Annotated in this window: 41 protein-coding genes (1 of these 41 running past the window's edge); 26 read left to right on the forward strand and 15 right to left on the reverse strand. The window is 39.3% G+C overall.

Going from position 1 to position 57671, the window contains the following annotated elements; translation table 11 throughout:
* Positions 1-203 precede the first annotated feature (203 nt).
* Positions 204-710: a hypothetical protein gene (locus tag H6G75_RS20035; RefSeq protein WP_190981749.1), complete on the forward strand. Its 507-nt coding sequence runs from the start codon at positions 204-206 to the stop codon at positions 708-710.
* 71 nt (positions 711-781) lie between these two features.
* Here H6G75_RS20035 and H6G75_RS20040 read toward each other — a convergent pair whose 3' ends face one another.
* On the reverse strand, positions 782-1990 hold the full coding sequence (locus H6G75_RS20040) for a NupC/NupG family nucleoside CNT transporter (RefSeq protein WP_190981750.1): 1209 nt from the start codon (positions 1988-1990) through the stop codon (positions 782-784).
* Positions 1991-2221: 231 nt separating this feature from the next.
* Between H6G75_RS20040 and H6G75_RS20045 the strand changes: the two genes are divergently transcribed.
* The gene (locus H6G75_RS20045) at positions 2222-2494 is read left to right on the forward strand and encodes a peptidase (RefSeq protein WP_190981751.1); all 273 of its coding nucleotides are present in this window, start codon (positions 2222-2224) and stop codon (positions 2492-2494) included.
* A gap of 496 nt (positions 2495-2990) precedes the next feature.
* Here the strand turns inward: H6G75_RS20045 and H6G75_RS20050 are convergent, their stop codons facing one another.
* Entirely contained in the window at positions 2991-3602 is a 612-nt protein-coding gene (locus H6G75_RS20050; protein WP_062294438.1) for a peroxiredoxin, read from the reverse strand.
* A 142-nt stretch (positions 3603-3744) separates the two neighbouring features.
* Here H6G75_RS20050 and H6G75_RS20055 point away from each other — a divergent pair, with 142 nt between their 5' ends.
* The 4 genes from H6G75_RS20055 (at position 3745) to H6G75_RS20070 (ending at position 15450) form a co-directional block, all read left to right on the forward strand.
* Positions 3745-5853, forward strand: a complete 2109-nt coding sequence (locus H6G75_RS20055) for an amylo-alpha-1,6-glucosidase (RefSeq protein ID WP_190981752.1) — start codon at positions 3745-3747, stop codon at positions 5851-5853.
* A 152-nt stretch (positions 5854-6005) separates the two neighbouring features.
* Positions 6006-7112: a TRAP transporter substrate-binding protein gene (locus tag H6G75_RS20060; protein WP_190981805.1), complete on the forward strand. Its 1107-nt coding sequence runs from the start codon at positions 6006-6008 to the stop codon at positions 7110-7112.
* 305 nt (positions 7113-7417) lie between these two features.
* Positions 7418-13462 (forward strand): hybrid sensor histidine kinase/response regulator, encoded by a 6045-nt coding sequence (locus H6G75_RS20065; RefSeq protein ID WP_190981753.1) that lies wholly within the window; start codon positions 7418-7420, stop codon positions 13460-13462.
* Positions 13459-15450 (forward strand): response regulator, encoded by a 1992-nt coding sequence (locus H6G75_RS20070; protein ID WP_190981754.1) that lies wholly within the window; start codon positions 13459-13461, stop codon positions 15448-15450. The genes H6G75_RS20065 and H6G75_RS20070 overlap by 4 nt, the downstream gene beginning before the upstream one ends.
* Before the next feature lie 24 nt (positions 15451-15474).
* On the opposite strand, the gene H6G75_RS20075 is transcribed toward H6G75_RS20070, so the two are convergent.
* From H6G75_RS20075 to H6G75_RS20090, 4 genes are all read right to left on the reverse strand, one after another.
* Positions 15475-16812 (reverse strand): TRAP transporter large permease subunit, encoded by a 1338-nt coding sequence (locus H6G75_RS20075; protein WP_190981755.1) that lies wholly within the window; start codon positions 16810-16812, stop codon positions 15475-15477.
* Entirely contained in the window at positions 16796-17350 is a 555-nt protein-coding gene (locus tag H6G75_RS20080; RefSeq protein ID WP_190981756.1) for a TRAP transporter small permease subunit, read from the reverse strand. The genes H6G75_RS20075 and H6G75_RS20080 overlap by 17 nt, the downstream gene beginning before the upstream one ends.
* A gap of 159 nt (positions 17351-17509) precedes the next feature.
* Positions 17510-18970 carry a pentapeptide repeat-containing protein gene (locus tag H6G75_RS20085; RefSeq protein ID WP_190981757.1) on the reverse strand — a complete coding sequence of 487 codons (1461 nt, stop codon included), beginning with the start codon at positions 18968-18970 and terminating at the stop codon, positions 17510-17512.
* A 282-nt stretch (positions 18971-19252) separates the two neighbouring features.
* Positions 19253-19993 carry a pentapeptide repeat-containing protein gene (locus tag H6G75_RS20090; RefSeq protein WP_190981758.1) on the reverse strand — a complete coding sequence of 247 codons (741 nt, stop codon included), beginning with the start codon at positions 19991-19993 and terminating at the stop codon, positions 19253-19255.
* Positions 19994-20526: 533 nt separating this feature from the next.
* Between H6G75_RS20090 and H6G75_RS20095 the strand changes: the two genes are divergently transcribed.
* From H6G75_RS20095 to H6G75_RS20150, 12 genes are all read left to right on the forward strand, one after another.
* Positions 20527-20856 carry a hypothetical protein gene (locus tag H6G75_RS20095; protein WP_242051589.1) on the forward strand — a complete coding sequence of 110 codons (330 nt, stop codon included), beginning with the start codon at positions 20527-20529 and terminating at the stop codon, positions 20854-20856.
* 246 nt (positions 20857-21102) lie between these two features.
* Positions 21103-21657, forward strand: a complete 555-nt coding sequence (locus tag H6G75_RS20100) for a hypothetical protein (RefSeq protein ID WP_190981759.1) — start codon at positions 21103-21105, stop codon at positions 21655-21657.
* Positions 21658-22518: 861 nt separating this feature from the next.
* Positions 22519-22674 carry a microviridin/marinostatin family tricyclic proteinase inhibitor gene (locus H6G75_RS20105; protein ID WP_190981760.1) on the forward strand — a complete coding sequence of 52 codons (156 nt, stop codon included), beginning with the start codon at positions 22519-22521 and terminating at the stop codon, positions 22672-22674.
* A 90-nt stretch (positions 22675-22764) separates the two neighbouring features.
* Positions 22765-22908, forward strand: a complete 144-nt coding sequence (locus H6G75_RS20110; protein ID WP_190981761.1) for a microviridin/marinostatin family tricyclic proteinase inhibitor — start codon at positions 22765-22767, stop codon at positions 22906-22908.
* Positions 22909-23000: 92 nt separating this feature from the next.
* A complete protein-coding gene (locus tag H6G75_RS20115; protein WP_190981762.1) occupies positions 23001-23144 on the forward strand; it encodes a microviridin/marinostatin family tricyclic proteinase inhibitor in 144 nt (47 codons plus the stop codon).
* 199 nt (positions 23145-23343) lie between these two features.
* On the forward strand, positions 23344-24333 hold the full coding sequence (locus H6G75_RS20120) for an MvdC family ATP-grasp ribosomal peptide maturase (protein ID WP_190981763.1): 990 nt from the start codon (positions 23344-23346) through the stop codon (positions 24331-24333).
* A 73-nt stretch (positions 24334-24406) separates the two neighbouring features.
* The gene (locus H6G75_RS20125) at positions 24407-25381 is read left to right on the forward strand and encodes an MvdD family ATP-grasp ribosomal peptide maturase (protein ID WP_190981764.1); all 975 of its coding nucleotides are present in this window, start codon (positions 24407-24409) and stop codon (positions 25379-25381) included.
* 402 nt (positions 25382-25783) lie between these two features.
* Positions 25784-27829 carry a patatin-like phospholipase family protein gene (locus tag H6G75_RS20130; protein ID WP_190981765.1) on the forward strand — a complete coding sequence of 682 codons (2046 nt, stop codon included), beginning with the start codon at positions 25784-25786 and terminating at the stop codon, positions 27827-27829.
* Positions 27830-27919: 90 nt separating this feature from the next.
* On the forward strand, positions 27920-28324 hold the full coding sequence (locus tag H6G75_RS20135) for a hypothetical protein (RefSeq protein ID WP_190981766.1): 405 nt from the start codon (positions 27920-27922) through the stop codon (positions 28322-28324).
* A gap of 115 nt (positions 28325-28439) precedes the next feature.
* Positions 28440-30455 carry an ABC transporter ATP-binding protein/permease gene (locus tag H6G75_RS20140; protein ID WP_190981767.1) on the forward strand — a complete coding sequence of 672 codons (2016 nt, stop codon included), beginning with the start codon at positions 28440-28442 and terminating at the stop codon, positions 30453-30455.
* A gap of 74 nt (positions 30456-30529) precedes the next feature.
* Positions 30530-31072 carry a GNAT family N-acetyltransferase gene (locus H6G75_RS20145; protein ID WP_190981768.1) on the forward strand — a complete coding sequence of 181 codons (543 nt, stop codon included), beginning with the start codon at positions 30530-30532 and terminating at the stop codon, positions 31070-31072.
* Positions 31073-31154: 82 nt separating this feature from the next.
* Positions 31155-32837, forward strand: coding sequence for a GUN4 domain-containing protein (locus H6G75_RS20150; RefSeq protein WP_190981769.1), 1683 nt, complete (start codon positions 31155-31157; stop codon positions 32835-32837).
* A gap of 48 nt (positions 32838-32885) precedes the next feature.
* Here H6G75_RS20150 and H6G75_RS20155 read toward each other — a convergent pair whose 3' ends face one another.
* On the reverse strand, positions 32886-35006 hold the full coding sequence (locus H6G75_RS20155; RefSeq protein ID WP_190981770.1) for a serine/threonine-protein kinase: 2121 nt from the start codon (positions 35004-35006) through the stop codon (positions 32886-32888).
* Between the two features lie 108 nt (positions 35007-35114).
* Positions 35115-36800, reverse strand: a complete 1686-nt coding sequence (locus H6G75_RS20160; protein WP_190981771.1) for a serine/threonine-protein kinase — start codon at positions 36798-36800, stop codon at positions 35115-35117.
* A 505-nt stretch (positions 36801-37305) separates the two neighbouring features.
* On the opposite strand from H6G75_RS20160, the gene H6G75_RS20165 reads away from it, so the two are divergent.
* Positions 37306-38850 (forward strand): phenylacetate--CoA ligase family protein, encoded by a 1545-nt coding sequence (locus tag H6G75_RS20165; RefSeq protein WP_190981772.1) that lies wholly within the window; start codon positions 37306-37308, stop codon positions 38848-38850.
* Between the two features lie 138 nt (positions 38851-38988).
* Positions 38989-39627, forward strand: a complete 639-nt coding sequence (locus H6G75_RS20170; RefSeq protein WP_190981773.1) for a TetR/AcrR family transcriptional regulator — start codon at positions 38989-38991, stop codon at positions 39625-39627.
* On the opposite strand, the gene H6G75_RS20175 is transcribed toward H6G75_RS20170, so the two are convergent.
* Positions 39624-40061, reverse strand: coding sequence for a hypothetical protein (locus H6G75_RS20175; protein WP_190981774.1), 438 nt, complete (start codon positions 40059-40061; stop codon positions 39624-39626). The genes H6G75_RS20170 and H6G75_RS20175 overlap by 4 nt on opposite strands.
* Positions 40062-40074: 13 nt before the next feature.
* A complete protein-coding gene (locus H6G75_RS20180) occupies positions 40075-41040 on the reverse strand; it encodes a hypothetical protein (RefSeq protein ID WP_190981775.1) in 966 nt (321 codons plus the stop codon).
* A gap of 417 nt (positions 41041-41457) precedes the next feature.
* Here H6G75_RS20180 and H6G75_RS20185 point away from each other — a divergent pair, with 417 nt between their 5' ends.
* The 4 genes from H6G75_RS20185 to H6G75_RS20200 all read left to right on the forward strand — a co-directional run bounded on the left by H6G75_RS20185 (position 41458) and on the right by H6G75_RS20200 (position 45487).
* A complete protein-coding gene (locus tag H6G75_RS20185; RefSeq protein WP_190589789.1) occupies positions 41458-41772 on the forward strand; it encodes a DUF6825 family protein in 315 nt (104 codons plus the stop codon).
* Between the two features lie 154 nt (positions 41773-41926).
* Positions 41927-43612 (forward strand): AarF/ABC1/UbiB kinase family protein, encoded by a 1686-nt coding sequence (locus tag H6G75_RS20190; protein WP_190981776.1) that lies wholly within the window; start codon positions 41927-41929, stop codon positions 43610-43612.
* Positions 43613-43630: 18 nt separating this feature from the next.
* Positions 43631-44365, forward strand: a complete 735-nt coding sequence (locus H6G75_RS20195) for a Stp1/IreP family PP2C-type Ser/Thr phosphatase (RefSeq protein ID WP_190981777.1) — start codon at positions 43631-43633, stop codon at positions 44363-44365.
* A 924-nt stretch (positions 44366-45289) separates the two neighbouring features.
* The gene (locus H6G75_RS20200; RefSeq protein ID WP_015113604.1) at positions 45290-45487 is read left to right on the forward strand and encodes an NblA/ycf18 family protein; all 198 of its coding nucleotides are present in this window, start codon (positions 45290-45292) and stop codon (positions 45485-45487) included.
* 405 nt (positions 45488-45892) lie between these two features.
* Here the strand turns inward: H6G75_RS20200 and H6G75_RS20205 are convergent, their stop codons facing one another.
* From H6G75_RS20205 to H6G75_RS20220, 4 genes are all read right to left on the reverse strand, one after another.
* A complete protein-coding gene (locus H6G75_RS20205; RefSeq protein WP_190981778.1) occupies positions 45893-47461 on the reverse strand; it encodes a serine/threonine-protein kinase in 1569 nt (522 codons plus the stop codon).
* 809 nt (positions 47462-48270) lie between these two features.
* Positions 48271-48720 (reverse strand): hypothetical protein, encoded by a 450-nt coding sequence (locus tag H6G75_RS20210; protein ID WP_190981779.1) that lies wholly within the window; start codon positions 48718-48720, stop codon positions 48271-48273.
* 88 nt (positions 48721-48808) lie between these two features.
* On the reverse strand, positions 48809-49969 hold the full coding sequence (locus H6G75_RS20215; protein ID WP_190981780.1) for an anhydro-N-acetylmuramic acid kinase: 1161 nt from the start codon (positions 49967-49969) through the stop codon (positions 48809-48811).
* A 365-nt stretch (positions 49970-50334) separates the two neighbouring features.
* Positions 50335-53016: a DUF3536 domain-containing protein gene (locus H6G75_RS20220; protein WP_190981781.1), complete on the reverse strand. Its 2682-nt coding sequence runs from the start codon at positions 53014-53016 to the stop codon at positions 50335-50337.
* Between the two features lie 647 nt (positions 53017-53663).
* Between H6G75_RS20220 and cax the strand changes: the two genes are divergently transcribed.
* The gene (gene cax, locus H6G75_RS20225; protein WP_190981782.1) at positions 53664-54755 is read left to right on the forward strand and encodes a calcium/proton exchanger; all 1092 of its coding nucleotides are present in this window, start codon (positions 53664-53666) and stop codon (positions 54753-54755) included.
* A 413-nt stretch (positions 54756-55168) separates the two neighbouring features.
* Positions 55169-55771: a peptidoglycan-binding protein gene (locus H6G75_RS20230; protein ID WP_242051590.1), complete on the forward strand. Its 603-nt coding sequence runs from the start codon at positions 55169-55171 to the stop codon at positions 55769-55771.
* Positions 55772-55839: 68 nt separating this feature from the next.
* Here the strand turns inward: H6G75_RS20230 and H6G75_RS20235 are convergent, their stop codons facing one another.
* Positions 55840-57671, reverse strand: the 3' portion of a protein-coding gene (locus H6G75_RS20235) for a sucrose synthase (RefSeq protein WP_190981783.1). 589 nt of this gene lie beyond the right edge of the window; the window shows 1832 of its 2421 coding nt (coding positions 590-2421); its start codon lies beyond the right edge, outside the window; the stop codon is at positions 55840-55842.

Here is a 57671-nt window from a genome sequence, read left to right on the forward strand (position 1 = left end):
TGTTTATATTGCCAATTGCTTGTATAACTCTTTCCCTACTTGGGCTTTTGCCACCAATTACTGCTAATTCTATTGAATTATACTGATTTTATTCATGCTATTCTAGCATAGCTACTCTGGGAGAGCCAAAAATATCAATCATTCGCTACATTTGCCTCAGTTGCTAAAATAGAACAGCAAAAAATAGTCTAAGTATCCCAGCAGTGCGAAGATATCAAGTCTTTTATTTAATATTTTTTCTCACTTTAGCTGCTATTGTTAGCTTTTGTTTATTCACTGATGTTTCACCGTTGGTTAGTTGCGATAAGTGGAAATATTCTAGTAATTACCCACCAGAAAAATATTATGCCCATCCTGTAGATTTAGTTGTGACACCTTGGCGGGGACAACATAATGTATATGGGACATTCATTATTCCCAATGGTTATAAAAATGATGGCTTTTTTACGCTCACATTACCAGGAGATAAAACTTACTGTGGACAACTGTTAAATGTGAGTAGTTTTGTCATTCCGGGAATTTACCCACAGCCAAAAAACCGTGTTCTTAGGGGGTATTTAAATACTCGCATCGCTCTTTGGCTGATCTTGCAAGGACATATTAACGATTTAAAACAACCAAACAATTGGAAACTAGGTTATTTTGAAAGCAAAAAAGTTAATAAGAATAGAAATAGTGTTTATCATCCTAGTAATACAAAATCCATATAAAGAAGTATGTAATTATAACTTCTTTTTAGTCTTTTAACTTTTTAATTTTGCCTTATTTATTCAGTCATTTTTCAAACTAGCACTCCCGCAATACAAGCAGTAATAAAACCAGCTAATAGTCCTCCAATCATTGTCCTCACTCCCAAGCGAGCTAAGTCATGTTGACGGTGAGGAGCCATACCTGTCAGTCCGCCAATTGTAATGCCAATTGAGCCGATATTGGCAAAGTTGCATAATGCGTAAGTTGCAATAATTACGGCACGTTGAGAAATTTTTCCGTCTTGAATTAGTTGTTTTAAATCTAAGAAAGCAATAAATTCATTTAAAATTGTTTTTGTTCCTAATAGCGCCCCGACTTGTTGGCAATCTTGCCACGGTACACCCATCAACCATGCCACAGGAGCCATAACAAAAGATAATATCAACTGTAAGGATAATTGCGGTAAATTTACAAGTGAACCAAACCAACCCAATAAAGCATTTAAAGCCGCAAGTAATCCTAAAAAAGCAATAATCATTACCCCCACATTCACAGCTAATTTTACGCCATCAATAGCGCCTGTTGTAGCTGCATCAATGACGTTGACATAGTTGGTTTCGACATCAATTTTGGCTTGTCCTGCTGTTTGAGAAACTTCGGTTTCTGGATACATTAATTTTGATACAACTAAAGATGTAGGTGCAGTCATAAAAAAGGCTGCAATTAAGTGTTCTGGGGGAATACCAAAGGAAAGATAAGCGCCTAAAACTCCACCGGCAATTGTGGCAAAACCTCCCGTCATCACGGCATGAAGTTCGGATAAAGTCATACTGCCTATATATGGTTTAACCATCAGTGCAGCTTCTGTCGGCCCTAAAAAGATGTTACCTGCACAAGATAATGATTCTGAACCTGATGTTTTCATAGTTTTAATCATTACCCAGGCGAGCAAATTGACGACTCGCTGTAAAATTCCGTAGTAATACAAAACACTAATAAAAGCAGAGAAAAAGATAATAGTTGGGAGTACTTGAAAGGCAAAGAAATGGTCTTTAAAATTTTCGCCAAAGACAAATTTTGCCCCAACATCAGAAAAAGCTAAGAAATTACTGACAATATCTCCTAAAGATTTAAATATATTTAAACCCCAAGGTGTTTTCAAAATTAGCAGTGCAAATATAAACTCTAATCCCAAACCCCAAGCTACTGTACGCCAACGAACTGCTTGACGTTCCACAGATAAAGCATAAGAGATGCCAAGAAAGACTAATATTCCCAGTATGGAGATAGCACGTTCCATAGTAACTGCCAAAAATGTATAGCTATGATACTCGGCTATCCAGCATACATAAAAATGTAACTTTTTTAACTTTTGGATTTGACTGTCTTGGTATCAAAGAAAAATGCGATCGCCCGTTAATTGAGAATTAAACTCTATAAAAGTGCAAAGTTCAAAATTTTTAATAAAACTTTCCGTGTCAAACAATGCCAAAACTGATACCTTAAAATTTACTTTGTTTAAAAACAGTTTATGAATCGCATGTTTCGCCGCTATCACCGTCAGATAGCCATTATTCTGTGCTTGCCTTTATTTTTAACTGTATTAACTGGTATGGGTTATACCATAGCCCATGAAATATTACACCAAGATGAGATAGGTGAATTCCTCTTAGGGTTGCATACCTTAGAAATCGTTCATTTAGAAAAAATTTACCCACTTTTGAATGGTTTAGGGTTAGTTGGCTTGTTAATTACTGGCGTAACTATGACAGGTTTATTCCGTAAACGAGTTTCACAGGAATAATTTTGTGGTTTTGGAGATTAATTTCTCTGCGCTAACTGTACTCGCCGTTTAGCGAGAGATGTTTAAGGCACAAAAAATGCTTCGTATATTTATAAGGTTTAGAGATGATTGATAAAGTAAACCTTAAATTTTAGGGTGAATTATAGCAACGTTTAACGCACCATCTTTCTCGGTGCGTGACGGCTAATTCTCTCTCTTTTAAGTTCCAAAATCCTTGTATAGCCGTAACACACCCTACTAGCGTGACAAGCCTTAAATGTTGCATTATAAATTTCTTGTGGGATGGGCTTCTAGCCCGTCCGGTGCGGGCAGGATGCCCACACCACAAGAGTCATTTTTATGCCCTATTTTAGCCTTGCCACGCCACTACTTAAAGTATATTCGTGCCGATTAATTAATACAAAAAACCACAGATAAACCCAGTGTTTACCTGTGGTAAAAATGAATTTTACCTTCAATGCCAACAAAAACTATTGGAATTGAAAGCGAGAAAATTCTAGACGGAAGCGAAGTAAACTTTAGACTTCACAGGGTCAGGAGTCATTGTCTGATCTCCTGGTTGCCAACCAGCAGGACAAACTTCATCAGGATGTGATTGTACGTGCTGAATAGCTTGTAATGTCCGTAGGGTTTCATCAACGCTACGACCAAAAGCTAGGTTGTTAATGGTAGCGTGTTGGATGATACCATCTTTGTCAATCAAGAACAGACCACGCAATGCAACGCCTGCTGCTGGGTCAAGAACGTTGTAAGCCGCGCTAATTTCTTTCTTGATGTCGGAAACTAGGGGATAATTGAGGTCGCCTACGCCACCAGATTTGCGATCAGTTTGAATCCAAGCGAGGTGGGAGAACTCACTATCAACGGAAACACCGAGAACTTCAGTGTTAAGTTTCTTGAATTCTTCGTAGCGATCGCTAAATGCTGTGATTTCAGTAGGACAAACAAAGGTAAAGTCTAGGGGGTAGAAAAATAAGACTACATACTTACCGCGATAGTCGGAAAGTTTGATTGTCTTGAATTCCTGATCAAATACAGCAGTTGCTGTAAAGTCGGGAGCTTGTTGACCAACGCGGAGGCTTCCTTCTGTTCCGTAAGTGAGGGACATTAACCTAATTCTCCTTCAACTTATATTTTGTTTTGGTAGCGTTAGGATTCGGGTCAGGTAAAACTCACCCATCCACGCTGATTCACAGTTTAATTACGATCTGTTACGACTATATCATAGTCATAACGATTTTGAGTAGCAAATGACCAATTTAGATACAAGAGAATGGTTACTAACCAATGGCTTAGGCAGTTTTGCCAGTGGGACAGTTTCTGATGTCCGCACACGTACCTACCACGGTTGGTTATTTGCCGCTACAAATCCGCCATCTGGGCGCACCCTATTGTTATCGCACTTAGAAGCGAGTTTAGAAGTATCAAAGGGAGTCGTGGCACTAGGAACAAACATTTGGGGCAGTGGTGAGATTAAGCCCACAGGTTACGAACTCCTACGATCTTTTGATATTAACCCAGTACCCAAATGGATTTGGGGTGAAGATAACTGGCAGTTAAGTAGACAACTGTTAATGCCATACTATGCCAGTGAAGGCAGTAGGGAAGGTAACTCCCAAGCCCATCGGATATTGATTCACTATCGTTATGACGGCATAGAGACAGCAATTTTAAAATTGAGGTTGTTGATTTGCGATCGCGACTTTCATCGTCAACAAACTGCCACAGGGTTACAATTTTCCCAATTACTAGGGCAACAACAAGTTTGCCTACAAGCGATCGCATCGGGACACTTTGGCAAACCTTGGTATTTACGTTGGACTCAGGGTAAATATCAAGCAGACGCATTTTGGTATTGGAATTACGTCTTACCAGAAGAAACACGCCGAGGATTAGGTAATTATGAAGACCTTTATAGTCCTGGCTATTTAATCGTCACACTCCAGCCAGGAGATAGCGTCACCTTAGAAGCAAGGTTAGGTTTTCCTGACCCACAGCAAAACCCACTGTTAACAGAAAGTTTTGCAGAAGCAGTCGAAGCAGAACAAGAAAGACTCAGCCAGATTTTTGGCTACATTCAACCCAAAAATCGAGATTGGGAATCAACCACAGGCTTATTTACAAGTAAAGCAGCAACCGCCCAGGAAAGTGAAGAAAGCCCTCAATTCCCAGTTTCCTGTCCACTGCTGAATACCCAATCTCTGATTTGGCAACAATTACTCAAAGCCAGTGATCAGTTTATTGTGTATCGGGCTGCCGTTGCTGGCCCAACAATTATTGCTGGTTATCACTGGTTTAATGACAGAGGGCGTGATACGTTAATTGCCTTACCAGGTCTAGCATTAGTGCCGCAACGCTACGAATTAGCCAAAGGGTTATTACAAACTTTTGGGCTTTACTGTCGCCACGGTTTAATTCCCAATGCCTTTCCTGATGTTGATGGTGAACCATCTTACAACAGTATTGATGCGGCGCTCTGGTGGATTGAAACATTAGGACTGTACTTAGAAGTCACCCAAGACTGGGAATTTTTAGCAGACCAATTCCCGATAGTGCAGCAAATTCACAAAGCCTTTGTTGGTGGGACAAGATATAACATCCAAGTTGATGCCACCGATGGATTAGTGGGTTGGTATGCTCGTGGTGTAGCTTTAACTTGGATGGATGCTCTAGTTAATGGTCAACCTGTAACGCCTCGTCATGGTAAGCCAGTAGAAATTAATGCCCTGTGGTATTCTGCGTTGTGTTGGATGAGCCAATGGGCGCAACGCTTAAGCCAAATGCCTGTGGAGGATGCACCACGTTTAGCAAAACAGGCGCAACGTTATACACAGCAAGCACAACAGGTAAAAGTTTCCCTGCAAAAATTCTGGAATCCAATGTTGGGTTACTTTTACGACACCATTGAACCAGACGATCGCCGCAACTCCCAAATTCGCCCCAATGCTGTGATTGCGTTATCTTTACGCCATTGTGGATTTTCTCAACAACAAGGTCGTCAGGTACTCGACTTAGCCACTTATCGCTTGCTGACTCCCTATGGACTGCGTAGCTTGGATGCGATTGATCCGGAATATGTAGGTAAGTATACAGGTATGCCCCATGATCGCGATCGCGCTTACCATCAAGGTACCGTTTGGAGTTGGTTAATTGGGCCGTTTATTCGTGCTTGGCAGCGTTTTTACCCCAAACAACCACTGCCTTTTAATTGGCAACCTCTCATCGACCATTTTCTTGCCGATGCTTGTCTTGGCTCCATTTCCGAAATTTTTGATGGCGACCCACCGCACACCCCCAGAGGTGCGATCGCTCAAGCTTGGTCAATAGCCGAAGTGATGCGTCATATCCAAGAATTTTGAATTTTGACTTTGCTGTAAGACTGTAAGTGTTCAAAACCCTTACCTCCATACACCCGCATCAACCGACCATATTTGTGCTTAAATCCTGAATCAAATATGAGAAACTATCTTCTCTAACCCCTAATTTCTAGTCTCTAGTCTCTATAAGCATGATGAAACGCCGAAAGATTTTAAACACAGCCGCTTTAGCCACAGCCACTGCTGCAACTTTAACTGCTTGTAACCGTAGTAATACATCCCCTGGAGTGCAAACTGGACTCCCGACTGTCCGGTGGCGAATGGCTACTAGTTGGACTAAAAGTTTAGGGACTTTTATTGGTGCAAAGGTAGTTTCACAACGAGTCAAGGAAATGACTAACGGTCGGTTTACAATTACTCCCTTTGCGGCTGGCGAGTTAGTCCCAGGATTGCAAGTTTTAGATGCGGTGCAAGCCGGAACTGTAGAATGCGGTCATACATCCAGCTATTATTACATTGGTAAAAGTCCAGCTTTAGCTTTCGCCACCTCTGTACCCTTTGGTTTAAACGCCCAACAGCAAAATGCTTGGCTATATCATGGCGGCGGTTTAGAAGCAATTCAGAAAGTCTATGCCAATTTCAATATTATTAATTTTCCCGCAGGTAATACTGGGGCGCAGATGGGGGGCTGGTTTAAAAAAGAAATTAAAACTGTCGCTGACCTCAAAGGTTTAAAAATGCGAATTCCGGGGTTAGGCGGACAAGTAATGTCGCGTTTGGGTGTGAATGTGCAAGTTTTACCTGGAGGCGAAATTTATTTGTCACTCGACCGGGGTGCGATTGATGCGGCTGAATGGGTAGGCCCTTACGATGACGAAAAACTTGGCTTAAATAAAGCTGCAAAATATTATTACTATCCCGGTTGGTGGGAACCAGGGCCATCTTTGGATGTGTTAGTCAATTTGAACGCTTGGAACAAATTACCCCAAGAATATCAGCAGATTTTAAAAGCTGCTACTTTAGAAGCAAACATGAATATGCTGACAGAGTATGATGCGTTGAATGGTGCTGCACTTTCGAGATTAATTGCTGGCGGTACGCAACTAACGCCCTATAGTCAGGAGATTTTACAAGCAGCACAGCAAATTGCCATTGAGATATATCAAGAAAACGCCACTAAAGATACTAACTTCAAACAAGTTTATGAACAGTGGAAAAACTTCCGCCAACAAGTTTATAACTGGAATCGGGTGAATGAATTAAGCTACGCCAACTTTGTTACTGCTAGTAATAGCAAGTGATAGCTTCCCCACACGCTGTTGTACTTTGTGTGGGGATATAAATTTTATGTTGAGCTTGCTTGTGTGGGAATGTTGATTTAGGGATAGCGATCGCACAAAAAACATCCGCCAAGTTAGTTTATTTGTATTACTATAATCATAGTGTCAACAGTATTGCTGACCTGAGTTTTTCAACTCTCAATCTCATCTGGTAAATACCTCAGCTTGAGCAAACTTTAAGAAAATATTTACAAAATTCATTAATAGCCAAATAGCTTCTTGATCACTGAGCTTACGATTTAGCTCACGCAAGTGAAAAAATAAACATGAGTATTATTCTTGCCGACTACAATCTTATTAAAATTTTGTACCAGAACACCAATACCTGTATTTATCGTGCTGTCAAAGAGTCAGAAAAAATATCAGTAATTATTAAAACTATCACAAATGAGTATCCTACAATCGAACAAATCACTCGGCTGAGATACGAGTATCAAATACTGCAATCTTTAGCAATAGAAGAAGTGATTCAACCTCTAGCTTTAGAAACTACACAAAATAGAATTACACTGATTCTACAAGACTTTCCTGGAGAAACATTGCATGATTTCATTCGCACAAATAACTTAAAATTAACTGTTTTTTTAGAAATTGCAATTCAATTAGCATCAACATTATCTCAGTTACATCAAAATAATATTATTCATAAAGATATCCAACCTTATAATATTTTAATTGACCCTAACACAAATAAAATCAAAATTATCAATTTTAGTATTGCTTCACGCTTACATAGAGAAAATCAGACTGTAAATAACATCAATTTGTTAGAAGGTAGTCTTGCTTATTTATCACCCGAACAAACCGGGAGAATGAACCGCTTAATAGACTACCGTACGGATTTTTATTCTTTAGGTGTTACCCTTTATCAAATGTTAGTGGGTAAACTGCCATTTGTAGCAAGCGATCCTTTAGAAATAATTCATTCTCATATTGCAAGAATTCCTATACCACCTCAAGAATTAAATTCACAAATTCCACCAGCAGTATCTAATATTGTGCTGAAATTATTAGCTAAGACTGCTGAGGAACGATATCAGAATGCCTTGGGTTTAAAAGCCGATTTAGAATTATGTTTACATCAGTTACAAACAATTGGCAAAATTACAGATTTTGTTGTCGGTAAACTTGATTTAAATAGTCAATTTGTAATTCCTCAAAAACTTTATGGACGCGAGCAAGAAGTTGCTCAATTGATTAGTATTTTTGAGCAAGTTAGTTCTGGCAGCACTGAATTAATCCTAGTTAGTGGTTATTCGGGAATTGGTAAATCTTCGTTAGTCAATGAAGTTTCTCAATCGATTATCCGCCAGCGTGGTTATTCTATTTCAGGAAAGTTTGACCAGTATAAACGTCATATACCTTATGCAGCATTTATCCAAGCATTCCAAGAATTAATTCGACAGATATTAACAGAAAGCTCTGAAAAAATCACCAGATGGAAGATGAAAATTCTATCAGCAGTTGGTGTTTACGGTCAAGTAATTATTGATGTGATTCCTGATGTTGAAAAAATTATCGGTACCCAGCCAGAAATCCCGTTATTAGGAATTAATGAAACACAAAACCGCTTTAATCGATTATTTCAACAATTTATTTATGTATTTTCCCAAACAGAACATCCATTAGTAATTTTCTTAGATGACTTACAGTGGGCAGATATTGCATCTCTTAAATTAATTCAATTACTTCTGAGTGATATTGAGAGCAAATATTTATTACTCATAGGTGCATATCGTGATCATGAAGTCAGTTCAACCCATCCATTAATATTAACTCTCGAAAAACTAAAAAACAGTGAGGTAAATATTAATAATATTAGACTGCATCCGTTGAATATTAGTCATGTTCAACAACTGGTTAGTGATACATTTCAGAGTTTTCCAGAAAATTCCCAAGAATTAGCTAATTTAGTTTTTCATAAAACCCAAGGCAACCCATTTTTTGTGACACAATTACTCAAATCTCTTTATCAAGAAAACTTATTGTTTTTTAATTTTGATACCGCTTGTTGGCAGTGGCATATCGACACTATAAAAGATATTGCCATTACCGATAATGTCGTTGAATTGATGGTGAACCAAATTCAAAAATTATCACCAACAACCCAAAAAAAATTACAACTAGCTGCTTGTATTGGAGATAAGTTTAACTTAGATGTTTTGAGTATTGTAAATCAAAAATCTTGGGCAGAAACAGCCAAAGAACTTTGGGAAGCTTTGCAGGCAGGTTTGGTTTTACCTTTAGATGCGTCTTATAAAAGACCTTTAGTTTTAAGTGAACAACAAACAGAACAGCAAATTAGCTATAAATTTTTACATGATCGTGTACAACAGGCATCTTATTCGCTAATTCCTGATATTGAAAAAAAAATCACTCATTTTACTATTGGTAGATTACTGTTACAAAAATTTTCCCCAGAAGAGCAGAAAGAGCATATTTTTTATTTAGTCAATCATCTCAATTATGGCATTGATTTGCTCACATCAGATTGGGAAAGATATGAGTTAGCAGAACTTAATTTGATTGCAGGTAAGAAAGCAAAAGCAGCCGCCGCTTATGAGTCTGCAATAGGCTATTTAAATATAGGTTTAAGCCTCATCGGTAATTCTAGCTGGAATCAGCAATATGAATTAACCTTAGATTTACATCAACAAGCAGTAGAAGTGGCATTTTTGGGTGGTGACTTTGAGCAAATGGAGTTATTAGCTGAAGTCGTACTGCAACAAGCTAAAACACAACTGGAAAAAGTGAAAGTTTATGAGTTGCGAATCAAAAGCTGTGAAGTACAAAGGAAATTAATGGCGGCTGTGCAGCTTGGGTTACGAGTTTTAGAGATGTTAGGAGTAAAACTTAACCAAGCACCAACAGAGTTAGATATTCAGCAAGCTATTCAAGAAACTACAAATTATTTAGCCGGGAAACAAATTGCAGATTTAATTAATTCACCTGCGGTGACAGATCCTCACAAACTAGCAGCAATGAGACTAATAGCCAGTTTAGTCCCTGCTGCTTATCAATCTGCACCAGAATTATTTATTTTGATGGCTTGTCAACAAGTTAACTTATCTATTCAATATGGTAATACACCATTTTCAGCTAGTGGTTTTGCTGATTTTGGCGTAGTTTTTAGTGGCTTATGCCAAAATATTGATGCTGCTTATCAAGTTGGAAAATTAGCTTTAAATTTATTGAATAGTTTAGATGCTGATGAAGTCAGAAGCCAAGTTTTATTTAAAGTAGCTACTTTCATCATCCATTGGAAACACCATGTCAAAGATACTTTACCGCTTTTAGAAGCTGCTTACTTAAGTGGATTAGAAACAGGAGATTTAGTACATACAGGATATTCAGCCAGTAATAGGTGTCAATATGCCTATTGGAGCGGCGCAGAATTAACCAGTCTTGAACAGGAAATGGCAAGATATAGTAAGGCGATCGCACAAATTCATCAAGAGACTGCTTTAAAATGGCATCAAGTATTTCACCAAGCAGTTTTGAATTTATTGGGATTATCTGCCAACCCTTGTCTGTTAATTGGTGAAGCTTACAACGAAGTGGAATTGTTAGCACTGCATATCCAATCAAATGAACGCACCATTATTCACTATGTATTTCTCAATAAATTAATTTTGTGCTATCTCTTTGGAGATTTTGCCCAATCTGTAGAAAATGCCCACAATGCAGAACAGTATTTAGATGGAGTTACAGGGTGGTTAAATGTGCCATCATTTCATTTCTATGATTCTTTAGTACAACTTGCTATTTATCCATCATCTGCATCTAATCATCAAAAACTGCTGCTGAATAAAGTCAATTATAATCAACAAAAAATGCAAACATGGGCGAGTTATGCGCCGATGAATTTTCAACATAAATATGAGCTTGTGGAAGCGGAAAAAGCCAGAGTTTTAGGGCAGTATTGGCAAGCAATGGCACATTATGACAAAGCCATTATCGCTGCAAAAAACCAAGGATATATCCAAGAAGCAGCTCTCGCCAATGAACTAGCAGCAAAGTTTTATTTTGAGACTGGTAGAGACAAGGTAGCTCAGATTTATTTGATTGATGCTTACTATGGATATAGTAACTGGGGAGCCATAGCCAAGTTGCGAGATTTGGAAGTTAAATATCCCCAAATTGTCGCGCGGCTGTCGGAACGCCAAACGCTAAACTTAGGTAAAAATCAACTCATCAACGCTATCAATCACAATACAAGTGAAGCTTTTGATTTAGCAACAGTGATGAAAGCGGCTCAAGCACTTTCTGGTGAAATTGTTTTAGACAAATTACTGGCTAAATTAATGCAAATTCTCCTAGAGAATGCTGGTGCAGCCAGAGGATATTTAATTCTAAATCAGGCAAATACTTTATTAATTGCAGCATCAGGTAGTTTTGATCAACCTGAAATTAATGTCCGCCAATCTACCCCTGTAGAATCCAGTGATAATTTGCCCAGTTCAGTGATTAATTATGTGTATCGTACAGGAGAAAATGTGGTTATTAATGACGCTAATTGTGAAGGTGGATTTACCACAGATGATTACATTGTTAAGCATAAACCAAGGTCAATTTTATGTAGTCCAATTGTAAATCAAGGCAAATTAATTGGCATACTTTACTTAGAAAATAAATTGATTGCTGGGGCATTTACACCAGAACGATTAGAAGTTTTACAACTTTTATCATCACAAGCAGCAATTTCTTTAGAAAATGCCCGCCTTTATCATGATTTAGAAGAGTATAATCAAACATTAGAAACAAAAGTTAAAGAACGGACTTTAGAATTACAAGCGAAAAATTCCCAATTACAACAAGAAATTCAGGAACGCCAAAGAGCCGAAGAAGCAGCCGCAGCCGCTAACCGCGCCAAAAGTGAATTTTTGGCTAATATGAGTCACGAACTGCGGACACCGTTAAATGGCATTTTAGGTTATACGCAAATATTTCAAACAGATGCGTCTTTGAGTAGTCAACAGAAAAATGGTGTAAATATCATTCATCAGTGTGGCGAACATCTCTTAACACTAATTAATGATATTTTAGATATTTCTAAAATTGAAGCTCGGAAAATGGAGCTTGAATTGAAAGAATTTAATCTTCCTGGCTTTTTAGAAGGGATTGCCGAAATTTGCCGACTACGAGCAGAAATTAAAGGCATAGCTTTAGTTTATCAGCCACTTGGTTATTTACCCAGGCTAATTCGAGGTGATGAAAAACGCTTACGTCAGGTTTTAATCAATTTATTAAGTAATGCTGTTAAGTTTACAAAAAAAGGTAGGATAAATTTTAAAGTAGGTTATGCAACCCAGGATGGAGACTGGATATTAAATGGAGAAGAACTTACTAGCCAATCTCCAACACCAAAAATTCGCTTTTTAGTAGAAGACACAGGAATTGGCATTGCTCATGAGCAATTAGAAGAAATATTTCTACCGTTCAAACAAGCGGGTGAGGATAGTTTGAAGACGGAAGGAACTGGGTTAGGCTTATCAATTAGCCGTCAATTAGTTCAGATGATGGGTGGCGAATTGCGTGTCAAAAGTGAACTAGGTAAAGGCAGTATTTTTTGGCTAGATTTGGAATTACCGGAAGTTGAGCAACAGTTAAATTTTGATAGTGAGCCATCTAAGATTATTGGTTTTACATGCTCTCAACGCAAGATTTTAATTGTTGATGATAAATGGGAAAATCGCTCAGTGTTAGTCAATATTTTAGAGCCTTTGGGTTTTGAAATTTTGGAAGCAGGTGATGGTGTAGACTGCCTGGATAAAATACCCAAGTTTCAGCCAGATTTGATTTTGATGGATTTGGTGATGACAGGAATGGATGGTTTTGAAGCTACTCGACGCTTGCGATTGTTACCAAACTTTAAGGAAACAATAGTAATTGCAGTCTCAGCAAGTGTGTTTGAGTTTAATCAACAAGAAAGCCGCAAAGTTGGGTGTGATGACTTTCTAGCGAAACCTATTCAAAGAGCCGAACTTTTAGAAAAGTTACAAGTTCACTTGGGATTGACATGGGTATATGAAGACAAGGTAAGAAAGATAAAGGATGAACACCAAAGTTCAATAAATCCTTTACACTTAACATCTCAGGCTTCGATTGTGCCTCCCCCAGCAGATGAACTGGCAATTTTGTTAGATTTGGCTATGCGGGGTGACTTAAGAAGTATTGCTGAAAGAACTCAAAAATTAGCAGAACACAGTGAGGAGTTACAACCTTTTGCTGCTCGTTTATATCAACTGGCTAAAGGTTTTAAAGGGAAACAAATATTGGAGTTTCTCCAAAAGTATTCTGAGGCTTTATGAAAAACGATTTTAATAAATCCAGTGTCATTTTAATTGTTGATGATACTCCCATCAATTTAGAAATGCTTTTTGATTTTTTAGGCACGACCGGATTTACAGTATTAATTGCTGAGGATGGTGAAAGTGCGATCGCCATAGCAGAATATGGTAAGCCTGACTTAATTTTGTTAGATATCCTCATGCCAGGAATTGACGGTTTTGAAACTTGTCGTCGTCTGAAAGCGCAGGAATCAACCCAAGATATTCCCGTGATTTTTATGACAGCACTTTCGGAGACTGTTGATAAAGTCACAGGCTTTGAACTGGGTGCAGTTGATTACCTCACTAAACCACTCCAACACCAAGAAGTGTTGGCGAGAATTCAATTACATCTCAAGTTACGCGCTCTCACTAAAACATTACAAGAACAGAATTTACGTTTAGAAGCTGAAATTACAGAACGTTTGCAAGTTGAAGAAAAAATCCGCGAACAAGCAGCTTTATTAGATGTAACTAGCGATGCAATTGTCGTGAAAGATTTTAATAATCAAATTTGTTTTTGGAACCAAGGTGCGGAAAATTTGTATGGCTGGCAAGCTACAGAAGTCATTGGTCAAAATGTCAATCAGATTTTATACTCACCAGAGACTTTAGGGCAAGTCCAAAACATTTATGCAAGTATAGCTGAGTCTGGCTTTTGGCAAGGAGAATTAAACCAAGTTAACAAACAAGGACAAACTGTGATTGTGGCCAGTCGTTGGACATTAATGTGCGATCGCCATAACCAGCCTAAATCAATTTTGACTGTTAATACTGATATTACCGAAAAAAAACATTTAGAAAATCAAATTCTCCGCGCTCAACGTTTAGAAAGCATCGGCACATTAGCTAGTGGTATTGCTCATGATTTGAACAATATTTTGACACCAATTTTAACAGCCGCACAACTACTACAACTCAAACTGCCCGATACTAACGAGCGCAATCAACAAATGTTGAAAACCATCGAAGCTAATTCTAAACGCGGCGCAGCTTTAGTTAAGCAAGTTTTACAATTTGCGCGGGGAGTAGATGGGCAGCGTACCATTGTGCAAGTAAACCATTTATGTTCAGAAATTCGACAAATTGTCCAAGAGACTTTTCCTAAATCTATTGAATTAACAACCCAGATTCAGCCAGGACTTTGGGCTGTAATTGGAGATGCAACCCACCTCCATCAACTACTGATGAATTTAGTAGTTAATGCCCGTGATGCCATGCCCACAGGCGGTAGTATCAAAATTTCTGCGTCAAATCTGTTAGTAGATGAACAGTATGCACGGATGAATTTAGATGCGCGTGTCGGTGCTTATATTGTGGTGACAATTGCCGATACAGGTGTGGGAATGCCGCCAGAGATTATTGATAGAATCTTTGAGCCATTTTTCACCACTAAAGATATTGGGAAAGGTACTGGATTGGGTTTGTCGACTGTAAGAGGTATCATTCAAAGTCACGGTGGTTTTGTGAATGTTTCTAGTCAAGTTGATAAAGGTACAGAATTTAAAATTTTCTTACCAGCTGTGGAGGTAGCAAATCCACTCCTTGAGGAAGACTTAGATTTATTTAAAGGTGACGGAGAATTAATTTTAGTAGTTGATGATGAAAGTGGAATTTTAGAAACTACCAAAATTTCCTTAGAAACCTACAACTACAGAGTATTAACTGCTACTAATGGCATTGAAGCGATCGCTCTTTATGCTCAACACGAAGACGAAATTAGCTTAGTGTTGATGGATATGATGATGCCTGCAATGGACGGTGCTACGGCTATTAGCACTTTGCAAAAAATGAACTCTCAAGTCAAGGTAATTGCTGTTAGTGGTTTAACTGCTAGTAGTAAATTAACCAAAATATCTGGGGTGAAAAAGTTTATTCCTAAGCCTTATACAACCAAGGATTTATTGCAAACCTTACACAGCATTTTGGTACAGGAATCTAGACAGCAAGAGCGTGTGGCTAAATCTTAGATATAGCACGAGGCAGAAGGGCAGTTAACTTCCCAAAGAAGGTAAGAAACTGACAATCTGCGGGAAGACAATAATTAACAACACAACCAACAACTGAAGCAGAATAAACGGTATGACACCACGATAAATATCTGATGTGGTTACTTCTGGAGGTGCAACACCACGCAGATAAAATAAAGCAAAGCCAAAAGGTGGTGTTAAAAACGAAGTTTGCAGATTTGCCCCTAGTACTACACCATACCAAACTAAATCAATGCCTAATTGCTGGGCAACAGGCACAAATAAAGGTATGACGATAAAGGCAATTTCAAAAAAGTCGATAAAGAAACCGAGGATAAACACCACAATCATACTGACGGCTAAAAAGCCGACTTTCCCACCAGGAAGATTGGCGAGGACATCAAACATAAATTGATCGCCATTTAATCCTCGGAATACTAAGCTGAAAGCTGTCGAACCAAACAAAATAAACACCACCATACTGGTGATTCGTAAAGTGGTATCACATACTTGACGCAGAGATGTTAAAGTTAATTGACCATTGGCTGCTGCTAAAGCGATCGCACCTACACAACCAACTGCACCTGCTTCTGTGGGGGTGGCAATGCCAAAAAATATACTACCTAACACAAGTAAAATTACTACCAAAGGCGGCAACATCACCTGAATTACCCTTGTCCCCAAGGCTTTACCGCCAATTTCTCGCACTTGGGCAGGCAAAGCTGGTGCGGCATCTGGTTTTAAAAATGCCACAATCAGCACATGCAGGGCAAAGGCACTAGCCATCATCAAGCCGGGAATCACCGAACCAATAAATAAATTACCTACAGACACACCAAGTTGGTCGCCTAACACTACCAAAACCACACTCGGCGGAATAATTTGCCCTAAAGTGCCTGAAGCTGCAATCACACCCGTGGCTAATTGTTTGTTGTAACCATAGCGCAGCATAATTGGCAGCGAAATTAAACCCATCGCTACCACAGTGGCTGCTACGACCCCAGTAGTGGCGGCCAGTAACGCTCCCACTAACACTACTGCTAAGGCCAGTCCACCCCGTAACCGTCCCAACAAAATCCCCATCGTTTCCAGCAGCCGTTCCGCAATGCCAGATTTTTCTAGCATTGACCCCAGAAAAATAAAGTAAGGAATAGCTAACAGGGTGTAATTAGCCATAATTCCGAAAATTCGCTGGGGCATAGCGGTGAGAAATATCGGGTCAAACACACCCAAACTAATTCCCAATAAACCAAAGACAATAGCCACACCACCCAGGGAAAATGCCACGGGATATCCCAGGGATAACAAGACCAAAGCCCCGGCAAACATCAGCGGCCCCAGCCATTCATAAGCCAGTGTCACGTTGTTCCTCCTCAACTGCTAGTCTGCCTTGGATAATTGCCCAGTTTTTAATTGCTTGGGAAATTCCCTGAAAAATCAGCAATATAAAGGAGACAATAATCATTGCTTTGATTGGGTAGCGGGGTAAACCGCCAGGATCAGGGGAATTTTCCTGAATCTGCCAAGAAGCGATGATAGTATCCCAAGAAAAAATGATTACCATCACACAGAAGGGAATCAAAAAAAATACTGTCCCTAGCAAGTCTGCTAAGGCTTTGCGCCGACGTTGCCAATTACTATAAAAAATATCTACACGGACGTGTTCGTTATGCTTGAGGGTGTAAGCTGCCCCCAGCAAAAAAACTAAATCAAAAATATACCACTGCGCTTCGATGTAAGCGTTGGATGTCAGGTTACTGCCAATAAATCGTCCTACATATCGCCCGACAACGTTCCATACTCCCAGGATGACCATGACTAGCACCAGCCAACTGGTACATCGACCGATAAATTCAGTACAAGTATCAATAATTTTGGAAATTTTTAAAAGTTTCTCCAATGGTGGTATTACCTCTGTCGTGAAGATAGGGCTAGGGGTGTAGGGAAAGGGTTTTTTACGTTTTGCTTTAAGATTTTCTCATGAATAGCTGACTTGAAAGTGCTGAGTAATATATTTTCTCCCTTGCACCCTGCCCCCTGCACACTTTCCCCCAGCCTCTTAACTCGACTGTCGCCAGTGTGTAGGAGGTTCAAGATCATCGGGTAGACGGGTTGTGCGATCGCCTACTGCCATGCCAATCTGTTGTGAGTCTAAGTTTTTCACACCTGTGAGAATTGCGCCTTCTAGTTTGACATCACACAAATTTGTGCCGAATAAATTCGCGCCGATGAGGTTGGCTTTAGACAAATTCGCCTCATACAAAACTGCCCGATTCAAATTTGCACCCATGAGATTGGCTTGATATAAATCGGCTTCTGTCAAACTGGCTTCGGTGAGGTTGGCAAAAAAGACTTCTGTTTGCTGGAGTTTGGCAGCATTTAAATTTGCCCCAGACAAGTTAGCGCCATTCAAGTTGGCGGCTTGTAAGTTCGCGCCAATTAATCCGGCTAAATGCAAGTTAGCTTTACCCAGCTTTGCCCCTTGTAAATTAGCCAGAAATAATTTTGCACCTGCGAGGTTAGCAACTTTTAAGGTTGCCTGCTGTAAGTTCGCTTTATACAGGTTTGCCCCTTGTAAGTTAGCTGTACGCAGACTTGCACTTTGCAGGTTAGCAGCACGCAAGTTTGCGCCATAAAGGTTCGCACGGTTCAAGGTTGCCCCTTGTAAGTTGGCTTCCCGCAGGTTGGCTTTTTGTAAATTGGTTTCGTAGAGAATGGAGCGTACCAGTTTGGCACTGTTGAGATTAGCTCCCGAAAGGTTAGCGCCGCGTAAATCTGCACCAGAAAGGTCAGAACCGCGTAAATCTGCCCTTTCTAAATTAGCGCCGAGTAAATCTGCTCGCCGAATATCTATGTTGCGTAAATCTAATTTTTGACTTTCTAATTCTAATAGGGAATTACGTCTACCAATGATTGTCAGTGCGGCTTGGACATCCCGGCGAATTTTGGGAGCGGCTTCACTGTTGTGTTTGTTTGCCAATACCCGACTTTTGGGTTTACCCCAATATATAGGCTGTGCATCTTCTTCTTTGAAGAGTTCGCCTTCTGTGGGAATGCCTGTGTTCTCCCGCACAAATGCCGCCAGGATTTCCATAATTGTCCAGTGTTCTTTAGGAAAATCCTGGGCAATGCGTTCTAACACATAAATTGCACCGATGCGCGTTTCAATTCTCTCATGACCAAGCTGCGTAATAGCAGCCATAAATCTATCTGCAATCAATCTGTCTTGGGAGATTTGCGTATTTTGCAGACTCACTTCGACATTTTTTTCGGAGGCGATCGCATTTTTTTGCATTGCCTCGGCCCGTTTACCTGCATAATAGGCATTAACCATGACTGCCAAGCCTAAAAACATAATTGCAGTTGTGGTTAATGCTTGCGTTCTGTATTGCATTTGCTGCGAAATTGATAACTCCTTTTTACTGGAGGCAGCAAAAACAATTATATTCAGCCCCAGCGCGAATACAACTGTTGTACCTATCAACCAACGCAACATTTTGTCTGTCTTATTTGCAGACATAGGAATTAGATTCCTCACACTACAGAATTATTACTTAGAGGTTGGGATGAGTATAACATTTCGCTCAAGGTTTGAATATGAAATTACGGATTTTTATTGATATTACTTTTATGCTTAAAGTTGTCTTTGTAATGATATTGTGACAACCACAGAGATAATCTTGAATATTCGCGGACAATTTAGTAGTTTTTCACCCTGATTCTGTGCCAGTACTCAGACTTGTACTGCCAGAAATTAATAATAATGTTGCGGAATCTGTTCTATTTTCATTAGAAATTGTGTCTATCCGGAAAATTTTGCTTCTCGGAAATTAGCTCCATCAAGGATGGCATCTTGGAGATTAGTTTGAGACAAATTAGCGAGATAAAAGTTTGCTTTGACCAAATTTGCTTTTGCTAGGTTTGCCCCAGACAAGTTAGCAGAACTAATAATTGCTTCCGAAAGGTTTGCACCAGCTAAGTTAGCCTGGGATAAGTTAGCAGCACAGAGAATTGCCCCACTGAGATTTGCACCCGCCAGATTCACTCCTGATAAATTAGCTTGGTAGAGATTCACACCTGCAAGGTTTCCACCACTGAGATTTGCTCCTCTTAAGTCTGTATAGCTTAAGTCGAGTTGTTCCGATGCTAAAGATTTTTGGGTGTCTGTTTTTGTGAGTACCTTCAAAGAAGCCTGAATATCTGGATGAATGTTTGGTGATGACTGACTCTTAACTTCCTGGTGTGTTTTATACAGAGAGTTTTGGCGCACAAAAGCCGTGAGAACCTCCATAATTTCCCAGTTCTCTTGTCCATGATAATTGGCTAATTTTTCGAGTTCGGCAATTCCCTGTAATCTGACATCTAATTTTTGATGATGTAGCTTATCTACTGCCATTCTCAAACGTTTTTTAATGCTTCGTTGCGAGGTATGCTGCTGTTTGTCTTGGCGGTTAATTATTCCTAATATGATATCGAAAAATAAGTTTTCATTAATTGCATGGTTTTTTTCCGGATGGTTAAAATTGCCGATGTAAGTAAGCATTTTTAAAGATTTCAAAAAGATACTGTTGTGTTTTATTCTCCAAAACCAGTAAAGATTTCGTCATTCGTAAATATAATGATTATTTCAAGCCAATAATTAGAAAATATCACTACGTCTAGAGGCAGAAATACACGTCAATACTTTGAAAATTAGTGGTATTTTTCAGTAAAAATACTTTGTATAATGTTTCTCAGTCTGACCAGAAACAAATACTCTACAAAACTTGTAACTAGAGGTTTACAAGTCTTTATCCATAGTTCACGATTTTTCTATAGCTTACAAGGTGAGAGCTAATTTTCTCGGTAATACCAAAAATTAAGTAATATTTTATACTAAAAATTATGTATCATTATACTTAGTTGCACAGTCATTCAAGCGAGAATAGCATACTTCTCCTTTGTCAGAGTGCGTCTACAAGGCACCCGATTACTTGATACATAAATAATACTTAAGTTTTGTTGGCTTTCTTAATTAAATTACTTAACTGTCCTTAAATGTCTTAACTGTCCTTGCTGATTCACCAAAATCATCAGATGCTGCGATCGCAGCAACGTCAGCAGTTTGCTGTTTATTTGCTGTTGCGAAAGATGAAGCACAATCGCTACAAATATATAACGAGTTCAACAACATCTATAGAATTAACAAACTTTGTTGAAAGCAAGTTAAATGAATACGCTGAAAAGATTGTTAAAGGTGGAGATAAATCTGATGATCTAGCCTTTGGACAAATTAGCTTTTATCTATCTTTGCGTCGAGTGTTAAAAGGTAAGTCCAGTTTGCAAGATGTAGGATTAGTAGACGCAATAAATGACACATTGCAAGAGTTAGGAATTATTGAGGCAGGTAAAACTTTTTATAAGTAGCTTTCTTGCTATATCTAAATAATACCAAGTATTGGTAAAAATTGACATCACATTGACCCCACAAGCTCACTAACATCGCTGTTAAATAGGTAGCTTGTGGGGTTTTTATATATATTCATAGCTACTACAGTTACTCCAATCAACCATTTAAATACAAAATTACTAACTTAAGAGATAGTTTCAAAAAGAGTAAATATATGTTCAGCTTATTAAAATAGATTTAGCCATCATGGAATAGTTTAGTTTATGCTAAAACGCAGCTTTTTTGTTGGGCTATTGATGTCACTTTTGACATTTATCAGTATTAGTAATATACCAACTGCTGCACTGTCAAGTAACTCTTTTCCTCAGACTTGGCAAGGTACATGGAGTGGTACATTATATGATCGCACTGTATCAGGAAAATCTCACACTGTACCGATGAAGCTGCGGATTAAACTCATTTCGCAAGATCCCATCCGCTACACTTGGCAAATCACCTATGGCACAGGAAGCGAAAAGCAGGTACGTAATTATGAATTAGTTGCTAAAAATCAAAGTACTGGACACTTTGCTATTGATGAAAAAGATGGAACTGTTATTGATACTTGGTGGTTAGGAGAAAAACTCTACAGTCAATTTAGAGTTGAAAATCTGCTACTGAGTACACAGTGTCAACTACAAGATAACCAGCTACGCTATGAACTTGTGGTTTATCAGTCTCTCTCAGAACTAGAGCCGAATTCTACAGAAAAATCGACTTTTGAGAGCTATCAACTGCGTTCTATTCAGTCTGCAACTCTAGCACCTGTAAAAGATTGACACAGAAATAAGAAGTATTTTTAGAGTGGCTCGTAATTAAAGAGTAATATTTGGATGTGGAGTTTTTTTCAGCAATTCAACATCCGTTTTATATAATCACAGGACTCACGCACAAAAATTTTCTGTGGAGACTGGGTGTAAGGGTTAAAGGGTGTGGGGTGTAAGAGTTTTGGACACATACACCCCTATACCCATAAACCCTTATACCCTTCCCAAAACCCTTGGTTTTTCGTCTCACTGCGTAAATCCTAAATCATACTAAATACGCATAAAACACCTTGTTATTCTGGAGTCGGAGTAAATGGGCGTTGTTTGTATAATTAATACCAATTCTGTATGAATATGCACTGAATTAAATAACGAACCACATAGACGCGGTAGCGGCTTCCCGCAGGGTAGGGCGCAAAGAACACAAAGAAAAAAGAGATATGAAGATTAAATGCAGACTCACATAGAATTGGTATAAGTCTTCCAGTCTTTGGATAAATGAGGATTTATCACAACGTGTTTCGTATCAGTTCTGAATTATGGATGATAGATTATAGCAATCCTAAATGAATAAGAAACATCTCTGCCTTGTCTACCGTTTCCGCCTTGTCTCCCTTGCCTCATTTGTTCACATATCAAATAGGATTGCTATATCAATATTCTGGGTTAAAAAATAAAATCAAATTTTATATTAATAATCATTAAATAATATTGTTTAACTGTCTTAAGTGTCTGCTGTACTGCCTTAAATGTCTTAACTGTCTTGAAATACTTAACATATTTAATGCTTAATTGTCTTAACTGTCCTTGCATAGATATTAAATTACTGATATACCTTTAATTGCAAAAATAATTTCCTTCAAGGAAATCACCATGTCTACAAACACAATTCAAAAAGTGGGTGTGGGAGTGGTACCATTCTTTGCACGTTTCTTGGAAGCGCAAGCGGCAGAAGGAGAAGGAGAAGGTACAGACATTCCTTCTTGGCCTTGGACTTTCAAGTTCCCTTCAGATGCAGAAGACACTTAATTCTAGTCTTCTAAACCTGGAGTGACGGGAGTAGTTTGTTATTAAATAACTGCTAATTCTGAATAAAAACTAACATCAAGGAATAATACCATGTCTACCAACACAAACAAACCAGCAAATGTAGAAGCAATTCCATTTTTTGCTCGCTTTTTAGAAGAGCAAGCTGCTGAACAAGCAGATAATGCTCCTTACGGACAAACTCTCAAGTATCCTTCTGACTGGGAAGAGTACTAAATCCAGCTCCCCCTGATTAGCAATTAAGGGAGTAGCTGTTATTGAATAAACAGTTACTCCTGAATAAAAACAAATATCACAGGAATAATACCATGTCTACCAACACAAACAAACCAGCAAACGTAGAAGCAATTCCCTTCTTTGCTCGCTTTTTAGAAGAGCAAGCTGCTGAACAAGCAGATAATGCTCCTTTCCCACAAACTCTCAAGTATCCTTCTGACTGGGAAGAGTACTAAATCTCTAGTTAGCTTCGTTGTTATTTAATAACTGAAACCTACTCTTGTCTGAGTGATCGCTTCCATATTCAATTATCCCAAATATGGATGCGATCGCCTTTAGAACTCTGACTTATTGATAGTTAAGTTCTATAGCAAAAAATCTGTTCGATATTTCTTAAATACCTACTTTACTCATAATTCTAAAAGAGCATATTTTATGCACCTATCTGGTGATGTTGTTTTATTAATTACCCATAGTGGAGACTTTTTCACAATAGATAGAGTGGCAGAAGCCTTAACAAAAAAAGGGGCGCAACCATTTCGTCTAGATACTGACAAATTTCCTTTAGAAGTGCAATTAACAGCACAATTTGACAAGTTTAAAAGTTACCACACCATAGAATATGGCAATCAATTGATCAGCACAGAACAGGTGCAAGCTGTGTGGATGCGTCGGATTTGGGAACCAAACCTCAGTCCAGAATTAGCGCCTAAGTTCCGCGAAGCTTGCCTGAGAGAATCAAAAGCAACTTTAGATGGTTTTTGGGATAGCCTTAAACAAGCTCGTTGGGTAGATGATTTGCAACGGATAGATTATGCCAACAACAAGCTGCGCCAACTGCGAATCGCCTCAGAAGTAGGTTTTGTAATTCCTAAAACCCTTGTGACAAACAAAGCCGAAGCCGCTAGAGAGTTTTTTGGACAAGTTAATGGCAAAATGGTGAGCAAGCTGTTAACTGCGCTTTCTCGTAGTATGCAGGCTAACTCTTCCTTCTTTCTTTACACCAGCGTTGTCAAAGAAGAAGACTTACAAGATGCTGAGTCTCTGCGCTACTGCCCAATGGTTTTTCAAGAACAAATACCCAAACAACAGGAATTACGGGTAGTCTATGTGAATGGCGAGGTGTTTGTCGGGGCGCTGAATGCAGATGTGTATGCAGCCGCCAAAGCTGACTGGCGTAAACCCGGTGTAGATGTTGGTGCATGGCAACACCATGAACTTCCTGATGAAATAGTTCGTCGTTTGCAAACCTTTATGGGGAAATTAGGGCTATTGTTTGGCTCGTTTGATTTTATCCTCACTCCGTCAGGGGAATACGTGTTTTTGGAAGTCAATCCTACTGGCGAGTGGGGAATGTTAGAGAAGGATTTAGACTTACCCATTGCCAATGCGATCGCAAATGCACTATTGCAAACCGACAAATAATCTAGCAAGACTTCATACTTCAGACTAGTTTGCGGCAAGCCCGTCAAAGCGTCTACACACTTCATACTTATTTATGACAGCATTAATAGTTACCTTTAGCAACGACAACGAAAGCATTCCTTTAGTTATCAAAGAAATTGAAGCTAGAGGCGAAAAAGCATTTCGGTTTGATACAGACAGATTTCCCACTGAAGTCAAGTTAGATATTTACTCTGGTGATAGTGAAAGAGTCATCATTACTGATGGTGAACAGCAGCTTGATTTCAGCGAAGTTTCTTCCGTTTGGTATCGGCGGATGCGCTATGGGCATAAAATCCCCAATTCAATGGACAAGCAATATCGAGATGCGTCCATTCAGGAATGTCGCGTCACTGTCAGAGGTATGATTGCCAGCCTCCAGGGATTTCATTTAGATAAAATGTTCAATGTGGATCGGGCGAATAATAAACAGTTGCAATTGCAAACTGCACAAAAAATTGGCTTGTTAACTCCCCGTACTCTCAGCACAAATAATCCCGCAGCCGTCAAACAATTTGCCCAAGAATGTCCCCAAGGTATTGTCACCAAAATGCTGTCTTCCTTTGCTATTTATGATCAGCAAGGGCGAGAAAACGTTGTGTTTACCACTCCAGTAACAGCTGATGATCTGGAGAATATGGAAGGGCTACGTTTTTGTCCGATGACTTTTCAAGAAAATGTACCAAAGGCGCTAGAGTTGCGGACAACTATTGTAGGACATCGGGTATTCACCGCCGCAGTCGATTCACAAAGCTTAGAAGGTTCTACCTTTGATTGGCGTAAAGAAGGTCAAGCCTTAGCTAAGAATTGGCAACCCTACGACTTGCCGGAAGACATTGAGAAAAAGCTACTCACCTTGATGGCTGAGTTTGGCTTAAACTATGGCGCAATTGATATTATCGTCACCCCAGATGGTCGTTATGTATTCCTCGAAGTTAATCCAGTCGGGGAATTTTTTTGGATGGAGATATATTCACCTTATTATCCAATTTCTCAGGCGATCGCAGAAATTTTAGTCACTCAAAAATAAGCTAGAAAGCCAAATATTCGGGATTTGTGGTTTAGTCTAGTAACCAAATCTCAAATCCTCAATCTTCATATTAATTATTTGTTAAATAAAATTTTTGAACTACGTAAGACCAATTCTATGTGAGTCTGCATTTAATGCTCATATCTCTTCTTTCTTTGTGTTCTTTGCGCCCTTTGTGGTTCGTTCTTTAATTCAGTGCATCTTCATCCAGAATTGGTATAAGACCATTGTGACTTGCTCAAAATGATATGTACATTATTTTTATTGAAAAAATATAGACATAGATAAAATTGTCACCAATTAATATATTATTAGTTTAATTACCAAATTAATTATTCAAAAATTACTATTTAAATTTACTCCTTTAATGACGAATTAATTTTATTTGGAGATTAAAATGCTGTGATCAAGAGAGTACAGACGCAAACAGTTTTAACATTTGATGGGGTAGATGATTACATAGATTTTGGCAGAAATGACCTCGGTGGTGTTTTTGCTCAAGGAAGTTCAGCTTTCACGGTTTCAGGCTGGATAAACCCTCATAAATTAACCAATAAAGCGACGAGTTACGGAACACGCAATGTATTTTTAGCTCGTTCTTCAGAGCGATATAGTGATAACTTTGAATTTGGTATTAGTGAAACAGGAAGCCTAGATATTTATATTGATGAAACCGTTACTAAAGGAATCAAAACCTTTGGTCAAGGGGAGTTAACTATAGGAGCATGGCACTTTTTTGCTATTGTTTTTAATCAGGGACAAATTACAGTCCATCTGGATGAACAAGAATACACTGATTCCTTAAGAGGTACAGCTTTAAACAAAGCAACTAGTCCTTTAACTCTTGGTGCGACCTTACACAAACGTATATATTTTGCTGGGCAATTAGCTAATATTAGCATCTGGAATTATCCCTGCACCTCAGAACAAATCCATGTTCATCGTTGTGGACTAATAGTAGGAGATGAACCAGGATTAATGGCTTATTGGAAATTAGATGAAGGTGAAGGGAAGACAGTCAAAAGTCAAACTGTTACCGACTCCCAAGGAAATTTGCGTGGTAATCCTATTTGGGATGTTGTACAAATTCCCTTTGCAGATCCATCATCACCACCAGATGAAATTGCAGTTGAAACAATAACTACTACTGAAGAAGAGATTTCACCAATCACGACAAATTTATTAGCAGCAACGGTCTCTTTAACTAACCAAGAAGAAGCAACACCAATTAATAATCAAGAATCAGATATTCTGCTCAATCTAGTAACACTCCCGCTACGAGTTACAGAACCAACACAAGAATCTACTAGTCAACGTGAAGTTGAAGATAATGTTCAACCTTCAGAGGTACCAACATTAGTTCAAAATCAAGCACCAGAAACTATGGAAACTACAGCCAAATCCAAATATAAAATACTGTCTATTGATGGAGGTGGTATTCGTGGGATTATTCCAGCACTTTTGTTAGCAGAAATTGAAAGGCGGACACAAAAACCCATATTCAATTTATTTGATTTAATTGCTGGTACTTCGAGTGGAGGGATTTTAGCCCTCGGACTCACAAAACCTCGCTTAAATTCCGAAGCATCTGAAGAGTTATCTGCGGAATACACGGCTGAGGATTTGCTGCAACTATTTATTGAGTATGGTGTAGAAATATTTTATGAGCCATTTTTTGAAAGAATACTAGGGCCAATAGAAGATATATTTCTTCAACCAAAATATCCTTCAACCAGCAAAGAAGCAATTTTAAGACAATATTTTGGCACTGCATCTCTTGAAAATAATCTGAAAGAAGTTTTTGTCACTAGTTACGATATTGAACAGCGAGTTCCCATATTTTTTACCAATCAATCACAAAAAGAACAGATAGAATCTAAAAATTTTCGTAATTTGTGTAGAGGGTTTTCGCTATTAGATGTAGCATTAGCCACTAGTGCTACCCCCACTTATTTTGCTCCCCATCGGATTCCAACTTCCCACAATACTAGCGGCTTTTACACTTTAGTTGATGGTGGAGTTTTTGCTAATAATCCAGCCCATTTAGCTATTATAGAAGCACAAATTAGTAGTAAAAAAGAAGCAAACAGAATCCTCAATCCCGAAGATATCTTAGTAGTTTCTTTAGGTACAGGTTCCTTGACGAGTGTCTACCCTTATAACGAAGTCAAAAACTGGGGACTCTTGCAATGGGGCAGACCTCTTTTAAATATTGTGTTTGATAGTGGTAGTGAAGTGGTATCTGGAGAATTAGAAAGGTTGTTTGAACATAGCCATCAAGAAGCTAAAAGTTCTTACTATCGATTTCAACCATTTTTAGATGAGGAACTAGAAGCAATAGATAATATCAAACTTCCAAATACTCGGAAGCTACAAGCTGTAGCCCATCAATTGATTGCTGAAAATAGCCAACAAATTGATGAATTATGTAGTCTGTTGTTGGCATAAATTCAAATTAATGATTTCTGTTTTAAAGAAGTCATTAATAATTCTCTGATTCATGTTTTCACCTAATATACAAGGATATCGGTAAGTACAATGGATGAACTGGTCAAAAAAATTGCTGGTTTAGGGCTTCCTGGCATATTGTTCGTGATTGCAACAGCCGCATCTGGTGGTAGTGTCGCCGCAGTTGTCGCTTTACTTTCATCTTTGGGCGGGCCTTTGGGACTGTTGGGAGGTCTAGGTCTGTTGGGATTAGTAGGTGTTTTGGCAGAATATATTGCTGGCTTTGGAATTGAAAACGTTCTTAAACTCGTATATACAGAACGTAGTAAAACCGAATCTGTGAGATTTCTTCTCAAAGAAATCAATGAATTACCCATTACAGATGAACTCAAAACCAAACTTCAAGAACATCTTAGTCCAGTAGTTGTTACTGACACTCCAGAGGGAGAGGCTCCAAAAACTATCGAAATTGTTGAGGAGGAAGCAACAACGTAGTACAGTTGATGGGGAGCGAAAAACCCTCAATTTTTAAAATTACAAGATGGCCTCTGAGTTTAATTTATTACTCAAAGGCCATTTCAAAATGTCTGGTGTATTTCACTTTTAGAATATGCAAACTTCATCTGTGCGTGAGCAAAATAATATCAATCCTTTTTCTAGTTTGATTCAATTTTGGCAAGATATTAAAATAGTTGCTCAACCCTATTGGTATCCCACAGCAACAGAGGGACGAATATTTTCAGAAGTGATTCGTTCATGGGGAATGCTGATTCTCTTGCTATTACTAATAGTCGGGAGTGTCGGGATAAATGCTGCAAATACTTACTGGAATCGTTATGTAATTGATATTGTTATTGAAGAAAGAAGTCTGGATAAATATAATGATACTTTATGGATATCGAGTTTATTTGTTGTAGCAATTGTTATAGTTGTTACTTTATTAAAGTATGTTACTAAAAAAGTTGCCCTTGATTGGTATACATGGCTAAACAATTATATTTTAGGGAAATATTTTAGCAATCAAGCTTATTATAAAATCAATTTTCAATCTAATATAGATAATCCAGATCAACGCTTATCTCAAGAAATAGAACCGATTACGAAGATTGCTCTGAGATTTTCCACAACTTTTATCGAAAAGACGCTAGAAATGGCAAGTGCTTTGATAATTCTTTGGACTATTTCTGCACAAATTGCCATGTATTTAGTGATTTATACAATTGTGGGTAATTTAATTGCTATTTTTTTAAATCAACAACTGAATAAAATTAATCAAGAGGAAATTCAATTTAAAGCTGACTTGGCTTATTGCTTGACTCATGTGCGGAATCATGCTGAATCAATTGCTTTTTTTCAGGGCGAAACCGAAGAATTAAATATTATTCAACGCCGCTTTAATAATGTTCTTCAAAGTGCAGAACGTCGCTTGAGTTGGGAGCGAGGACAAGATGCTTTTGCTAGAGGGTATCAGGCTGCGATCGGTGTATTTTCGATGTTCATTCTGACACCTTTATTTTTACAAGACAAAATTGATTATGGAGAAATTAATCAAGTTAGTGTAACTTGTTTTATGTTTTCTAATTCTCTGGGAGCATTAATCTCAGAATTTGCTTTGTCTGGGCGTTTTTCTAGTTATGTGAAACGTTTAGCAGAGTTTTCTGATGCCTTAGAAGCTGTTACTCAAAAGCCAAAGGATGTCAGTGTAATTAGAACACTGGAAGAAAGTAGGTTAGCGTTTGAGGATGTGACTTTGCAAACCCCTAATTATGAACAGGTAATTGTGAAAGATTTATCACTTGCCGTTCAGCCAGGGGAAGGGTTATTGATTGTTGGCCCTAGTGGTAGGGGTAAGAGTTCTTTGTTGAGGGCGATCGCAGGTTTGTGGAATGCGGGAACTGGTCGTTTAGTCCGTCCTCCACTCAAAGAAGTCTTGTTTTTACCCCAGCGTCCCTACATTATCTTGGGGACTTTGCGGGAACAGTTGCTTTATCCTCATACAGATCGGAAAATAAGCGATCGCGAACTCGAAGCAATTTTGCAACAAGTTAACCTCCAACACTTGCTGACTCGCGTCAAAGGTTTTGATACAGAAGTTCCTTGGGAAAATATCTTGTCGTTGGGTGAACAACAACGCCTAGCTTTTGCCAGATTATTAATTACACATCCAAGTTTCACCATTTTAGATGAAGCGACAAGTGCTTTAGATTTGCAAAACGAAAGTAATTTATATCAACAATTACAAACAACAAACACAACCTTTATTAGTGTCGGACATCGAGAAAGTCTGTTTAACTACCATCAATGGGTTTTGGAACTTTCAGGAGAATCTACTTGGCGACTGATTTCTATAGAAGATTATCGTCGAGAAAAAGAGACTGGTAAACTATCTGGAACAGAAATAGTTACTATAGATGTTTTGCCTAAGCATGAATTGAAAATACAGCCAGAATTAGCAGTAACGGCAACAATTATAGGATTGTCTCACAAGGAAATGCAAACATTAACAGACTATTCTCTAGCTACTATTAGAAGCAAAGCCAGTCAAGGTAAATCTGTAACTGCTAAAGATGGCAAAATATATTACTACAACAAAGACCCAAAGGTTTTGAAATGGATACTCGATTAAAGATTCTCATACTTCATCATTAAGTACATCAATTGTATTGAACGCAAACACAAACAAAAAATTAGGAATTAACTATGCTGAAACAACTGATTACTCACAGATTAAATTTAGTACCTTTTAACTTAGATGTAGTACAAGTAGCAATCAAAGGAAATGCCGAATTATCATCATTTTTGGATGTGAAAGTTTTACCTGATTGGTATTGGCATGATGATGAGTTTATGAACAATTTCTCTATGATTGCAGATATTTTATCCAAATATCCCTTTCAAAGAGAATGGGGTTGGGGAAGTTTAATCATTCATCAAGCGGATAACACCCTTATTGGCCACGTTATGGTGAAAGTAATTCCTGATAGCACAGGTACACCCACTGGTTCTTTAGAAATTGGCTATTATGTAGCGCCATCATATCGACAACATGGGTACGCATCAGAAGCGACAAAAGCTGTGATTGATTGGGTATTGTCTCAACCCCATATAAAAAATGTAACTGCTGGATGCGATCGCGATAATATAGCTTCTAAGCGAGTGTTAGAAAAAATCGGTATGGAGCTTGTAGAATCACGCCAGAATTGTTTGGTCTGGAAATTATCTAAAACAGCTACTGTGCCGTAATTTTGCCTGGTTTTTTGCATTAAATCTTTAGGTGTTGCAATTGATAAAAGTTTGGGGCTAATTATATTTTTTAGAATCTGTGATGTTAGCTAAAAAGCAGAAAAAATTAATTACTTATGAATCGATTACGATTTATGAAAAAAAATATAAGTTCCCGATTCTAAAAAATCCTAAGTTAAAGAAGGTTCAAAAAAAAATTAAAAAATGTCAAACCTTAATTAAAGAAGGTTATAAATCTCATGGTTACTTGTGGGGATTAATTAAACGTAAACAAGAAATTAGTCAAGTTGAGGTTTTAGCAGAAGTTAAATTATTAATTAGGGATTATACTCAACTGTTAGAGTTTTTGGAAAGTTATAAAGATAGTTATCAAGAATTTTTATTAAAATTTATCGATGATTGGAAGAATTTATTTAACCAAAAATACAGCGAAATTAGAAAAATTAATGAAGAGAGAAATAAGCTAGAAATTAAAAACTTTAAGAATTCCCAAATTCTCGAAAAATTAAAATGGGAGAAAGAAGAAAATTTAAAATCTACTTTACTATTAAGTAATACTAATCTTTTAATTTTAGAAAAAGTTCAATTGCTCAGTGCGGGAATTAAATGTTTAGGAGAAGATACTAAAAATCAGCAGCGAGCTATTCAGCAAATAGCTAAAGATATAGAAATATATCAAGAAATCTATGAATATCAACTCAAAGCGACAAAAATTCGCCAAGAAATTGCCAAAATAGCAGAAACCGCAATTAATTTGGAAAATTCTCTGCAAGATTACTTTAGTCCATTGCAGTCTTTAATAGATGAGGTGGTAAAAGTAGATGCAGATTTTTATGCAACTGTAGGAGAAATTCAAAATTTAGCCAGCAGTAATTTAAATTCTGAAGTAAATTTATTAAAATTCCAAGATAATAATACAATTTCTCATAATATTCTTAATTTATTAGTAGCCAGTTACGAAAAGCAAGATAGGCTGCCAGATGCTTTTTTTCAAGTACAATTATTAGATGCTCAAAGTTACGATTTTAATATCAATCACGATGAAATAACTGTCAATCAAGCGATTTGCTTAATATCTAATTATATGTCTACCCAACTGGTAGCCCAAAAAGAAGCACTGGGGATAGTAGAGATAGAGAGAATTGATACTAGAGCAGAAATTCCGATCGCAAAAATTGATTTACCAGAAGTAGCGCAGGATGATATTAAGTTTAGCCAAGCAGAATTGCAGTTTACAACAACAATTGATTACAGTAAGTTGCAAAGTTTACTAGCAAATTCTAAATGGCAAGAAGCTGATATTGAAACAGCGAAATTAATGTTGCAAGTTATGGGTAAGAGTGATTGGAATGAAGTTTATCGGGAAGATATTTTAAGTTTTTCTTGTCAAGATTTTCATCATATTGATCAACTTTGGCAAAAATACAGTCATGGTTATTTTGGCTTTAGTGTTCAACAAAGTATTTGGGATGAAATTGGTGGACAAGTTGATTATGAAACAGAAAAAAAATTAGGCGATCGCCTGGGGTGGCGAAAAGCAGGAAAATGGTTACAATACGAGCAATTAACTTTTAAATTATCCCCAAATACACCAATGGGACATCTACCAGTTAAATGGTTACACTACGACCAAGATACTGTTAGCATATCTTCTAATTTATCTGTAGAGCCGATGTCAATGGGTGCTTGGCGCGTTGGTTCTTGGTTGGTGTGGCAAATGCACCTATTTTTGACTCGCGTGAAAGTTTGTAACAACAATTGGTGATCAAGTCAGAGACTATTGAGCGAGATATTACTACTTTATCTTTGAAAGTTACTGCTCTGTTCCCACAGGTGTGGGCGTTTCTGTAGGTGTTTCTATTGGTGTGGGCGTTTCTGTGGGTGTTTCTGTAGGTGTGGGTGTCTCTACAGGGATGGGACTTTCCGCAGCGATGGTAAGTTGATAATCGACTGGGGTTGTGGCTGTAGAAACAATCACAAACTCGTAGTATCCTTTTTCGGGTAACTCTGTAGTTAAAGTGCGTTTTGTCGAGTCTTCTAAGAGTTTGAGTTTGCCAGAAGGGGAATAAATTGATAACAAAACTTTGGAATTTGCTTTCAGGTTTAAATCCAAAGTTTGCCCTTTGGCTAGTCCAGCAATGAAGACTTTACCACTTCCTGGTTTGAGAGTTCCATTGACTGTTTCACTTGTTGCGCCTATATCAAAGACAATCTTGGCAAAAGCGTTGCCATTGAGGATAGCATTTAGTTGATCGTTAACAAACCCATGCCAAACTTGACCGATGGGTTCCTTCATAAAATCTCGGCCACGTTGTTCGGGAAAGACGCGGTAAAAAGCTGCATCGCCTAAATCATATAAAGCGCGACTCCCAACGTTAATATTATTTACGGCAGCTTTCCAGCGATCGCGGTCTGTTGCGTTATAATTCCCTAATTGCCGTCGGGATTGGTCAGTGAGAAAGGCAAGTTTACCTAATAATTCATCCGCAGTTTTATCCCAAGTCGCCCGCAAATTTTCATCTTCGGGTTTATTGCTGAGGGTGCGTCCTTGTAAACTCGGATTTCTCCGCCAAAAGATTTGATTCACCAAGTTTATATAAAAGTCTTGATCAATTCCCAGTGCTTGACGGCGATCGCTTAATTTTTCTTTGCGTTGCTTTTCTTCTGGGGAATAATTCTCGGAAGCATCCACAGGTTGAGTCACCGTCGGGGTGGGTGTGGGTTCAACTTTTCCACCATCATTACGATTGCGATTTGTGCCTAACCAAACTACCCCAATCACACTTACTAAAGCTAATGTTGCCACAAAAGTTTTTGTCGGTGTCCAACGGCTTTGGGGTTGGGGTATGGGTGCGGGAGAGGGTGAAATTGGGCGGGGTGGTATGGATTTAATATGAGGAGAAGGGGAGACAGCGACAGTTGCAGATGTTTCTGGCGCTGGTGGTAATGGTGGTTGAGTAACGGCGTAGTTACTTGGTGTTGGGTTTAGGGCTTGCAGAACTTGACTAGCAGATTGATAGCGATCGCTTGGTCGGGGTGCTAACATTTTGTCTAACACCTGTCCTAACATCGGACTCAGACTAACTTCTTGATGCCATTTCCAAGTTAGGGTGTAGTTATCTAATAATTCTTGTGGTTGTTTACCTGTTAATAATACTAATATGGTGACTGCCAACGCATATAAGTCACTGTGGGGAGATACTGCACCAGTTTGCATTTGTTCCGATGGTGCAAAACCGATTTTTCCTAATAAAGTCGGTGCAGGCATTTGACCAGCTGCATCTGGTTGGTAATATTGAGAAGCTACAGTGGCGACTACTTGTTTCACACCACCAAAATCAATTAAGACTGGCAGTTGGTCGGCGGTGCGTAAAATTAAATTATCTGGGGAAATATCTCGATGAATTACACCCAGAGAATGAATATAATCTAAAACTGGTAAAATTTGCTGTAAGAGTTGCCTGACTTCTACTTCTGTAAATCGTAACCCTTGCTGCTTGCGGGTATTTAATAACGAGTTGTAAGTTTGTCCTTCGACATAATCTTGGACTAAAAACAAATATTCCTTACCTTGCAAATTTGTGCGAAACAGTTCCCGAAAGCGGGGAATTTGGGGATGTTGCAATTTGTAGAGAACACTGGCTTCGCGCTGAAACAGTTCTTCGGCTTTTTGCAGCACATAAGCTGTTTGCACTTGGGGAGAAAATTCCTTTAAAACACAAAGTTCACGGAAACGGTTAATATCTTCCGCTAAATAAGTGCGTCCAAACCCACCTTGTCCGAGTTGACGAACAATTACATAGCGATCGCTTAAAGTTAACCCAGGTTGGATACCATAACTTACAGGTATCTCTTGCAAATTTTCACCACACTGGAGACAAAACCGACTACCTGCGGGATTTACATGACCTTTAGAGCAATAAAATTTAGTCATTAGTGCTGAGTGCTGAGTTTTAAGTAATATATTTTCGTTTTATTCCCCCTGCACCTCTGCACCCCTACACCCCTGCTTCCATACTCACTCATCACCCTGACACCTTAACTAATTGTTCGATTGTATTTTACTAACTTTATCAGCCGCGATCGCATACCAAATTTGACCGTAAGTTTGTTGCTGCTGTTTCTCCCGTTGTTTTCCAGGAAATAACTCTTCAAATTTTTGATTGGTTTCTCTGTTCAACTGACTCATTGTATAGTCACCGAACTTTCCACTTCTGGCTTGCTGTCTCCATCTTTCGTAATCTTGTTGAGTATAACTACCCAATTTCCGGCGGGCGGTGGGACTAAGTTCAGCCTGTTCTAGTTTATCCAACAAGTCATCAGCAATTCTCAACCATTCATCACGCAAAGCCTTATCTTCTGATTTTGAGGTGATGGTTCGTCCTTGCATTTCCGGCTTTTGGCTATAAAACAACGAGTCTACCATACGAATAAAGAAGCCTTCGGAAATTTCTAATTCTTGGCGACGCGCCATTACATCCCCGTTTCCTTTATTGCTGACTGGTTGCGCTAGGGGATTCGGTAAAGATGGCATTGTGGGCAAAGAAATTGAAGGTATGCTGATAGATGTGATACCCCGCACTACCGCATTCACCGCCGCCCAAGTTCCCGCCACGGTTAACCCGACTATGGCTGTACCCGCCATACTCACAGCAAAGGGACGCAACCACATAGGTAAAGGTAATTTACGGCTAACAGCTTGAGTTCTTTGATGAATTTTACTGACAATGGCGTTAGCGCGTTTCTGCCCTGGGGCGACGATTTGAGTTTTCAACTTGGTAATATAAGGATTGCTGGGTTGGGTAACAGCAGGCGATGGTAAATCTTTGAGAACTTGTTCGGCTGTTTGATAGCGATCGCTTGGTTTATAAGCCAGCATTTTTTTCAATACCGATTCTAATTTGGGGCTAACTTTAATTTCTTTACCCCAATACCACATCCCTTGATAGCTATCGTATAATTTTTGCGGTTCCTTCCCTGTTAATAATACGAGTATCGTCACCGCTAAAGAATATAAATCACTGCTTAAAAATACTTTTCCTTGACGAATCTGTTCTTCTGGTGCGTAGCCTTTTTTACCTAATAAAGTGTGATTAACAGCTAACTTAGTGAACCAAAAACCCTGGGAAGCTGGTAACTGCTTCACCCCACCAAAATCAATCAATACAGGTAAATGGTCTGAACGTCGCCAAATTAAATTATCGGGTGAAATATCGCGGTGAACAACATCTTTTGAGTGGATGTAGGACAACACAGGTAAAATTTGTTGCAGCAGCAAAATGACTTCTTCTTCACTAAAAGTTTGTCCTTGGGCTTGACGCTGTTCTAATAACTGGCAATAATTTTCACCCTGGATATAATCTTGCACCAAAAAGAAAAAATCTTTACTGCCGATTTGCACCTGTAAAGAAGCATGAAACCGGGGAATTTGTGGGTGCTGGAGTTGCTTCAGCACATTGGCTTCTCTTTCAAATAACTCCTTGGCTTTTTGTAAATCTTGCTGTGCTTGGACTTGGGGTGCAAATTCCTTCAGCACACACATTTGATTCGCTTTTTGTTGATCTTCCGCTAAATAAGTACGTCCAAAACCGCCCTGCCCTAGCTGACGTATAATTTGATAGCGTTGATTAACAATCTGCCCAACCGCAAGCGGTAACGGTTCACCACAAGAGGTACAAAACCGATTACTTTCAAAATTTGCGTGTTGTTTACTGCAATAAACCTGCATGGTGCTGAAGGATAAGGTAGGGTTTTTATAAATTACTACAGCTGAGGTAGTTCTGTTTACGGACAGCTCACCATATACACCAATCTTCTTAAAATAGACTCTATTGGTGGTAAGGGATACTCAGTCAAATCAATAGTAATTGTACTGTCTTGCAATCGCAGAAAACGCCAAACTGTGCCAGTAGTAACAGTTCCATAAATCGTATCTGCAACACATTGTCCTAAACCGCCTTTTCAGAGTCAGGTGGAAATCTTTAGGACTTAAGCAAGAACTCTCTTAAACTCTTAGAACTTCTTGTCCTTTGCGTCCTTTGTGTCCTTTGCGGTTCGTTTTTTCATACTTCTGCGTAAGTCATAATCTTGAATAACTCTTGGCAAACTAAACTGGCTGTACGACATATTAGTTAGTAAAGTTTTTAGCCAACTGAACACTCAGCTTTACTTTGCGTTTACCAGTGCGTTTAAAATCAAATCTAGCTTGATATTCAACGACTGGATATAGATTTATGAACGCTAATTCCCAACAACAGCGCAGCATAAAGGCATTTACGGACTTTATCTCTACTCCTATAGAAACCCTACTACAGAGACATCACAACACTGTTAGTTCACAAATAGTCTTAACATTGTTTCGGGATGTGGCGGCGAATGTGCCAGCATACCAGGCATTTTTAGCCGAAAGAGGCATTAATCCAGCGACAATTCAAAGTTTAGAAGATTTTCAGCAATTACCTGCGATCGCTAAAGAAAATTATATCCAACGTTATCCTCTGCCAGATTTGTGCCGCAATGGACAGTTAGCAGAGTGCGATATGATAGCCGCTTCCTCTGGTTCTACAGGTAAACCCACATTTTGGCCTCGCTTCTTCACCGATGAACTGCAAATAGCCACCCGCTTTGAGCAGATTTTTCATGATAGTTTTTTTGCAGATACTCGACGCACCCTGGCTGTAGTTTGTTTCACCCTAGGAACTTGGGTAGGGGGAATGTTCACGACAAATTGTTGTCGTTATTTGGCGAGTAAAGGTTATCCCATCACCCTTATTACTCCTGGTAACAACAAAGAAGAAATCTTGCGCGTCGTTCAAGAACTAGGGGGAAACTTTGAACAAGTTGTTTTGTTGGGATATCCGCCATTCCTCAAAGATGTTATTGATACTGGTTTAAGTCGTGGTGTGCAGTGGTCACAATATCACATCAAACTAGTTATGGCGGGAGAAGTATTCAGCGAAGAATGGCGCAGTTTAGTTGCTGACAGAATAGGTTCCCAAAACCCTTGTTATGATTTCGCCTCACTTTATGGAACTGCTGATGCTGGGGTGTTGGGAAATGAAACGCCGTTGAGTATTTGCATTCGCCGTTTCTTAGCGAAAAACCCCGACGCTGCTAGAACTTTATTCGGTGAATCTCGTCTACCTACATTAGTCCAATATGACCCCATCAGTCGCTTTTTTGAGGTGCAGAACAACTCATTATTATTTTCTGGTGATAATGGCGTTCCCCTAGTACGTTACGACATCCTCGACACTGGCGGAATTATTACCTACGATGCAATGCTTGAGTTTTTAGCAGAATGGAACTTCAACCCACTAGAAACACTCAGTACTCAAAACTCAGCACTCAGCACTCAGCACTCAGCACTCAAAACCCCCAGAGGAATACACCCCTTACCTTTCGTCTACGTTTTTGGACGCTCTAACTTTACGGTGTCTTATTTTGGTGCCAATATCTATCCCGAAAATGTCTCTGTCGGTTTAGAACAACCCGCAGTACAAGAGTGGGTAACAGGGAAATTCGTCTTGCAAGTCAAAGAAGATGCAGACAAGAACCGATTTTTATCTGTAGTTGTAGAACTCGCACCTGATATTGAAGAAAGTGAAGATAAACGCCAAGCTATCACCGAGTCAATTTTGGTGCAACTTTTACGCCTCAACGGTGAGTTTGCTAATTATGTCCCCCCAGAATATCAAACACCACAGGTAACTTTAACCGCAACAGGCGATCGCGAATATTTCCCCATCGGCGTTAAGCATCGTTACACACGTAGATAGAAATTTCGTAAAGCTTTATTAATCTCAGTAGTATTAGTCTGTTATAACTTTACAAATGTTTGCTAAATATTGTAGTAAGTTGCTTAATCAAACCTTATTTAACCTTAAATATAATGCAAGTAAGTACTTGCAAGCAAAATGACTAAAAACATCCGTTCATCCACTCTCACCCGTACACGTTTAATTACAGCAGCCTCACAGGTATTTGCTAATTTAGGTGTACAAGGCGCAACTACCCGCGAAATAGCTCGCGTTGCTGGCGTGAATGAGGTAACATTATTTCGTCACTTTGCCAGCAAAGAACAACTCCTCAAAGCAGTTATTGAAAATGCTGTAGCACTCCAGTTAGAAGCTTTGGCTCACCCCGAAGCCTGGACACAAAATCTCAGTGTTGATTTGAGACACTATGCCAAACTTTATAACTCAATGTTAGAAGCTCAAGAAGATTTAATTCGTACTTTTATTGGGGAAGCTAAACGTCATCCAGAAGCAGCTAAACAAGTCATTCAAGAAGCTGCTCAACCCTTAAGCGAAAAACTCATTACCTACCTCAAATCTTGTCAGCAAAATGGTACTGTTAGACCGGAACTTGACCCCGCACCAGCAGTTGATATGTTTACGGGAATGCTACTCGCAGCTATGCTCTGTCATAATGCTAAACTCAAATATAAGAGTTATACCAATGATGAATATATTGATACTTGTGTAGATATTTTTGTCCGTGGTATTAGTTTAATCCCTGTGCCAGTTGTTAACTCAGCTAAGATAAATTGCTAAAGCAAAATTCGCCCAGATAATAACCTCCGCACAAAGCCAAACAAACCAATTGCTACATTAATTTGCGTTTGAGTTTTACTGGCTTCATCTATATTCGCCAAAATTTTCTGCATTTCGGCGGCATTATCAGAATTAACTTCAATCACAATTTTATTAATAATGGCGGCTCTTACACTATCAATGGTATATTTACATTCCTGAATTGCTGGTCTTAAGGTATTTACTAAATCCCAATTACTTTTATCTTTAGCTTGCTTTAATTCAAATTGCAGCATAAGTAAAATATCTTCTAATTCATCTTCTGTAGACTGTAATTTCGGTAAATTAATACTATCTTTGGGTTCTGTTTGTAACTGTTGAATAATTGTAGCTAAACTATCTATTGTTTTATTACCAACCACTGCTATAATGTTATTTACAGGCTGATTATTCATAATGATCACCTTGTTAGATTTGGCATTTCAGTTGAGATTTATCAGGTTTTGATTGTCCATTGACAACATCAATAAAAAAACTGCTCAGAGTTTGATCAGATTTAATTTCTTGCTCAACAATATTAATTCTGCCTCTGAGTGAACTGTAATTATTCCCAGTGATATCTGTAGTTAAATTTAAGATTTGGGTAATTCTCGCTGCCACCACATCAAAGCTAAGATGGGGATATTCATCAATGAGTTTGGATAGCCTTTGTCCTTTATCTGCTGCTACTATAAATTTAGCGATCGCTGCTTCTATCAGTTCCTTTTCTTCAACATCCAAACTCTGCCACTGTCTGACTAACACACCGACTTGCTTTTCAATTGCTTGCTTCTCTGCTTCTGATATATTCGCTTGTCTATACGCTTGACGCAGCTTAATTAACTCGGCTCCAATATCTGCTCGTTCAGGATTTTTTGGCTTGGGTGGATTTTCTTGCAAAAGTTTTGCCAAACGCAGCATTTTCACCGTTAAACACCTTGCTGGTCGTGCCGTTTGTGCTACTATCTTGCTACTACCATAATCAATAGCTTCCAGATTGCTAAATATCTCGGCAACTTGATCATATTCTGCTTGTAAATTGTTTAAAGCTGCATCAAATTCTGTTGGTTGCTTTTTTTCTCCTAAAATAATTAAATCTAACTCTTGAAAATTAATACTACCACCATTACTATCATCTTCCAGAATAGGATTATTTAATAATTCCTCAACAATTTTTTCTGGGTCATCCCTGGTAGAATCTCGCAGTTGCAATTGATTAATCTCTCTATATGAATTAATTGCCTCAGCAGCTTGGTTACGAAAGTTTTCCGCCGTAGCTCTGAGGATAGCTCTTCGTTCTGGTGTACAGCTACTCAGAGTCAAACTAATAGCAACAACAATTAAAGTCAAATTACCAACTGTATTTTTTGACAAACAGCAAAATTTGATGGACATAATTATGTAGAAGAAATATGCCAATCTTGAGAAAATAAATTATTTAATATCTGCTACTATAATCTCTGAATTGCTGTAATTTTTAAAACTTAAATAAAATTCAGCATTTTACTTCTCACTGAAGCAGAAAAAATATTTAAAACTCTGAATAAACTAAGAAATGTAAATATATATTTAGCTGTGGAAATGAAAAATTAGCCAATCCAAGCACAACACCATCAAAATAACTAATTTTTTTAGATTTTCTTAATCTAGTGTTTTATAAATAACTAATAAATATATAGTTATATGATTATAATAAAGAATTGTAAATAGTGTAACTTGAAACCTGTAAAATTAACTCCAAACTCTCAGATAGAAGCGGCAAAGCATACGAGCAAGTTATAATTCTCTTGCGGACGAGCGTAACAAAAATTTATGAGTAACCCTCTTTTACAAGCCTTTTTTGTAGGCAGAGCAGTAGCTGAAGTGATTAACGAGCGCCTAGAAGTCGCCTTGACTGATGCGTTAAGTGAGTTAGGTAAATTTGATGCTGAAGCCAGAGAGCAACTGCGTCAGTTTACAGAAGAAGTCACAGCCAGAGCAAATCGGGCAGCAGAGGCGGCTAATGTTGGTCAAACCACAACAGTGGGAGAAGACCCAGTTGATTTGCAAGCCAACATTGACGAACTACGCGCGGAAATTGCCCTATTGCGTAATGAACTCCAGCGATATCGCAGCAGTTCTGTTTAGTTAATGGTCAAGAGTTAATAGTCAAGAGTCAAAATGACGACTGACAAATGACCAATGACGAATGACAAATGACTCTTTAATCAAACACAGTTTAGGAATCAGAGTGTCTTATCTTCCAGTTGATTCAGTGACAAACCAACGGTACGCAAAAGATATGGAACAAAGTTATTCAGACAAAGCATACCGTTGGAATCGTGAAAACTACTCTAGCAAACGCCGTTTTGTGGACATTTGGTCTTTCGTGTTGACCTTTATGTTCAAAGTTTGGCGTTACAACAAATCTTGGAGTTATCCAGGTGGTGTAACAGAGGCCAAACAAGCAGCAAGGCGCAAAGCCCAAGCAATTTGGGTAAGAAATACATTACTAGATTTAGGGCCGACTTTTATTAAAGTTGGGCAGTTGTTTTCAACTCGTGCTGATATTTTTCCGAGTGAATATGTCGAAGAGTTGTCAAAACTGCAAGATAAAGTCCCGGCATTTAGCTATGAGCAAGTAGAAACGATTATTGAGCAAGAATTAGGGAAGAAAATTCCGGAACTTTTTCAAAGTTTTGAACCTATTCCACTAGCGGCTGCGAGTTTAGGACAAGTACACAAAGCTGTGCTGCACAGTGGGGAAGCTGTTGTCGTTAAAGTACAGCGTCCTGGATTAAAAAAGTTATTTGAAATAGATTTACAGATTCTCAAAGGAATTGCGCGTTACTTCCAAAATCATCCCAAATGGGGGAAGGGACGAGACTGGATGGGGATTTATGAAGAATGTTGTCGCATTCTTTGGGAAGAAATTGATTATCTTGGAGAAGGCCGTAACGCTGATACATTTCGCCGCAACTTTCGCGGTTATGACTGGGTGAAAGTGCCTAGAGTTTATTGGCGTTACGCTTCACCACGGGTTCTGACCTTAGAATATTTACCAGGCATTAAAATTAGTCAATATGAAGCTTTAGAAGCTGCGGGTTTAGACCGGAAATTAATTGCGCGTCAAGGCGCTCAAGCTTATTTACATCAATTGCTGAATAATGGCTTTTTCCATGCTGACCCCCATCCAGGTAACATTGCTGTCAGTGCAGAGGGTGGTTTAATCTTCTACGACTTTGGGATGATGGGGCGAATTAAGTCCAATGTTCGAGAAGGACTGATGGAAACCCTGTTTGGCATTGCCCAAAAAGATGGCGATCGCGTAGTAGAATCACTAGTTAATTTAGGAGCGATCGCACCAGTCGATGATATGGGGCCAGTCCGGCGTTCTGTCCAGTATATGCTGGACAATTTCATGGATAAGCCGTTTGAAACACAATCAGTTGCAGCAATTAGTGATGATCTATACGAAATAGCTTATAATCAGCCATTTAGATTTCCTGCAACGTTTACTTTTGTGATGCGAGCTTTTTCCACTCTAGAGGGGGTAGGCAAGGGCTTAGATCCAGAATTTAACTTTATGGAAGTTGCCCAACCTTATGCAATGCAGCTTATGACAAACATGAATGGCGCTGACAGCAACAGCTTTTTAAATGAATTAAGTCGTCAAGCAGTACAGGTAAGTACAACAGCATTTGGACTACCCCGTAGGCTAGAAGATACCCTGGAAAAATTAGAGCGGGGTGATATGCGGGTGCGGGTGCGTTCTATCGAATCAGAACGCCTGTTACGACGACAGGCAAGTATCCAACTTGGAATTAGTTACGCTTTGATAATCAGTGGATTTACTCTGTCAGCTACCATTTTATTGGTGAATCATTATGTATGGTTAGCGGTGGTAGCTGGCTTGATTGCAGCAGCCGTCTCAGTAATCCTGATCCGTTTGCTTCTTCGCCTCGACCGTTATGAACGTATGTATTAAATATTGCCTTAAAAAATTATGAAATTAAAATTCACGGGTTTTAGTGATCCGGGTCTTATTCGTTCTAGTAACCAAGATGCTTATTATATCGATCCTGAAGGACGATTTTTTATCGTCGCTGATGGCATGGGTGGTCACGCAGGTGGTGAAGAAGCAAGTCACATTGCTACCAGAGAAATTCAAGCCTATTTAGTAGCAAATTGGGATGGGGCTGAATCAGATACTGAAATCCTCGAAAAAGCTCTGTGGCAAGCAAATGAAGCTATCTTACAAGATCAGCAAAATCATCCCGAACGTGCTGATATGGGTACTACCGTAGTTGTAGTACTTTTCCGTCAAGCAGGCGCTCCTTTGTGCGCTCATGTCGGCGACTCTCGATTGTATCGCTTGCGGAATTCACAACTAGAGCAAATCACCGAAGACCATACTTGGGTAGCAAGAGCTATTAAAATTGGTGACATCACTGCGGAAGAAGCCAGAATTCATCCTTTCCGCCATGTGCTTTCCCGGTGTTTGGGTCGAGAAGACCTTAACCAATTTGATGTGCAACCATTGGATGTGAAAGGGAGCGATCGCTTGCTATTATGCAGTGATGGTCTCACAGAAGAACTGGTAGACGAACAAATTGCTGATTGTCTACAAAACATCCCCATACTGGAAAAAGCCTCTATCTCCCTCATAGAAGCTGCTAAAGAACATGGCGGGCATGATAACATCACAGTCGTGATCGTAGAAGTACAAGAGAACTACTAGATAGTCAACACTCACCAGTCAAAATTACCTTTGACCAACAGTTAATCGTGTTTTTAGCCCGCCAGTCGCCCTTCTGGTGAAATTCTTCGTGGCTAACGGCAGTTTACTTCATTCCTATGCACTGCCTGACCATACAGTCCACATCTACCAGCCTAGAATTATGAAAAATCAAGGGGTTGAGCAAGGGTGTGGGGGTGTTGTATTCAAAACCCTTTCACCCCTACACTCAATCTTGATGCGTAAGATCAAGTTCAGTTAATTAGTGATGATTCCCCCACATCTGTGCAGGAAGGTCACAACCCTTTCCTTTGTCTTCTCTGCTCCCTCTGCGCTCTTAATGGCAAGTCTTTCAGCGAACACGATATAAGTCTTGGAAGGAACGGACTCACATTTTTGTCCAATCCCAAAATTGTTTGACTTTGAACATTATTTTTAGTAGATATACTCAGCAATTTGTTCAGCCTGAGCATTTTTATTTTTTACAACTTGATAAAAATACTCTTAACTTCCAAAATTTAGCAGTTGGAGGCAGAGTTTATATAATTTGTTGAATTGACATCTTGCACCTAATACGGTATAGCGAATATAATTCAGGTTTAATACCTTGTATTTGCCTTTGCACTCATCAGTTTTCCTCTCCCAGAGAATCTGTAACTCGAAAAGGCTAAAATCAGGTATTTAGATTCACTATTTGTGAAATTTCCCGGAATTTGCCTCAATATACTTGAGTTGTATACCAGTAGGTTTAGGCAAAGACGGTTAAGGACACAAAAAATTTAATCCCAAGGGGTGTGGGCAAATAGTCAAACAATTGTTATCTTTCTTAATACATAGGAACAAATGTAGAGCTAATTCCCAAAACTATCCTTTGTAGGATTTCTGTCCCTAAATCTCACTTTTACGTGTTGTTTTTCGGAGTTTACTATGAACCAGCCAATTGAATTATCTTTGGAACAACAATTCAGCATTCGTTCATTTGCTACTCAGGTGCAGCACATGAGCCATGACCAAGCAAAAGACTTTTTGGTCAAGCTCTATGAGCAAATGGTTGTGCGCGAGGCTACCTACCAAGAGTTACTTAAGCACCAGTGGGGCTTAGATTCAGGTTCCACTCTGGCATAGACTTACTTTTTGTGTCGCAGTGGGCGACCTCCTTCTCTTGCTCGGTTCCAAGAAGGAAAGGAGCTGGGGATGCTGGGGCGTCAACTTTAAATCAGTGATTGTAAATTGATTGTTTTAACCTAACTTTATGACTAGCCAAATTAAAGGCTGCACATATTTGTTAAGAGTAAACTGTATTGTAGGGGATAAATTAGAAAGTTTAGATAGCTGAGGTTATTAACTCAAAGCTAATTAAGCAAACTAATTTGGGTGCTGTATTGGATACATAGCACGACTTGCGTAGATCCATTTAATTGTAGTTTACCAATCACCATCGCTAATCATTATATTTGCTATAACGTAAGGCTTACAACCGAATATAGTTTTTTCGTTACAAAAGTTTACATTTTGCAATCTACAACATTACTAACCAGAAAGCTCAAAAGGAAAGTCTGTAGCCGTTGCTTCTAATTTAGATAAGATTTGGGGTTTAATTCTTTCGTATTCACTTTTTAGTACATTCTTACTAAGTTGTGGATCAACAGATGAAGCTGAGATTTGACTTTCTTCAGCCCATTGTTCAAGATTTTTGCGTTGAGCTGTAGCGATACTACAAAGTAGGATATGTGAACAGCGACTTGGTGCTTCTCTGGCAAAGAATAACAATCGATAATAACCAGTTTTTGCGAGTAATCTAGTTATTTCTTGGCCAAAGCTAGTTTTGAGATCAAGATAATAAGGCAGCCACTTTACACCATGTTGCCGATTGTAAATAACCGTAATCCACAGTGTCATCGGATGTGGTGCAGGCAGAAAGAGAAATTGATTATAACGATTACAAGCAAACCTTTTGATAATTTCCTGCTGTGGTAGCATCACCCAAAGAGTTGGTAAAACTTCGTTATTCACACAAATTGTTTTGGGGAAGACAATATCAGCTATTGGCTTGTTGTCTGGCCAAGCAGTAGAACGTAAAATTTCATCATGTGCAGATAATACCTCTATATCAGCTTTTGTTTTGGGCTGAACTTCTACCGGAATTGTTAAGCTACGAGTCGCTACAGCTTTTGGTGCGGGTTTATCTGGTTGAATGATGGGCGAGCGATAATTCTGTTCAATGGATTCTAACGCCTGCAAAATTTCGCTTACCTTTTGGGGGCGATCGCTTGGTGATTTTGCCAGACAACTCATAACCAAATCTTCTACTTGTTTAGGTAGTTCTAACCCAGGATTCACTTCAGCAAACGAACGTGGTTCAAGCAAATGATGGGTTTTGTACCATGCACCAAAGGAATGAGTTGCTGCTACTAACGGCATTTTGCCAGTTAGCATCTCAAACATCATCACACCTAAACTGTAAATATCTGACCGATTATCTAATTCCTTACCCTCCATCTGTTCGGGAGAAGAATAAGCCAGAGTTCCCAAATAAAATTTTGTTTGGTCGTTGCTATTAGCTTGGAGTAACTTAGCAATCCCAAAATCCAGAATTTTGATTAACTCACCAAAGCTGGAGTCTTGAATTACCAGCATATTGCTGGGTTTAATATCGCGGTGAATAATTGGGTAAATAGCGCCATCAACGGGAATACCATCATGGGCGCACTGTAACCCCAGCCCAATTTGACGCACCATACTCAAGAATCTGGGTAAAGCTAAATGATGCTGACGAATAATTTGACTGAGTCCATGTCCTTGAAGATATTCCATCACGTAAAAGGGCGTGTTATTTTCATCTACGCCATAGTCCATGACTCGCACAATATGAATGCTTTTTTGTCCTAGCAAAGCACAGGTTTTCGCTTCTCGCTCAAAGCGTTCTTGTAACCGCATTTTTTCATTTTGAATCGAGAGGGCGAGAAACTTAACTGCAACTGGTACACCTCCCAACAAAATATCTTTAGCACGATAAACTCGACCCATTGCTCCAGTACCAATTAATTCCTGAAGCTGATAGCGTTTGCCGAGTAAGCGTCCAATGTTGGGGTCTGACATAAAATATTCGACTCCAAAAGCAGATTGATTTTAAGTGTGTAGGAAAACAAGTACTTTCAAACGAGTATTTTTGATGGATCTAGAATGAGTTTCTAGAGTAATTAATAAAGTTCAAAAGCAGTTTTTAGTTCTCTGAGGAGAGCTACTACTTTTGGACTGCGGTTTGTCAGCTAGTGGTTTTTACAACTGGTGGAAGATGCCAATTCAAATCTACGGAATGGTAGATTCATCCTGAAGTTTGCTCACATTCCGCACGCTGATGTTGATGTATTTCTAGTCTGCCCAAATTTAACTAAATAATTATCTATAGTTTCTATTGATTTACAATTGCTGATATATGGCAAAGTGCTGAGTGCTGAGTAGAAACCCAGTAATTTCAAGGACAGGACTCAATACGGTTCAGTTAAGGTGATGAGAGTTGATTTCTCAATTTCTGCTCTACCTATTAGACAATGAGAAAGATTTGGGGGATTCTCCCCCACACCCCCGATTGGGGGACGGTTGCGTCCCCCAAACCCCCTCCAAAATCATTTTTTCGTTTTTTATTGAGCCATTAGTTATTATTTGTTGCTTTTGTTGTCATTTAGGATTCTTATCTGAATCGTATTGGGTCAGGACTGATGCACAGGCTATGGAAAGTTAAACCACTCCAGACGCAAGACGCAGAGTTCCCTGAGAAATGAGAGTTTGAGCGGTTTTTGCATCAGTGCTGAGTGAGTATCTTTACAATTCCTCACTCAGTAACGCCAGTTGCTACAACGGAGGAAACCTCCGCAACGCACTGGCTCCTCAACACTTTCAACTCAGCATTATTTGAGTGGTTGCCGTTCTAAGCTGGCTTCCATTGTACTGGTGAGGGAATGACCGGACATGACACCACAACTTAGATAGTAAGCGTCATCGGAGAGACGATACACTGTTTCAAAGCCACTGCGACGTTGACGATCGCTCAGTACCCAATAGCGTTGCACAATTGTATCTAGACCAATCCAACCTTCACCTTCAATCTGCCCGAACAAATTATGTTGAAGTAAAAAAGTATACTGACGTTCACCTTCATGCAAACGCCCTTTATACAGTAAGGAGATTTCTGAGCGATCGCTGCCAGGAAAAATCAGCTTGGTTGCCATTGTAAACCAGTTATCTCGATTCCAAGCAACTAGGGTCATACCCTTAACGCTGATTGGCATTCCATTGTGTTCTAGCCAATTGCCTTGTAATGACCAGCGTCCTGGTTCCATTAAAAAAGTGTGACCCACCTTCTCAGTTCCTTGTCTTAATCGAGTAACCTTACGACTTAAAGATATATTTGAAACCTAAAAATGTCAGGTGCTAAGTCCGCAAAACTTATTTTTTGGCTAGATGAATTTCTCCCAGTAGGACTTCATGGGGTGCGCCTGTGGCTGATGGCAGGTTTCCGGGTATATTTAACTGTCGCCAGTAGGCTAAAACTGCAAAAGCGATCGCTTCTTTAAAGTCTCCACTCAAGCCGACTTCATCGGTAGTTAAGACGGGGATTGCCTTTAATAATGACTGCAAACGTTCTTTTAAATACAGATTCCGACTACCACCACCACATAAAAATACCCGTTGTGGCATTTGCGGTAAAAAGGTTTGGTAACTGTGAACAACAGAGGCTGCTGTCAGTTCGGTAAGGGTGGCGAGAAAGTCAGCCGGACTGAGTTGATATGGCCCGGCATCTTTTAAACATTGATTTAAGTAATCTACGCCAAATAACTCACGTCCTGTAGATTTGGGTGGTGGTAGATGAAAGTAATCTTGCTGTAACCACTGTTCTACTAAAGATTGGCAAGGACTACCCGTCGCTGCCCATTTACCATCTTCATCATATTTTTTATCACCATTAGTTAAATGGGCTACTGCTAAATCTAATAAGCTATTGCCAGGGCCAGTATCCCAACCGCGCATTTTTTCTAACCAGTTGTCGCGGCGGGGTGGGATGTAAGCAACATTACCGATACCGCCTAAATTTTGAATGCAGCGAGCTTCTTCTGGATGACTGAGTAAATAAGCATCAACTCTTGGTACCAGGGGTGCGCCATGACCACCAATTGCAATGTCAGCCACACGGAAATTACTGACGGTGGTAATTCCTGTGATACTAGCAATCAATTCACCCCTTCCCAGTTGCAGGGTATAACCTAGGGACTGGGGTTGCCTAAATCCTTGGCTTTGTGGTGGTCGATGATAAACTGTTTGCCCGTGGGAACCGATTAAAATTGCTGGCTGATGATTAGTTTGAATGTTTTGAGCCGCTTGAGCAAAACTAAAGGCGATCGCATCATCTAATGCTGCTAATTCTGCCATTGAAATGGCTTTCCCTGCACAAACAGCTAAAATACTGTCTCGGAGTTCAGCAGAATAAGGATATGTTTGTCCTGCTAATAACTCGACTTTCAGGTCTAAATCTGTACCAGAAATATCTACTAAAGCAGCGTCAATGCCATCTACGGATGTACCACTAATTAAACCGATAATGCGAGTCATAAAAGATGATTAATAGTTTGATTGCTCAATAGTTATTAGTCAATTTTGGGTTGACTGCGACCACAATAGTACAGTTGGGGATTTTAAATAAATCAGACAAGTTACTATATCAGTCTGATGACGTATAGTAAATCTATCTTAAGTATGTTAAATGAGATTGCCACTCAATACATAATTACTAATGTTCCACTTTTGTTTGTGCAGCGATCGCTCCCTTAATTTAGGCTAATAGGAGCGATCATTCCTCTATATCAGACCAAATTATTTGGCTGATTAATCTAGTTTTATAGCAATTCTCAATCATTCGTGAATAGCAAGATCCCCGACTTCTTCAAGAAGTCGGGGATCTAAGTTTGAGGAATATACTAATCTAACTGACTTAAAATTGCTTTGACATCAACAGCTAACTTTTGACCTAATTTTAATAACTGCCGACATTGATTCGTATCCTGTTTATTGATCAGGCTGGCAAAACAAGCTGGTGCTATCTGACTGTGCAGACAACTGAAGTATAGTTCTTGAGAACGATAGAGAGAAATACCCAAGTTGAGTTGATATCCCACATCAATCAATCTTTCTAATAGTTGGATATCGGTGGCAAAACTACCGTTGGTGTCATGTAATAATTGCCAGAGCGATCGCAAAATCAATTGCTCTAATATTTGCTTACCTTCGGGAATATTTAAGCGACAACGCAGATGCTTGGCTTCTGTGGCGATCGCTTCTAATTCTACAATGTGATTTCCACAAGATTGCGGTTCTGTGATGTCTTGCTCTAGCGATCGCAATGTTGTCATACAGCGATATCCTAAAGCAATCTCGGCAGCCACTTGCAATTCTTGGGGTACTTCGAGTTCATCCCGATGAAAGGCCATGAGTACGCCATAATTTTCCCGGTATGTTTGGGTATACAGTTGGTCTAGTCGAGTTAATGTTTCTTGATTAATTAACCGCATAATTCGGTGGCGTTCTTCAGCAAATAAATTCTGTAAGCTAAAGGTTTCATTGCCAAATACCTGTGTCATCACCAAAATAGTCTGGGCTGCACTGGCTTGCTGGAGTGCGGTGAACAATTTTTCTTTTAACTGGCTGTAATCACGTCGCCCAGTAAACTGTTGAATGCAGCAGTGAAAATCCCAACCGCCTAAATGCAGCACAGCAAACACTAAATGTTCGCTTTCCCAAGTAATTTCGGAAACTAATTTTAAATGTCCGACAACTAAAGTCAACGCCCCCATTCGTTGCAGTTGATAGTCTAACTCATTCGTTGTGTAGCAATAAACTCGCTTTCTGTGAGTGCTGAGTGCTGAGTGCTGACCGTTACTATTACTATTAAACAGCGAAGTAATTGCATAGTGAGCAGCAACTTGCTTGAAGCTAACTTGAGCAGTTAGGACTAACTGACGATATATTTCACCACCATGTTTGAATAAGTCTACATTGCTTGGTGCTAAACCCAGGCGTTTGACGAAGCCTTTTTCTAACTGCACACCTGCAACATCTCCCGCCAGTTCTAAGGCGCGGGCGGCGTAACGCAGAATTTGAGTACCTTCTGGGCGAGATAGTTCTTCAAAAAACCAGCCGCAACTGGTGAACATTAATAAGGAGTGACGCTGCATTTCTAATAAACGCAAAGCATCTACTTGTTCGGCGGCGTTGAGTTTGTGGGTTTGATGGCGGGAAAGAAAGCGGCTGACATTGGCGGGTGAGCGATCGCGGATGACTTTGATATACTCATCCCTAGCTAACCAAGGATCTTTGAAGAATTGCTGACCATATTCTTCGTACACTTCTACTAACTGATCCCGTAGCCAATTTAAGGCATTACGTAAAGGCCGCCGCCATTTTTGATGCCAAACACCACCCTCACCACCACAACCACAATCATCTTGCCATCTATCGACACCGTGGGCGCAACTCCAAGCGGTGATAGGCTTGAGTTCGACTTCCCAAGTTGGTGGGTTTAGGCTGAGGTAGTGGGCAAAATTGGTAACTGTCCAACCATGACGAGGAAATTCGGCTGTAAAGGCGTAGGCGATGGTTTTTTCTGTGCCTTTTTTATGGTGTCCAAAGGTTTCCCCATCGGTAGCCACAGATATCAATTGGGCGGGACGATGATCCCCACGCACAGCTGAACCTATACGTCCGGCTAAATGATGGGAACTATAGGTGACATCTGTAAAACCCATATCGCGGGATATGGGGCCATCGTAGAAGAAGATATCTATATATTTAGAAGTGTCTGGTGTTGGGAGTGGTGAGTTGAGGATGTCTCCTTTGTCAAATCCCCATTCTTTATTCCCTTTCAAATAGCAACGATAGGGACGGGTGGGATCAATCTGACTACCGCCAACTTCGTGCCATTCTGGCTGGGGATCATTTTTGGTGGGTAGAGGACGACAACGTTGTGCTTGGGATGGTGCCAAGATAATAAAACGAATCCCTTCGGCAATTAAAGCTTCTATAGTTGCGTAGTCTACACCTGTTTCTGCCAACCAGATGCCTTCGGGATCACGGCCAAAGCGGGATTTGAAGTCTTCTTTACCCCAGCGAATCTGCGTATATTTATCCCGTTCGTTAGCCAAAGGCATGATGATGTGATTATATACTTGCGCGATCGCATTGCCATGACCTTGCAGGCGATCGGCACTTTTGGCATCTGCTTCTAATATTCGTTGATAAACCTCCACATCATAGCGTTCTAGCCACGACATCAAGGTAGGGCCAATATTAAAGCTGAGATACTCGTAATTATTCACGATCCCCATCACTTCGCCTTGGTCATTCAAGATTCTGGCAAAAGCATTAGGACGATAGCATTCATAGTGAATTCGCTCATTCCAATCATGGAAAGGTGCAGCACTGGGTTGACGCTCAATTGCATCTAGATAAGGGTTTTCGCGCGGTGGTTGATAAAAATGACCATGCACTGTGACATACACACCAGTCGCTGTTTTTAGGGGATCATGCTGGTGAGTATCTTGGACAGTGGAATGATTAATAGACGTAGCGCCAGAGCTAGCTGGCAATTCAGCAGCAGAAGTCATGTAGTATATTTATCCAAAACAAAAAACTTGCAGCAACACGGAAAGGCTTGTTTTCCAACCTCATCTACACAGGCTTGAACACAAAATCCGGTATAGACTAAAACTATGGCTATAGGATACACTCTAGTTCTTGAGACAGCAGTCTGACTAGAGTGTGAAATCTGCGTTATCCTATCTCTGTTTCTCAAGTATTACTAATTTTTCGGCTATTTCACAATTTTAGATTTTAGATTGACCCCACAGATAAATCTGGGTATTTGCACCCTTTAGGGACTATTGGTCAACATGAATTGTCTTTCAATCTATTAAACTCTATTTTCTGTGTAGTATGCTACCTGAAAATTGATATTTTTACTACAAAATGTTGCGGAAAATCTGTAAAACACAACGTTAGTTTACATTGTGCATTGATCTGTTTTCATCAATTTTGATAAATTGCCACGAGTTTAGTAAATTCTCTCAATGGGTTAACTAAAGGTTGAGAGTATCCTATTGGAGTGCTGAGTTATGAGTACTGCGGGGGATGAGGAAGAGAAGCAAAACAGGGAAGAATCATTTTGGTTGACTCACTTTACTTGCTTCACTGCCTCATCTTCCCCATATTTCACTCAGCATTTTTCCAGGATAACTTTTACTAAAGTAACCAAATGTCAGGTAAAAACATTCTTTTTTTCGTGCTGTTACTGTTTATTCCCGTATCCCTGGCGGCGCATTTTCTCGAATGGGGAGACTTAATAGTGTTTGTCACTGCTGGTTTGGCAATTTTGCCTTTAGCAGCTTGGATGGGAACAGCAACAGAGGAAATTGCTGTGGTGGTCGGCCCAACGCTGGGAGGGTTATTAAACGCCACCTTTGGTAATGCAACAGAATTAATCATTGCTTTAGTTGCTTTGCAAGCCGGACTGGTTGGTGTAGTCAAAGCCAGTATCACAGGGTCAATTGTCAGTAACTTATTACTGGTGATGGGTCTTTCGATGTTTTTAGGAGGACTGCGCCACAAAGAACAAACATTTCAACCGATTGTGGCGCGTGTAAATGCTTCCTCCATGAATCTGGCGGTGATTGCTATGTTACTCCCCACGGCAATGAACTATACTTCCCAAGGAATTAATGAACAAACTCTACAAAATCTTTCCTTGGCTGTGGCAGTGGTGTTAATTGTGGTTTATGCCTTGACATTGCTGTTTTCGATGAAAACCCATACTTATTTGTATGATGTCGGCGTGGCTGAGGCGGAAGACAATGAAGGTTCCCACGAGAAACCAAATATGTGGTTGTGGACTGGGGTGTTATTGGTTTGTACCTTACTAGTCGCACTGGAATCAGAAATGTTAGTAGATTCCTTAGAAACCGCCACATCCCAATTAGGTTTAACAGCACTGTTTACAGGTGTAATTTTAGTGCCAATTGTGGGTAATGCCGCAGAACACGCCACGGCTGTGACTGTAGCAATGAAAGACAAAATGGATCTTTCTGTATCTGTAGCTGTGGGTTCCAGTATGCAGATTGCTTTATTTGTAGCCCCAGTATTAGTCATCGCCGGGTGGATATTTGGTCAACCAATGGATTTAGATTTTAATCCCTTTGAATTGGTAGCTGTGGCTGTGTCGGTATTAATTGCCAACAGTATTAGTTCTGATGGTAAATCTAATTGGTTGGAAGGTACTTTGTTGTTAGCTGCATATACAGTTTTAGGTTTTGCTTTTTACTTCCATCCAGTAATTACCAGTATTGGATAGTGATAATTATGCAGATAGCGATCGCTGTTACTTTTGTGAGCGATCGCTTCTGCTAAGAGATAGAATTAATTTGACTTTTTGTGCGCTACGTAACCAGATTTTTGTATCTTTATCAAGTCTGAAAAATCAAAGTAATTTCTTATTCAAATCTTATTAACCATCAGAGATACTGCTTCAGATAGAGTCAATTTTTTATTATCTAGAGTTTATTATTTTCAAGGAAAGCAGGGACATAAAAGCAAATAGACTAGTTATGCTCGATTGTGTCAGTCATGATTGAGGATTACTAGGCAAACTCCGTTGTTTATGATTACGCAAAATTATTATATTTTTTTATTTTTAGGACACACCATTCCGGAACTACGACAATTTTTCTGTCAAAGGAAATATGGGTGTTAATAACATCAAAAAAAATGAGTGATATTGTCCTGCTGATGACGGGCGTGTTAATTGCCAAACAACCATCTCCGTCTCATATCAACCAGCAGCCTGTAATTCAGATAGATAATGGCGTGCAGAAAACACCACAGGGGCAGTCATCTCAATTCGATTTAAATAGAAAAACCACGCCGTCTGAATTCATGCAGCTTCAAGAAAAACCTGAAGCTACTCTAGTAGCTTTTAATGCTAATTCTGAAAAAAATCTAGTAAAAAAAACAGACAAAAAACCTACTAAAGACTTATATAGCGTATCAGAATTTAAGAACTTTCAACCTGTAAATATCAAGTTTCCGCGTTCACAACGCCTCATCGCCCAAAAATTGAGCGACGATGAACTTTTATTAGCTAGGTCTACAAGATTGGGTGGTCGTACTGTACCTAATTTACGTTTTGGAAATTCAGGTCTAGCTGTGAGAGTTTTACAAAAGTTACTCATAGCTAATGGCTATACAATTCGTATAGATGGGGTTTATGGTGCGTTAACAGAAAGTGCTGTTAAAGCCTTTCAAAATCGTCGCAATATCAATGTAGATGGCATAGTCGGCCCAAGAACTTGGTTTCATCTAACAAGATAAACATGAAAGTAAAAAGGCAAAATAAAATAAGCTTTTGCCTTTTTACTTTTTACTTTTACCTTAAATCATTACCGATATTTATGCTGTTCGAGAAGTTGTTGCGCTCTGGGTTTATAAATTAAGTAAAACAGTGCTTCTAGATAGCGCAATAAATCTTCGCGGTTTTCTTGGGAAGTAAAATTCCAGAAACCGTAAATTCTAGCTAAAGATAACAGCTTGGTCGTGTGTATTTTCCAAGTATAGGTAGTGTAAACTCGGTTAATTGCCTTTTGAGAAATTGTTTGCCAATAGTCGGGATTTTGTTCACATTTGGTAACAAAATCTAAAATTTTCGTAGCCGTCTCTGCTAAATTCGTGGGGTTAATGTAAAAGCCATTAACTTTATCTTGAATGATTTCTAGCGGCCCGCCAAATTGAGTCGCAAAGGTTGGTAGTCCAGAAATCATTGATTCTAAAATTGTTAAACCGAAGGCTTCAAATAAAGCAGGTTGGACAAAAATACCTTGATGGTCAGCAATCACACGATAAATTTCGCCAGAATCACTTTTTGATAACCGGACACCTAACCAACGAATTTTGCCGTGAAGATTATATTCATCAATGATGTGATAAAGCTTGATAATTTCGTCACGTTCTTCGTTGTCGTCTGATTCTTCTGTGCGTAATTTCCCTGCCACTAAAATCAAGTTACAATGCTCTTGCAAATCTTTATTTTGACCAAAACATTCGGCTAAACCAGTCAGGTTTTTAATGCGGTCGAGACGCGCCATTGAAAAGATAGGGCGCTTGTTGGGGTCATCCAGTTTGCCGAAAATTTGGCTAGAGTCTTCTAAAGTAAATAACATTTCAGCGAGACGCAAGCGATCGCTTTCTACCCGTTCTTCAGTCTTGGTGTAGGGGAAGTAGTAACTCTCGTTCACCCCAGGCGGAACAACATTAAATTTCGGGCTGAATAACTCAATGCCATTCACTACATGATACAACTCCGGCATGGTGAAGCATTTATAAGACTCGTATTGTCCTACACTATCAGGTGTGCCGACAATTTCTTGATAAGTACTGCTGACCACAAAGTTAGCAGCATTCATAGCAATTAAGTCAGCAGTAAATTGTAGAGAGAAATGATATTTATCTTCTAAATCTTGCCAGTAAAGATTACTAAACAAATATTTAGATTTTTCTAAAGCATGGGCGATGTTACATTGGGTAACTTTCATCCGTCGCGCTAATAGGAAGGCGACTAAGTTTCCATCAGTGTAGTTACCCACAATTAAGTCTGGTTTACCTTGAAATTCTGCTAATAATTCTCTTTCTGAGTCAATAGCAAAGGTTTCGAGATAAGGCCAAAACTCAAAGCGAGAAATCCAGTTTTGGGTCATGTTGGGATTGAAATCCCGCAAAGGTACGCGCAAAATCCAAGCATTATCTGTACCGTAGACTTTCTCTAACCTTTCGTTACATAAAGTACCATCACTATTGGGAATCAAGCGCGAGAGAATAATGACTTTTGGTTGGACGTTTAGTCCTTCTAAACCCGCCAGTAAGACATCTTCTTGTAGTTGCTTTTCTAAATTTCTGGCTTGGTCGAGTACATAAACTACTTGACCACCTGTATCGGGTCTTCCTAAAACTCCCTCTTGTCCAAACCAACCATGTGCGGAAACCAAGACGATTCTAAAAATCATCGGGACGCGGGAAATAAATTCTTCGAGAATTTGGGGGGCTGGTGAGTCAATTAGTTCGTCCAAAATATTCAGGGTTTCTTGTACCCGTTGGGCGGTGTTACCCCAACCTGGTTCAAAACCCATTGTTTGCAATTGAAAGCGAAAATCATCGTAGGGTTCATCACTGGGGCGTTCGTTGACAAATGCGATCGCTTTTTTGACTTGTTGAGAAAGCT

The organism is Nostoc sp. FACHB-280 (assembly GCF_014697615.1).
Taxonomy (GTDB): domain Bacteria; phylum Cyanobacteriota; class Cyanobacteriia; order Cyanobacteriales; family Nostocaceae; genus Nostoc_B.

Coding starts and splice junctions, on each gene's coding strand:
- H6G75_RS20040 (WP_190981750.1), bottom strand. CDS start 1,990: ATGGAACGTGCTATCTCCATACTGGGAATATTAGTCTTTCTTGGCATC.
- H6G75_RS20045 (WP_190981751.1), top strand. CDS start 2,222: ATGAATCGCATGTTTCGCCGCTATCACCGTCAGATAGCCATTATTCTG.
- H6G75_RS20050 (WP_062294438.1), bottom strand. CDS start 3,602: ATGTCCCTCACTTACGGAACAGAAGGAAGCCTCCGCGTTGGTCAACAA.
- H6G75_RS20055 (WP_190981752.1), top strand. CDS start 3,745: ATGACCAATTTAGATACAAGAGAATGGTTACTAACCAATGGCTTAGGC.
- H6G75_RS20060 (WP_190981805.1), top strand. CDS start 6,006: ATGAAACGCCGAAAGATTTTAAACACAGCCGCTTTAGCCACAGCCACT.
- H6G75_RS20065 (WP_190981753.1), top strand. CDS start 7,418: ATGAGTATTATTCTTGCCGACTACAATCTTATTAAAATTTTGTACCAG.
- H6G75_RS20070 (WP_190981754.1), top strand. CDS start 13,459: ATGAAAAACGATTTTAATAAATCCAGTGTCATTTTAATTGTTGATGAT.
- H6G75_RS20085 (WP_190981757.1), bottom strand. CDS start 18,970: ATGTCTGCAAATAAGACAGACAAAATGTTGCGTTGGTTGATAGGTACA.
- H6G75_RS20090 (WP_190981758.1), bottom strand. CDS start 19,993: ATGCTTACTTACATCGGCAATTTTAACCATCCGGAAAAAAACCATGCA.
- H6G75_RS20095 (WP_242051589.1), top strand. CDS start 20,527: ATGCTGCGATCGCAGCAACGTCAGCAGTTTGCTGTTTATTTGCTGTTG.
- H6G75_RS20100 (WP_190981759.1), top strand. CDS start 21,103: ATGCTAAAACGCAGCTTTTTTGTTGGGCTATTGATGTCACTTTTGACA.
- H6G75_RS20105 (WP_190981760.1), top strand. CDS start 22,519: ATGTCTACAAACACAATTCAAAAAGTGGGTGTGGGAGTGGTACCATTC.
- H6G75_RS20110 (WP_190981761.1), top strand. CDS start 22,765: ATGTCTACCAACACAAACAAACCAGCAAATGTAGAAGCAATTCCATTT.
- H6G75_RS20115 (WP_190981762.1), top strand. CDS start 23,001: ATGTCTACCAACACAAACAAACCAGCAAACGTAGAAGCAATTCCCTTC.
- H6G75_RS20120 (WP_190981763.1), top strand. CDS start 23,344: ATGCACCTATCTGGTGATGTTGTTTTATTAATTACCCATAGTGGAGAC.
- H6G75_RS20125 (WP_190981764.1), top strand. CDS start 24,407: ATGACAGCATTAATAGTTACCTTTAGCAACGACAACGAAAGCATTCCT.
- H6G75_RS20135 (WP_190981766.1), top strand. CDS start 27,920: ATGGATGAACTGGTCAAAAAAATTGCTGGTTTAGGGCTTCCTGGCATA.
- H6G75_RS20140 (WP_190981767.1), top strand. CDS start 28,440: ATGCAAACTTCATCTGTGCGTGAGCAAAATAATATCAATCCTTTTTCT.
- H6G75_RS20145 (WP_190981768.1), top strand. CDS start 30,530: ATGCTGAAACAACTGATTACTCACAGATTAAATTTAGTACCTTTTAAC.
- H6G75_RS20150 (WP_190981769.1), top strand. CDS start 31,155: ATGTTAGCTAAAAAGCAGAAAAAATTAATTACTTATGAATCGATTACG.
- H6G75_RS20155 (WP_190981770.1), bottom strand. CDS start 35,006: ATGACTAAATTTTATTGCTCTAAAGGTCATGTAAATCCCGCAGGTAGT.
- H6G75_RS20160 (WP_190981771.1), bottom strand. CDS start 36,800: ATGCAGGTTTATTGCAGTAAACAACACGCAAATTTTGAAAGTAATCGG.
- H6G75_RS20165 (WP_190981772.1), top strand. CDS start 37,306: ATGAACGCTAATTCCCAACAACAGCGCAGCATAAAGGCATTTACGGAC.
- H6G75_RS20170 (WP_190981773.1), top strand. CDS start 38,989: ATGACTAAAAACATCCGTTCATCCACTCTCACCCGTACACGTTTAATT.
- H6G75_RS20175 (WP_190981774.1), bottom strand. CDS start 40,061: ATGAATAATCAGCCTGTAAATAACATTATAGCAGTGGTTGGTAATAAA.
- H6G75_RS20180 (WP_190981775.1), bottom strand. CDS start 41,040: ATGTCCATCAAATTTTGCTGTTTGTCAAAAAATACAGTTGGTAATTTG.
- H6G75_RS20185 (WP_190589789.1), top strand. CDS start 41,458: ATGAGTAACCCTCTTTTACAAGCCTTTTTTGTAGGCAGAGCAGTAGCT.
- H6G75_RS20190 (WP_190981776.1), top strand. CDS start 41,927: ATGGAACAAAGTTATTCAGACAAAGCATACCGTTGGAATCGTGAAAAC.
- H6G75_RS20195 (WP_190981777.1), top strand. CDS start 43,631: ATGAAATTAAAATTCACGGGTTTTAGTGATCCGGGTCTTATTCGTTCT.
- H6G75_RS20200 (WP_015113604.1), top strand. CDS start 45,290: ATGAACCAGCCAATTGAATTATCTTTGGAACAACAATTCAGCATTCGT.
- H6G75_RS20205 (WP_190981778.1), bottom strand. CDS start 47,461: ATGTCAGACCCCAACATTGGACGCTTACTCGGCAAACGCTATCAGCTT.
- H6G75_RS20215 (WP_190981780.1), bottom strand. CDS start 49,969: ATGACTCGCATTATCGGTTTAATTAGTGGTACATCCGTAGATGGCATT.
- H6G75_RS20220 (WP_190981781.1), bottom strand. CDS start 53,016: ATGACTTCTGCTGCTGAATTGCCAGCTAGCTCTGGCGCTACGTCTATT.
- cax (WP_190981782.1), top strand. CDS start 53,664: ATGTCAGGTAAAAACATTCTTTTTTTCGTGCTGTTACTGTTTATTCCC.
- H6G75_RS20230 (WP_242051590.1), top strand. CDS start 55,169: ATGAGTGATATTGTCCTGCTGATGACGGGCGTGTTAATTGCCAAACAA.